This is a genomic window from Pseudomonas serbica (assembly GCF_028823535.1).
GTDB lineage: Bacteria > Pseudomonadota > Gammaproteobacteria > Pseudomonadales > Pseudomonadaceae > Aquipseudomonas > Aquipseudomonas serbica.
The window spans coordinates 56621-112680 of the sequence record NZ_JAQIYM010000003.1 but is presented as its reverse complement, the minus strand read 5'-3'; the positions used below and the strand labels follow the sequence as shown (position 1 = coordinate 112680).

The 56060-nt window shown below is 59.7% G+C and carries 58 protein-coding genes and 1 tRNA gene (2 of these 59 running past the window's edge); 42 read left to right on the top strand and 17 right to left on the bottom strand.

Annotated elements, in window-relative coordinates:
- The 10 genes from NQL71_RS05460 to NQL71_RS05415 all read left to right on the top strand — a co-directional run.
- Positions 1-235: the 3' end of an MFS transporter gene (locus tag NQL71_RS05460; RefSeq protein WP_274642375.1), read on the top strand. It extends 866 nt beyond the left edge of the window; only the last 235 of its 1101 coding nucleotides appear in the window; its start codon lies off the left edge, out of view; its stop codon occupies positions 233-235.
- Between the two features lie 42 nt (positions 236-277).
- Positions 278-1558: an ATP-grasp domain-containing protein gene (locus tag NQL71_RS05455; protein WP_046820447.1), complete on the top strand. Its 1281-nt coding sequence runs from the start codon at positions 278-280 to the stop codon at positions 1556-1558.
- Positions 1559-1606: 48 nt separating this feature from the next.
- On the top strand, positions 1607-2101 hold the full coding sequence (locus tag NQL71_RS05450) for a RidA family protein (RefSeq protein WP_046820446.1): 495 nt from the start codon (positions 1607-1609) through the stop codon (positions 2099-2101).
- 84 nt (positions 2102-2185) lie between these two features.
- Entirely contained in the window at positions 2186-2671 is a 486-nt protein-coding gene (locus NQL71_RS05445) for a cupin domain-containing protein (RefSeq protein ID WP_166619670.1), read from the top strand.
- 210 nt (positions 2672-2881) lie between these two features.
- Positions 2882-3526: a glutathione transferase gene (gene yfcF / locus NQL71_RS05440; RefSeq protein WP_274642455.1), complete on the top strand. Its 645-nt coding sequence runs from the start codon at positions 2882-2884 to the stop codon at positions 3524-3526.
- A gap of 32 nt (positions 3527-3558) precedes the next feature.
- On the top strand, positions 3559-4911 hold the full coding sequence (locus NQL71_RS05435) for a KamA family radical SAM protein (RefSeq protein WP_274642374.1): 1353 nt from the start codon (positions 3559-3561) through the stop codon (positions 4909-4911).
- A gap of 31 nt (positions 4912-4942) precedes the next feature.
- Positions 4943-5815, top strand: a complete 873-nt coding sequence (locus NQL71_RS05430; protein ID WP_248687405.1) for a branched-chain amino acid aminotransferase — start codon at positions 4943-4945, stop codon at positions 5813-5815.
- A 21-nt stretch (positions 5816-5836) separates the two neighbouring features.
- Positions 5837-6595 carry a TauD/TfdA family dioxygenase gene (locus tag NQL71_RS05425; protein WP_248687406.1) on the top strand — a complete coding sequence of 253 codons (759 nt, stop codon included), beginning with the start codon at positions 5837-5839 and terminating at the stop codon, positions 6593-6595.
- A 65-nt stretch (positions 6596-6660) separates the two neighbouring features.
- Positions 6661-7620, top strand: coding sequence for a diiron oxygenase (locus tag NQL71_RS05420; RefSeq protein ID WP_077182478.1), 960 nt, complete (start codon positions 6661-6663; stop codon positions 7618-7620).
- Between the two features lie 14 nt (positions 7621-7634).
- A complete protein-coding gene (locus NQL71_RS05415; protein ID WP_274642373.1) occupies positions 7635-8450 on the top strand; it encodes an N-acyl homoserine lactonase family protein in 816 nt (271 codons plus the stop codon).
- Positions 8451-8598: 148 nt separating this feature from the next.
- On the opposite strand, the gene NQL71_RS05410 is transcribed toward NQL71_RS05415, so the two are convergent.
- The 4 genes from NQL71_RS05410 to NQL71_RS05395 form a co-directional block, all read right to left on the bottom strand.
- Entirely contained in the window at positions 8599-10029 is a 1431-nt protein-coding gene (locus NQL71_RS05410; protein WP_274642372.1) for an aminotransferase-like domain-containing protein, read from the bottom strand.
- Positions 10030-10230: 201 nt separating this feature from the next.
- The gene (locus NQL71_RS05405; protein ID WP_077182481.1) at positions 10231-10935 is read right to left on the bottom strand and encodes a hypothetical protein; all 705 of its coding nucleotides are present in this window, start codon (positions 10933-10935) and stop codon (positions 10231-10233) included.
- A 305-nt stretch (positions 10936-11240) separates the two neighbouring features.
- Positions 11241-12761, bottom strand: a complete 1521-nt coding sequence (locus NQL71_RS05400; RefSeq protein WP_274642371.1) for a sensor histidine kinase — start codon at positions 12759-12761, stop codon at positions 11241-11243.
- Positions 12758-13477 carry a response regulator transcription factor gene (locus NQL71_RS05395; protein ID WP_166619645.1) on the bottom strand — a complete coding sequence of 240 codons (720 nt, stop codon included), beginning with the start codon at positions 13475-13477 and terminating at the stop codon, positions 12758-12760. The genes NQL71_RS05400 and NQL71_RS05395 overlap by 4 nt, the downstream gene beginning before the upstream one ends.
- Positions 13478-13628: 151 nt before the next feature.
- On the opposite strand from NQL71_RS05395, the gene msrB reads away from it, so the two are divergent.
- Both msrB and msrA read left to right on the top strand, forming a co-directional pair.
- Positions 13629-14159, top strand: a complete 531-nt coding sequence (msrB, locus tag NQL71_RS05390) for a peptide-methionine (R)-S-oxide reductase MsrB (RefSeq protein ID WP_077182488.1) — start codon at positions 13629-13631, stop codon at positions 14157-14159.
- Positions 14160-14189: 30 nt separating this feature from the next.
- Positions 14190-14897: a peptide-methionine (S)-S-oxide reductase MsrA gene (msrA, locus tag NQL71_RS05385; RefSeq protein ID WP_046820424.1), complete on the top strand. Its 708-nt coding sequence runs from the start codon at positions 14190-14192 to the stop codon at positions 14895-14897.
- A gap of 4 nt (positions 14898-14901) precedes the next feature.
- On the opposite strand, the gene NQL71_RS05380 is transcribed toward msrA, so the two are convergent.
- Positions 14902-15819, bottom strand: coding sequence for a LysR family transcriptional regulator (locus NQL71_RS05380; protein ID WP_046820423.1), 918 nt, complete (start codon positions 15817-15819; stop codon positions 14902-14904).
- Between the two features lie 102 nt (positions 15820-15921).
- On the opposite strand from NQL71_RS05380, the gene NQL71_RS05375 reads away from it, so the two are divergent.
- Positions 15922-17100 carry an aspartate aminotransferase family protein gene (locus tag NQL71_RS05375; RefSeq protein ID WP_166619643.1) on the top strand — a complete coding sequence of 393 codons (1179 nt, stop codon included), beginning with the start codon at positions 15922-15924 and terminating at the stop codon, positions 17098-17100.
- Here NQL71_RS05375 and NQL71_RS05370 read toward each other — a convergent pair.
- Positions 17063-17569, bottom strand: coding sequence for a P-loop NTPase family protein (locus NQL71_RS05370; protein ID WP_274642370.1), 507 nt, complete (start codon positions 17567-17569; stop codon positions 17063-17065). The genes NQL71_RS05375 and NQL71_RS05370 overlap by 38 nt on opposite strands.
- A gap of 112 nt (positions 17570-17681) precedes the next feature.
- A complete protein-coding gene (locus tag NQL71_RS05365) occupies positions 17682-19607 on the bottom strand; it encodes an alkaline phosphatase D family protein (protein WP_274642369.1) in 1926 nt (641 codons plus the stop codon).
- Positions 19608-19755: 148 nt separating this feature from the next.
- Between NQL71_RS05365 and NQL71_RS05360 the strand changes: the two genes are divergently transcribed.
- The 4 genes from NQL71_RS05360 (at position 19756) to NQL71_RS05345 (ending at position 23708) form a co-directional block, all read left to right on the top strand.
- Positions 19756-20208, top strand: a complete 453-nt coding sequence (locus NQL71_RS05360) for a hypothetical protein (RefSeq protein WP_274642368.1) — start codon at positions 19756-19758, stop codon at positions 20206-20208.
- 322 nt (positions 20209-20530) lie between these two features.
- Positions 20531-21418 (top strand): nitrilase family protein, encoded by an 888-nt coding sequence (locus NQL71_RS05355; RefSeq protein ID WP_166619641.1) that lies wholly within the window; start codon positions 20531-20533, stop codon positions 21416-21418.
- Between the two features lie 17 nt (positions 21419-21435).
- On the top strand, positions 21436-22635 hold the full coding sequence (locus tag NQL71_RS05350; RefSeq protein WP_077182492.1) for a threonine/serine exporter family protein: 1200 nt from the start codon (positions 21436-21438) through the stop codon (positions 22633-22635).
- Between the two features lie 77 nt (positions 22636-22712).
- Complete coding sequence (locus tag NQL71_RS05345; RefSeq protein WP_248687420.1) at positions 22713-23708, top strand: asparaginase; 996 nt, start codon at positions 22713-22715, stop codon at positions 23706-23708.
- A 121-nt stretch (positions 23709-23829) separates the two neighbouring features.
- Here NQL71_RS05345 and NQL71_RS05340 read toward each other — a convergent pair whose 3' ends face one another.
- The 5 genes from NQL71_RS05340 to NQL71_RS05320 form a co-directional block, all read right to left on the bottom strand.
- Positions 23830-24045, bottom strand: a complete 216-nt coding sequence (locus NQL71_RS05340) for a formate dehydrogenase subunit delta (protein WP_248687421.1) — start codon at positions 24043-24045, stop codon at positions 23830-23832.
- A complete protein-coding gene (fdhF, locus tag NQL71_RS05335; protein ID WP_274642367.1) occupies positions 24042-26924 on the bottom strand; it encodes a formate dehydrogenase subunit alpha in 2883 nt (960 codons plus the stop codon). The genes NQL71_RS05340 and fdhF overlap by 4 nt, the downstream gene beginning before the upstream one ends.
- A complete protein-coding gene (locus NQL71_RS05330; RefSeq protein ID WP_274642366.1) occupies positions 26921-28480 on the bottom strand; it encodes a formate dehydrogenase beta subunit in 1560 nt (519 codons plus the stop codon). The genes fdhF and NQL71_RS05330 overlap by 4 nt, the downstream gene beginning before the upstream one ends.
- Positions 28477-28953 carry a formate dehydrogenase subunit gamma gene (locus NQL71_RS05325; RefSeq protein ID WP_274642365.1) on the bottom strand — a complete coding sequence of 159 codons (477 nt, stop codon included), beginning with the start codon at positions 28951-28953 and terminating at the stop codon, positions 28477-28479. Before NQL71_RS05325 ends, NQL71_RS05330 begins: the two co-directional genes overlap by 4 nt.
- A gap of 961 nt (positions 28954-29914) precedes the next feature.
- Entirely contained in the window at positions 29915-30223 is a 309-nt protein-coding gene (locus NQL71_RS05320; protein ID WP_110747029.1) for a DUF3077 domain-containing protein, read from the bottom strand.
- Between the two features lie 790 nt (positions 30224-31013).
- On the opposite strand from NQL71_RS05320, the gene NQL71_RS05315 reads away from it, so the two are divergent.
- From NQL71_RS05315 to NQL71_RS05305, 3 genes are all read left to right on the top strand, one after another.
- Positions 31014-31922: a hypothetical protein gene (locus NQL71_RS05315; protein WP_274642364.1), complete on the top strand. Its 909-nt coding sequence runs from the start codon at positions 31014-31016 to the stop codon at positions 31920-31922.
- A gap of 409 nt (positions 31923-32331) precedes the next feature.
- On the top strand, positions 32332-33624 hold the full coding sequence (locus NQL71_RS05310; RefSeq protein ID WP_274642363.1) for an AAA family ATPase: 1293 nt from the start codon (positions 32332-32334) through the stop codon (positions 33622-33624).
- A 4-nt stretch (positions 33625-33628) separates the two neighbouring features.
- On the top strand, positions 33629-34291 hold the full coding sequence (locus NQL71_RS05305; protein WP_274642362.1) for a hypothetical protein: 663 nt from the start codon (positions 33629-33631) through the stop codon (positions 34289-34291).
- 124 nt (positions 34292-34415) lie between these two features.
- Here NQL71_RS05305 and NQL71_RS05300 read toward each other — a convergent pair whose 3' ends face one another.
- From NQL71_RS05300 to NQL71_RS05285, 4 genes are all read right to left on the bottom strand, one after another.
- Positions 34416-34853 carry a hypothetical protein gene (locus tag NQL71_RS05300; RefSeq protein ID WP_274642361.1) on the bottom strand — a complete coding sequence of 146 codons (438 nt, stop codon included), beginning with the start codon at positions 34851-34853 and terminating at the stop codon, positions 34416-34418.
- Positions 34854-34882: 29 nt separating this feature from the next.
- Positions 34883-35527: a DUF2026 family protein gene (locus NQL71_RS05295; RefSeq protein WP_274642360.1), complete on the bottom strand. Its 645-nt coding sequence runs from the start codon at positions 35525-35527 to the stop codon at positions 34883-34885.
- A gap of 238 nt (positions 35528-35765) precedes the next feature.
- On the bottom strand, positions 35766-36095 hold the full coding sequence (locus tag NQL71_RS05290) for a hypothetical protein (protein ID WP_274642359.1): 330 nt from the start codon (positions 36093-36095) through the stop codon (positions 35766-35768).
- A gap of 181 nt (positions 36096-36276) precedes the next feature.
- Positions 36277-36361: transfer RNA gene (locus tag NQL71_RS05285), tRNA-Leu, on the bottom strand.
- Positions 36362-36466: 105 nt separating this feature from the next.
- Between NQL71_RS05285 and queA the strand changes: the two genes are divergently transcribed.
- The 6 genes from queA (at position 36467) to NQL71_RS05255 (ending at position 42570) form a co-directional block, all read left to right on the top strand.
- Positions 36467-37531 carry a tRNA preQ1(34) S-adenosylmethionine ribosyltransferase-isomerase QueA gene (gene queA, locus NQL71_RS05280; protein WP_274642358.1) on the top strand — a complete coding sequence of 355 codons (1065 nt, stop codon included), beginning with the start codon at positions 36467-36469 and terminating at the stop codon, positions 37529-37531.
- Between the two features lie 14 nt (positions 37532-37545).
- Entirely contained in the window at positions 37546-38661 is a 1116-nt protein-coding gene (gene tgt / locus NQL71_RS05275) for a tRNA guanosine(34) transglycosylase Tgt (protein ID WP_162488928.1), read from the top strand.
- A 43-nt stretch (positions 38662-38704) separates the two neighbouring features.
- Positions 38705-39043: a preprotein translocase subunit YajC gene (gene yajC / locus NQL71_RS05270; protein ID WP_016773317.1), complete on the top strand. Its 339-nt coding sequence runs from the start codon at positions 38705-38707 to the stop codon at positions 39041-39043.
- Positions 39044-39106: 63 nt separating this feature from the next.
- The gene (secD, locus tag NQL71_RS05265) at positions 39107-40975 is read left to right on the top strand and encodes a protein translocase subunit SecD (RefSeq protein WP_046820402.1); all 1869 of its coding nucleotides are present in this window, start codon (positions 39107-39109) and stop codon (positions 40973-40975) included.
- 9 nt (positions 40976-40984) lie between these two features.
- A complete protein-coding gene (gene secF, locus NQL71_RS05260) occupies positions 40985-41899 on the top strand; it encodes a protein translocase subunit SecF (protein ID WP_046820401.1) in 915 nt (304 codons plus the stop codon).
- Positions 41900-42018: 119 nt separating this feature from the next.
- Positions 42019-42570 (top strand): glycine zipper 2TM domain-containing protein, encoded by a 552-nt coding sequence (locus NQL71_RS05255; RefSeq protein ID WP_046820400.1) that lies wholly within the window; start codon positions 42019-42021, stop codon positions 42568-42570.
- A 249-nt stretch (positions 42571-42819) separates the two neighbouring features.
- Here the strand turns inward: NQL71_RS05255 and suhB are convergent, their stop codons facing one another.
- Positions 42820-43638 carry a type III secretion system regulator SuhB gene (suhB, locus tag NQL71_RS05250; RefSeq protein ID WP_046820399.1) on the bottom strand — a complete coding sequence of 273 codons (819 nt, stop codon included), beginning with the start codon at positions 43636-43638 and terminating at the stop codon, positions 42820-42822.
- 146 nt (positions 43639-43784) lie between these two features.
- On the opposite strand from suhB, the gene trmJ reads away from it, so the two are divergent.
- The 16 genes from trmJ to hisS all read left to right on the top strand — a co-directional run.
- Positions 43785-44555, top strand: a complete 771-nt coding sequence (gene trmJ / locus NQL71_RS05245) for a tRNA (cytosine(32)/uridine(32)-2'-O)-methyltransferase TrmJ (RefSeq protein ID WP_046820398.1) — start codon at positions 43785-43787, stop codon at positions 44553-44555.
- A gap of 2 nt (positions 44556-44557) precedes the next feature.
- Positions 44558-45334: a serine O-acetyltransferase gene (cysE, locus tag NQL71_RS05240; RefSeq protein WP_046820397.1), complete on the top strand. Its 777-nt coding sequence runs from the start codon at positions 44558-44560 to the stop codon at positions 45332-45334.
- Between the two features lie 240 nt (positions 45335-45574).
- Complete coding sequence (gene iscR / locus NQL71_RS05235) at positions 45575-46066, top strand: Fe-S cluster assembly transcriptional regulator IscR (RefSeq protein WP_007903581.1); 492 nt, start codon at positions 45575-45577, stop codon at positions 46064-46066.
- 50 nt (positions 46067-46116) lie between these two features.
- Positions 46117-47331 (top strand): IscS subfamily cysteine desulfurase, encoded by a 1215-nt coding sequence (locus tag NQL71_RS05230; protein ID WP_046820396.1) that lies wholly within the window; start codon positions 46117-46119, stop codon positions 47329-47331.
- A 101-nt stretch (positions 47332-47432) separates the two neighbouring features.
- Positions 47433-47819, top strand: a complete 387-nt coding sequence (gene iscU, locus NQL71_RS05225; protein WP_046820395.1) for a Fe-S cluster assembly scaffold IscU — start codon at positions 47433-47435, stop codon at positions 47817-47819.
- A 34-nt stretch (positions 47820-47853) separates the two neighbouring features.
- A complete protein-coding gene (iscA, locus tag NQL71_RS05220) occupies positions 47854-48177 on the top strand; it encodes an iron-sulfur cluster assembly protein IscA (protein ID WP_003227904.1) in 324 nt (107 codons plus the stop codon).
- Between the two features lie 8 nt (positions 48178-48185).
- Positions 48186-48707 (top strand): co-chaperone HscB, encoded by a 522-nt coding sequence (gene hscB / locus NQL71_RS05215; RefSeq protein WP_046820394.1) that lies wholly within the window; start codon positions 48186-48188, stop codon positions 48705-48707.
- Between the two features lie 51 nt (positions 48708-48758).
- The gene (gene hscA / locus NQL71_RS05210) at positions 48759-50621 is read left to right on the top strand and encodes a Fe-S protein assembly chaperone HscA (RefSeq protein ID WP_077182503.1); all 1863 of its coding nucleotides are present in this window, start codon (positions 48759-48761) and stop codon (positions 50619-50621) included.
- Between the two features lie 2 nt (positions 50622-50623).
- The gene (fdx, locus tag NQL71_RS05205; protein WP_077182504.1) at positions 50624-50965 is read left to right on the top strand and encodes an ISC system 2Fe-2S type ferredoxin; all 342 of its coding nucleotides are present in this window, start codon (positions 50624-50626) and stop codon (positions 50963-50965) included.
- 14 nt (positions 50966-50979) lie between these two features.
- On the top strand, positions 50980-51180 hold the full coding sequence (iscX, locus tag NQL71_RS05200; protein WP_046820391.1) for a Fe-S cluster assembly protein IscX: 201 nt from the start codon (positions 50980-50982) through the stop codon (positions 51178-51180).
- Between the two features lie 88 nt (positions 51181-51268).
- The gene (ndk, locus tag NQL71_RS05195) at positions 51269-51694 is read left to right on the top strand and encodes a nucleoside-diphosphate kinase (RefSeq protein WP_024014216.1); all 426 of its coding nucleotides are present in this window, start codon (positions 51269-51271) and stop codon (positions 51692-51694) included.
- 28 nt (positions 51695-51722) lie between these two features.
- Positions 51723-52865, top strand: a complete 1143-nt coding sequence (gene rlmN, locus NQL71_RS05190; RefSeq protein ID WP_020795604.1) for a dual-specificity RNA methyltransferase RlmN — start codon at positions 51723-51725, stop codon at positions 52863-52865.
- 16 nt (positions 52866-52881) lie between these two features.
- On the top strand, positions 52882-53640 hold the full coding sequence (gene pilW, locus NQL71_RS05185) for a type IV pilus biogenesis/stability protein PilW (protein ID WP_274642357.1): 759 nt from the start codon (positions 52882-52884) through the stop codon (positions 53638-53640).
- Entirely contained in the window at positions 53640-54638 is a 999-nt protein-coding gene (locus NQL71_RS05180) for a RodZ domain-containing protein (RefSeq protein WP_274642356.1), read from the top strand. Before pilW ends, NQL71_RS05180 begins: the two co-directional genes overlap by 1 nt.
- Positions 54639-54641: 3 nt before the next feature.
- Complete coding sequence (gene ispG, locus NQL71_RS05175; RefSeq protein WP_020795607.1) at positions 54642-55751, top strand: flavodoxin-dependent (E)-4-hydroxy-3-methylbut-2-enyl-diphosphate synthase; 1110 nt, start codon at positions 54642-54644, stop codon at positions 55749-55751.
- A 37-nt stretch (positions 55752-55788) separates the two neighbouring features.
- Positions 55789-56060 carry the beginning of a histidine--tRNA ligase gene (gene hisS / locus NQL71_RS05170; RefSeq protein ID WP_046820388.1) on the top strand. Its footprint extends 1018 nt past the window's final position, so 272 of the gene's 1290 nt are visible here — the first part of the coding sequence; its start codon is at positions 55789-55791; its stop codon lies beyond the right edge, outside the window.

Genomic DNA, 56060 nt, shown 5'->3' with positions numbered 1-56060 from the left:
GGCGCTGCTGTCCATCGCCGAATGCGCTTTCAGCCACCTCGATTATTTCTCGGTCAAGCAGAACAACATGTTCGTCAAGGAAGTGTCCCTGGGCGTCGGCGCAGGGTTGACCGTGTTGATCATGCGGGTCGCGCCACCGCCCTACAACGCCTTGGTGCTGGCTGCCATCGGCGCTGGCGGGATCCTGGTCTGGTACTGGCTCAACCGGCAATCCATTGCGTCGTTGCACGACTGAGTCATCGCTGTTTCGGTTTTCACTTTGCAAGTCGGGGGTTTTATGAATACGACTTCATGCGTAGTAGTGGTGGGGTACAACGGCAGTCGGGTTCACGATATCCAGAAGCTGCGCGATCTGTGCAAGTCGCTGTACAGCGCCAGGCTGATCCTGTTGGTCGAGCAGGTCCAGCCCTATGACGATCAGGTGGCGGATCACGTCTGCAGCACTTCACTGGCCGAACAGGACGTCGCGGCCTCCCTCGAACTGGTGGTGGGGTGCCTGAAGGCCGATCGCTGGAAGCTGATCGGCGTGCTGCCGTTTTCCGACCGTGGCGTGCTGCTCGGCGCGGCGCTGGCCAGTCATTTCGGCTTGCCCGGTATTTCACCTGCCGAGGCTCGGGCGGGGTTGGACAAACAGATTTTCCGCCAGCTCGAAGCGACGGCCACCACGGCCCCTGAAGATTACCGGCCAGTGCATTCCAGCCGTATCGACAGCCTGCCGGAGCTGCGCCAGCGCGTGGTCGAACTGGGTGGCAAGGCGTTCATCAAGCCTGCCTGCGAGGGTGCCAGTCGAGGCTGCCGGGTCATCCGTCACCCGTCCGAATGCGACGATGCGTGGCAAGCGCTCAAGCCCTATCGCGAGGGCGGCATCGTGCTCGAAGAACTGATCCAGAACGCCCGGGAGTACAGCTGGGATCATGTTGCCGGAAGCACCTGGATCACCGAAAAAACCACCACCGAAGGGGCCTACCGCGCTGAGATCCAGCAAGTGGTGCCCGCACCGTTGGCGCCTGAGGTGCAGGCTCGACTAAAAGCTGCCGGCCAGCACATGGCCGGGTTGGTTTCCCAGGACAACGGCGCCTGGCACAACGAAGTGTTCTACAGGGCCAACCATCGCACCTCGGCCGTTGAAACCAACATGCGCCCCGGTGGCATGCACATCTGGGACCTGGCACGCCAGGCCTTCGTCGATTTCGACCCATGGGAGCGTTGGGTGCGCTGGGCCGTGGAGGGCCAGGTCGATAGCCGCGAGCCAGTGCCTCGCGGCTACTGCGGCATACGCCTGCTGCGGGCGAGCACGGGCGGCATCCTGCGTGATGTTCCGGACATCCAGGCCCTGGCCCGCTCGCTGGGCATCGAGTTGGTGGAGGCGGTGGTGAGCAAGCGCATCGGCGATTCGGTCAGCGCGCTGGTGAAAGACAACTTCTCGTTCATCGGCCACATCGTGTTGTTCAACGAAGACTATGCACAGCTCAGCCATGACCTGCTGCGCCTGGCCGAGGCCGTTGAGTCGAGCATCGGGATCACCAGCCTGGCGCCGCCTGCACGGATGCTGTGTTGAGTGTCAAAGGGCGATGTTTTTTGCAGTATTGATCAAGAGGTTGGGTAAATGATTGAGCACATGAGCTGTGATGAACGCTTCATCGCGCTGGCGAAGGAATTCGACTACGACATCTACGGCGAAAACAGCGTAGGAGGGCATTACGCTCCGCTGATCCGCCACCACGACGAGTTGCATGTCAGCGGCATGGTGCCGCGGGTTAACGGCAAGATCCAATACCCCGGGCGGGTCGGCCTGGACCTCGACATGGCGGATGCCCAAGCGGCCGCCAGCCTCTGCGCGATGCGCGGCCTGGCCTTGATCGTCGATGCCATCGGTTCGCTGGACAAGATCAAGTCGCTGATCAGGGTCTCGGTGTATGTGAAATCCACGGCGGACTTTGTCGACCTCAGCGAAGTGGCCAACGGCGCCTCGGATGTGTTCAGTCATGTGCTCGGCGATGCCGGCAAACATACTCGCACGACGGTCGGTGTTTATCAGTTGCCAAAGAATGCGGCAGTCGAAGTGGACATGATCGTGGCGTTGCGACCTTCTGCGTTATAAGTATGAGTTGTTCGGCTTTACAGCGATTAAATGTTCGCCTAAGGTCGGATGACTCAACTCGGCAGAATAAGTTGGAACCCGAACATGAATGACGTTCAAGGTGCGTTTTTTTCATATAAAGACTTTCGTCAAAGTCTGGTTCAGCAACCGATAAAACCGCGGGTGTGGAAGGATATTGAACTAACGGGTATGCGCAAAAGCCTCGAGGCCAGCGACGTCGATATTGTCGCGCTGGCCCACGACAGCAGCCTCGACGGATGCTCTTTGACCCCCGGAATGGCCGTGTCCATGCAATGGTTGATACCCGGCGCGGAACTCAACGGCCATGACCATGCATGGTGGCACCTGTTCATCATCCAGAGCGGCAACGGCACCTTGACCCTGGGCGATGCCGAGCCAGTGAGCGTCGGCGCCGGTGACGTGCTGCTGGTGCCGGCCTGGACCCGCCACGGCTTTGTCAACACCGGCGCCGCCGAGCCGCTGGCCATGCTCAACATCAGCAATATGCCCCAAGCGCTGCTGCTCGCCAATTTCAACGACAATGTTGGCCTGATCCCCCGCCAGCTGTAATTCCCCCTCCGTTACCCTCCAGGGAGTCCGCGTTCGCGGGCTCCCTTTTTTCTTTTCTGCCGTGCCCCCCATGTTCCGTGGCAGTTTGCATTTTTCGAATTTCTGTATCGATGCAAACGGATAATTTCTGTATCTGTTCAGCGCCTAAGCAACTTACTACGATCGCCTGGAATGCAACGGATTTATGTGTTTAGTTCAGGGGAAGGTTCTATGGAAAGCAACAGGATTAAACTTTATGTGGGCGCGGATTTTGTCAGCGCGTTTGCGATGTCGGCGTTTGTGGCGCTCAAGGAGAAACAACTTTCATTTGAAATTGTCACCGTTGATTTGAAGGGGCGGGAGAACTATCTGGATAAATACCGTGATATGTCCCTGACCTGCAAGATTCCCGCGTTAGTTCACGCAGGCTTTGCACTGTCGGAATCTTCCGCCATCGCCGAATACCTGGAGGAACTCGCCCCGGGGCATACAAGACTCTTCCCGCAAGACATCCAGCAGCGCGCCAGGGCCCGTCAACTTCAGGCTTGGTTGCGCAGTGATTTGCTGGTCGTGCGCAAGGAGCGTCCGTTCGACCTGGTGTACTTCTGCAAAAAACTCGCGCCGCTCTCCGAGGATGCCAGGGCCGCGGTCGAACGCCTGTTCTTCGTCGCCGACCGCTTGCTGGAGGAGGGCGCTGAACACCTCTTCGGCGACTGGAGCATTGCCGACACTGACCTGGCGATCATGCTCAACCGCCTGGTCGCCCAGGGCGATCAAGTCCCGGCGCGGCTCGCGGCCTATGTGCGCCGCCAGTGGGATCGCGACAGCGTCCGCGCATGGATGGACATAGAGCGCATAGCGCCGGCCATCGTGTAGCAATTGTCAGGGCAATCACCAGGAGCGCTGCCATGCAAGGACTGTCGGAGCACGAACGCTACAAACCCTATAACGCCCGGACCATTCGCGACACACCGTATTGGCACAAGCTGACGCCTGCGTTGCAGGAAGCCATGACGGTCGTGGCCCGGGTCATGCCGTTTCGCACCAACGAATACGTGCTGGGCACGCTGATCGACTGGAACAACATCCCGGACGATCCGATTTTCCGCATGACCTTTCCCCACAAGGACATGTTGTTGGCGCAGGAATATGCCTCGCTCAAGCAACTGATCGAAGAGGATGACGCCGCTGCAATCAAGCGGCGGATCGAGGCGATCTGGCTGCGCATGAACCCCCATCCGGCCGGGCAGCTGACGCACAACGGCGTGACCCTCGACGGCAAGGTCCTGCCGGGCATCCAGCACAAGTACCGCGAAACCGTGCTGTTTTTCCCCGGTGCCGGGCAGACCTGTCACGCCTACTGCACCTTCTGTTTTCGCTGGGCGCAGTTCATCGGCGAGGAAGAGCTCAAGTTCAACGCCCGGGAATCCCAAGAGCTGGTCAGCTACCTGAAGGTGCACACCGACGTCACGGATGTGCTGATAACCGGGGGCGACCCGATGATCATGAACACCCGCTCGCTGGCGGGGTACATCGAGCCGCTCCTGGATCTGCCGCACATCCAGAACATCCGCATCGGCACCAAGTCGGTGGCGTATTGGCCGCAACGGTTTGTCACCGACAAGGATGCGCCCGAGCTGCTGGCGCTGTTCCGGCAGATCGTCGCGGCGGGCAAGAACCTCTCGATCATGGGCCACTACAACCACCCGGTGGAGATCCGCCCGGCCATCGCCCGTCAAGCCATCGAGTGCATTCGTTCCACGGGCGCGACCCTGCGCATGCAGGCACCGGTGATCCGCCATATCAACGAAAACCCCGCCGATTGGGCAACCCTCTGGACCGAAGGCGTACGGCTCGGCGCGGTGCCTTATTACATGTTCGTCGAGCGCGACACCGGCCCCAGCCACTACTTTGCGATGCCGCTGGCCCGGGCGTTCGAGATTTTCCAGGCGGCGTACCGCACGGTGTCGGGGCTGGCGCGCACGGTGCGCGGGCCGTCCATGAGCACCTTCTACGGCAAGGTATTGATCAACGGCATCGAGACCGTCGCCGGGGAAAAAGTCTTCGTGTTGCAGTTCCTCCAGGCCCGTGACCCGTCGTGGGTACTGCGCACCTTCTATGCGTGCTTCGACCCGCAGGCGACCTGGTTCGATGAGCTGCGCCCGGCCTTCGGCGAGCGGGCTTTTTTCTTTCAGACCGAGGCAGAGCTGTTGCTGGAACCTGCGCCGCAGTTGATACCGGTCCTGCTGCAAACGGCGTAGGACGACGCTTAATTACTGGGGAGACAAGGACATGAGCGGTATCCCGTTTGATCAGCGCGAAGGATGGATATGGCTCGACGGCGAGTTCGTCGAGTGGTCCCAGGCGCGCCTGCATGTGCTGAGCCACGGCCTGCATTACGCAAGCACCGTGTATGAGGGCGAGCGCGTGTACAACGGCAAGATCTTCAAGCTGCGCGAACACACTGAGCGGCTGTATCGCTCGGCGCAGCTGATGGATTTTGCCATTCCCTTCGACCCCGCCGAGCTGGAAGCGGCGAGCCTTCAATTGCTGCGACGAAACCAGGTGGGCGACGGCTATGTGCGCCCGGTGGCCTGGCGCGGCAGCGAGATGATTTCCACCTCGGCGCGTTTCAATCGCGTGCATGTAGCGATCGCCTGCTGGCAATGGCCGAGCTATTTCGACCCGGCGGCGCGCATGGCCGGCATCCGCTTGAAGACCGCCACCTGGCGCCGGCCGCCGCCGAGCAGCAGCCCCTTCGAAGCCAAGGCGTCGGGGCATTACCAGATCGCCACCTTGAGCAAGCATGACGCGGAAAACAACGGCTATCACGATGCCTTGATGCTCGACTGGCGCGGCCACGTTGCCGAAGCCACCAGCGCCAACGTGTTCTTCGCCAAGGGGCGGACCTTGCATACGCCAGTGCCGGATTGCTTCCTCGACGGCATCACCCGCCAGACCGTCATCGAGCTGGCCCGGGCGCTGGATTACCAAGTCATCGAGCGCACCATCCTGCCCACGGAACTGGGCGATTTCGACGAGTGTTTTCTCACCGGCACCGCCGCCGAAATCACCCCGGTACAAAGCATCGATGAACAGTGCTACCGACCGGGCAACGCCTGCAGTGAATTGATCGCCGCCTACACCTCAACCGTCAACGCCTGATAAACCGCCAGGAAACTCACCATGTCAGACCAAGGGATTGTTGCGTCCACACCTTATGTTTCGCTGGGCCATCGCCATGAAGAATTGTTCCGTCGTGGCTGGACGGTGCTGACCCCGGGGGAATTTGCCCACGATGTCACAGGCACACTGCACGAATTCGGCCCGGTCATTCCGCAGTTCAATGGCCAGGTGGCGTTCGCCATCACCCGCAAGCCGGGCTACGAGGACTTGCCGTACTCTCAGAGCATGAACGGCATCGGCCCGCACACCGAAGCGCCGGTGTACGGCCCGCCGCCGCGTTACCTGGCGCTGCATTGCCATCAACAGGCGACTTGCGGTGGCGGGCATACGGGGCTGGTGGACGGCTATGAGTTCTTGAAGTCGCTGGAGCGAACCGAGCCGGAACTGCGCGAGTGGCTCGATGACACGCCGGTGGAGTTCGTCGCCACCGCCAAGCCCGGCGAGCCTGCGCAAACCCGGGTCAGGGAATACATCCTGACGCCCACCGAGGACGGCGATATTTTCCGCTTCAGCTACAACCAGTTTCACTACGGTGATGTGAACCCGTCGAAGGAAGCCTTGCAGCAATCGCAAGTGGCCAACAGCACCGCGCCGCTGGCAAGATTTGCCACGCTGGGTGAGGCGTACTTTCTCGAACACAACGTCCCGGTGCTGATTCCCGACGGGTGCCTGCTGATTTGGGACAACTGGCGGATGATTCATGCCCGCAGTCGATACACTGACCCGGCGCGCAACCTGACCCGCTATTGGCTGGCCTGATTTTTCCGTCGCCCTTCTTTTTTCCGCGTACCCCAAGGGGGTAGGCGTTCTACAGGTATCGCGTCATGCAAACAGCAATCGAGATCGCCCAGGTCGATCACCAACTGATCGTGCGGCTCAATCAGGCCTGGACCAAACGCGCCGGGGTGTGTTCGCCGGACAAGGCCCAGGTCAATGAAGTGTTCGACCCGGCACGCCCGGATTATCCGCAGGGCATGGTGCCGTTTTTCCACCACCCGAAGTTCCAGGTTTTGAGCGACGAGCTCAAGAACAAAGTGGTGACCTGGGGCTGGATCGGCTACAACCTGCGCACCGTCACCGCCGAGGAGCACGTGGTGAACCCGGCGCTGAGCGTCATCGCCAATCAGTACCTGGGCAAGGACGACTGGCATTTTCGCGAGGCGATGCAGCAAACCCTGATCGACGAGCACTACCACACGCTCATGCACCTGCGGGCCATCGAGCGGACCAAGCTGGACCGCGCCCTCGACCAGGACCTGGATCTGCCGCCCTCAGTAACTTACCTGCGCCTCAAGGCCCTGCGTGAGGAACTGCCGGAGCAATGGCAGCGGGACCTGGCGGCGATCACCTTCGCGGTGGTGGCCGAGATCAGCGTCAATGCCTACCTCGACCTGCTGGCGGACGACCCGACCATCCAGCCGCAAAACCGCCGCGTGGCCGAACTGCACAATCGCGACGAGTACGCCCACAGCAAAGTGCTGGCCGAAGTGGCCAAGGTCATGTACGCCAACATGCAGCCCGAGCAGCGGATATTTTTTGCCCGCAACCTGTCGGTGGCCCTGAGTGCCTTCATCGCACAGGACTACTCGATGTGGGAGGCGATCCTCACGCAGCTCGGGGTCGAGGAGGCCGGTTCGATCATTGCCGACACCCGCGAGAGCAACAAAAACGCGACGATCATGCGTGACTACAGTGGCCTGCATAAGCTGGCGCAGGACCTGGGCATCAGCGAGCAGATCGACTTCGATTTCCGCCCGACCCTCAAAGCCACCGCAGCCGCCTGAACCCGGAGGTGACCATGTCCATTCCCCTGTACGAAGTGTTCGCCATCCGCGTCGGCGCCAACGCGCAGCGCACCGCTCGGGAGAACTTTCTCTACGATGCGTGCTGCGGCGATCCGAACGCGCCGATGCCACTGGATTACTACTTCTGGGTGATTCGCAACGAGCACCAGGTGATCGTGGTCGACACCTGTTTTCAACCGGCCACGGCACAGCGGCGCAACCGTGAAATGTATCGCCTGCCGGAAGATTCCCTGCGGCAGCTGGACATCGACCCGGCGCAGGTCGAGCACCTGATCCTCACGCACCTGCACTGGGATCATGCCGGCAACCTTGGGTTGTTTCCCAAGGCCACGGTGCATGTGCAGGAAGCGGAGCTGCGCTTCTGCACCGGGCCGAAGATGGCCCATCACACGGTGAACAAGACCTACGAGGTCGAGGATGTGATGTCGGCGCTGCCGCCGTTGTTCGAGGGGCGCATGCGTTTGCACAACGGCACGGTCGAGGTGCTGCCGGGCGTGACACTGCACGCGGTGGGTGGGCACACGCCGGGCAGCCAGGTGGTGCGGGTGCACACCGAACGGGGCTGGATCGTCCTGGCCTCGGACGCGGCGCACCTGTGGATAAATATTCGCCAGCGCAGCCCGTTTCCGATCATCGACGACCTGGCGCAAAGCCTGGAAGCCTTCAGCGAGATCAATCGCCTGGCCGACAGCGAAGACCACGTCATCCCCGGCCACGACCCGCTGATCGCCGAGCATTTCCCGCATTGGAATGATGACCCGCATATCATCTGCCTGCACCAAAATCCCTATAACCCGAACCCCTTGTAGGCGCTGTGTCAGGCACCTCGATGCTGGATGTGCTGACACACCGCAAACCTGTAGGAGCTGGCTTGCCAGCGAAGGCGGTGTGTCAGGCGCCCCGATGCTGGATGTGCTGACGCTTTCGCTGGCAAGCCAGCTCCTACAGGGGGTGTTTTCATCCCTGGTTTTTGAGGAGCCGCGCCAGGGTTTGCAACGCCTCATCGATCCTCGGTGAATACGGCGCTCCGCAGCCTATGCGCATGAAGTGATGGAACCGCCGGGTGTTGGAAAAGATATCCCCAGGTGAAATCTGGATGCCGACGTTCAACGCGTCATGAAACAGCGCCATGGACGAATGCTGCGCCGGCAACTCCACCCACAGCAAAGTCCCGCCCCGGGGGGTGGTCACCTGGGTACCCTCAGGAAAGTGGCGCATGATCGCTGCACTCATTTGCTGGCGCTGCTGGGTCAGGGTGTTTCTCAAGCGCCGCAGGTAGCGTTCATAGGACGGCGTGCCCATGAACACGCTGACCGCCAGTTGCGACAGCTTCTCGCAGCCACGGGTCTGGGTGTGCTTGAGCATTTCCACGCGGTCGTGCCATTTTCCGGCGCTGATCCAGCCCAGGCGCAGGCCCGGGGCCAGGGTTTTGTTCAGCGAAGCGCAATAGATCACGCTGTCGGTGCGGTCCCAGTGCTTGAGGGTGGACAGCGGTTGCTCGGTGTCCACCAGGTCGCCGTAGGTGTCGTCCTCGATCAGCACCGTATCGTGCTCGGCGCAGAGTTTCACCAGCCGGGCCTTGTGGCTGTCGGGCATGATGCTGCCCAGCGGATTGTGCAGGTTGGGCATGACGATCAGCGCCTTGATGGGCTCCGGCCCGTGCAGTAGCTGTTCAAGGGCCGGGAGATGGATTCCCGCGTGGGCCGAGGCCGGGACTTCCAGCACCCGCAGGTTGAGGCTTTCGAGAATTTGCAGCAGGCCGTAGAAAGTCGGCGACTCAACGGCCACGGTATCGCCGGGGCGGGTCACGGCGCGCAAGGCCAGGTTGATCGCTTCGGTGGCGCCGTGGGTGATCACGATGCGTTCGGCGCTCAGGTGGGTCTTGGCGGTCAGCATCCGCCGGGCCAGGACATTGCGCAGGACACTGTGGCCGCTGGTCGCACTGGTGGTATCGAACAGATGCGGGTCCTGGCGCAGCGCCTTGATCATGTTGTCCTGCAGGACTTTCAGCGGATAGAGCGGCGGGGCGCAGTAGGCACTGGCGAAGTTGACCTTGACCGTCGCGCGCTGACTGGCCTTGAGCACCGCTGACACTTGCTCATGGATGCCGACATAGACGCCCGTATCCAGCGGCGGGGGCAGGGCGATCGGTAGGGGTTTGGTTGGCGTGTCGGGCTGGCGGATGTAATTGCCCGAGCGCGGTCGGGCTTCCAGCACACCGTAGTCCTCAAGCTCGCGGCAGACCTGCACGGCGGTGGACAGGCTGACGGCGTGTTTTTCCATCATCAGGCGGATCGAGGGCAGGCGCTCGCCAGTCTTCAGGGTGCCGCTGCGGATTGCGTCCAGGTAGTGGTTGGCCAACTGACGGTACAGGGGAAGCGTGTTCATGATGACCTCAGCAGTCGCACCACTGAGGTCTTGGGCTGGAAAGTGAGTTGACGCTCCCCGCAGGCGGACCCGTGGTGCAGATGGGTGAAGGGAAGTGTTTGTCTGGCCTTGATACTGGAACACTAAACGCGGTTTTGCTGGAATCGCGGGCAATAAAAAGCCCCGCACGTTGGCGGGGCTCCGGGGAAGCGCTGGCGGGTATTACTGGGCGGCGATGCTATAGCCGTCGAAGGCGGTCTGCTGTTGCAGGGCGGTGATGATGTTCTTGCGGTTGACCGCTTGCTCGGCGCCCTGGTTGTCCAGGAACGTCTCGCTTTGCAGCTCGGCCTCGTCGCCGTCGCCGACGAAGGTGAAACCGAGGAACTCCAGGGCTTCACGATCCACGTTCAGGCGCGAGCGCGGGGTGCGCATCGGCAAGGTGACGCTGATGCCGTCCTTGCTGATGGTGAACACTTCGACTTCTTTCTTCGCCTTGGCGGCCTTGCTCTTGCCGCCGCTTGGGTTGCTGATGGCCTGGTGGGTCTGGTTCAGCACCTTCAGGGCCAGGCCGTAGACGATTTCCTGGAACGCCGGATCATCCTTGAAGCTGGAGAGGATGCGGCTGATCGGGAACTTGCTGCTCAAGTCTTCGAGGGCGGCGATATCGGCGGCCTCGGCGTCCTTGAGTTGCTTGAGCTGGCCCATCAGTTCGTAGGCCTTGTCGTCGTCGAAGCTGTCGTGGGCCTGGCGGATCGCGGCGCGCAGCTCGCGGATCTGCTCGCTTTCGCGGGTGGACTGGAAGGCGTCCAGGACCATCTCGCTGATGGTCTTGGCCTGGGGTACGTGCTGTGAAAGATTGATGGAGTTTTCGTATTCCGCTTTGGACGACAGGGTGACTACGGATTCAGCGGTGTTGGAATCTGACATTGAAATTTCACTACTTCGTTGAACTTGAATAGGGGCGAAAAAGCCCGGGGGCTTTTTCAGGCCGCCTAATCTATTGGACCGGGGCAGCATTGTCACGACCGAACAGGCCAACGGACAAAATCATAACCCATACCCCTTGCAGGAGCTGGCTTGCCAGCGAAGGCGTCCTTGAACATTGCGCCTGTCTTGCAGACGCCTTCGCCGGCAAGCCGGCTCCTACAGGTTTAGTGGGTGTATGCAAAATCTGTAGGCAACACAAAACCTTGTAGGAGCTGGCTTGCCAGCGATGCAGGCGCCTCGGTCTGTCAGGCCTGCCCCGGTGAATTGAGGTTCATCGACCGCACTGCCAGTGCCGATGCGGTCTGCTCATCGACAGGCAACGAAAACCTGAACGTCGCCCCTCGCCCCGGCACATCGATCAACTGAATCTCAAGCCCATGCAACTGCAGGATGCGGTGCACAATCCGCAGCCCCAACCCGCCATCACGCCGTGCGCCACCAATATTGAACGGCCGCAAAAACAACCCTTCGCGTAATTCCGGAGCAATTCCCGGCCCGGTGTCGCTGACCGTCACTTCAATGAACGCCCCCTGCGGACGCAACCCCAGTTCGATTTCGCCCCCAGGCGGGGTATGGCGCAAAGCGTTGTCGAACAGGTTGGTCAGCACCCGTTCGATCAACCCCAGGTCAGCGCAGGCCGCAGACACGTTGGGGGCGAAGGTGGCTTTCAATTCGACCTGGCGCGCCTCGGCGGTCAGTTCGAATTTCTGGAAAATATCCTGGGCCAGGTCGGTCAGGGAGAAGCGCTCCAGCACCGGTTGCACGAAGCCGTGTTCCAGCCGCACCAGTTCCAGCAACGACTGCGCCAGGCCGCCGACCTTGCGGCTTTGATCCAGGGCGATGCCCAGGTAGCGACGACGCTCTTCGGGTGACAGCGTGGCGTCCTTGAGCGACAGGGTTTCCAGATAACCATGCAGCGACGCCAGCGGCGTGCGCAGGTCGTGGGAGATGTTCGCCACCAGTTCGCGACGCTCCTGGTCCTGGCGGGTCAGGGAACGCCATTGCTCGCCCAGGCGCGCCTGCATTTGCCGGAACGTGGCGTCGAGTATGGCGATCTCATCATGGCTGGCGGTTTTGTCCACAGTGACGGGCAGGGTCGGCGAGACCGGGACGCCGTCGATGTCGAACTGGCTGACGGTGTCGGTCAGGCGGCGCAAGGGCCGGGTGATCAGCGCGAACGCGGCGAGACCGGCAATCAGGCACAGCAGCGCTACCAGGCCGATCGACAGCAGGGCGGTATTGAGGGCTGCGCTGGTAGCGCCGCGCTCGGCCAGGCGATCGTGGTCTTCACCCAGCAGCACCACGTAGAGATAACCGACCGCCTTGCCGTCGACCTTCAACGGTGCGGCGCTGAACACCTTGCGCCCATCGACACTGCGCGGATCGTCACCGGCAATCGGCAGGGCGTCACCCCGCAGCAGGCGCTGGATCGGCGCCAGGTCGACGCGCTCGCGGCGGATCCGGCCTTCGGGCGCGGCACTGCCGACAATCTTGCCCTGGGTGTCGAGCAGGTACACCTCGACACTGGGGTTGACCTGCATCAGCTTGCTGAACAGGTCGCGCACGGCATTGGGCATCAGGCCCTGGGTGTCCATCAGCACCGTGTCACTGGCGATGTGCTGCGCCAGATCCCGGGATAGCCCTTGCACCACTTCCTGCTCATGCATCTGGTTGGAGCGCACCTGCAGCCACGCCGACGTGCCGCAGCACACCAGCAGCAGCGCGGCGAACACCAGGGACAGGCGCTGCGTCAGGGTCAGCCTCATGGCTGCGCTTCCTCCCCGGTGGCGAATTTATAGCCGCGGCCCCAGACCGTGAGGATGCGCACCGGTTGCGCCGGGTCGGCCTCGATCTTGGCGCGCAGGCGATTGATGTGGGTGTTGACGGTGTGTTCGTAGCCTTCGTGGCTGTAGCCCCAGACGGCGTTGAGCAGGTCCATGCGCGAAAACACCTTGCCCGGCTGGCGGGCGAAAAAGTACAGCAGGTCGAACTCCCGGGGCGTAAGGTCCAGGCGCCGGCCGTCGAGGGATACCTCGCGGGTGATCGGGTCGATGGCCAGGCCGTCGGTGAGCAGGCTGCCGGCGTCCATCTTCAGGTTGCGTGCCATGGCCTCCACCCGGCGCAGCAACGCCTTGACCCGGGCCACCAGTTCGAGCATGGAAAACGGCTTGGCCAGGTAATCGTCGGCACCCAGTTCCAGGCCGAGAATCCGGTGCACTTCACTGGAGCGCGCACTGGTGATGATGATCGGCGTGTAGCGGGCCATGGCGCGGGCGCGGCGGCAGATCTCCAGGCCGTCGACACCAGGCAGCATCAGGTCGAGGATCAGCGCATCCCAGTTGCCCTGTTGCAGCAGGCGCATGCCTTCAGTGCCATCGGCGCTGTGCACCACCTCGAACTGCTCGTCACGCAGGTGCAGGCAGATAAGGTCGGCGATATGCAGGTCATCCTCGACCACGAGGACGCGTTTGGTCTGTTCCATCCAGCTCAATCCTTCGGCGCGATGAGCGCATTGTGCGGGTTTTTCACGGCCCGAGTTATCACGAATTGTTTAACTTCCCGTGAGGATTTGGCGATCAAGCCAAGACTAGGCTGTGCTTCATCAAAGAGCCCTGGATTTTCTGGAGACAGCCATGTTTTCACCACGCATTTCACGCCGGCAATTTCTCTTCGCCAGCGGCGGGCTGGGTGTTGCAGCCCTGGCGATCGGCCTGTTGCCGAAATTCTCCATGGGCACAGCGCTGATCAGCGACGCCAGCGCCGCCGAGGCCTTCGAAGTGACCCACAGTGACAGCGAATGGCACGCCATATTGAGCGACGAGCAGTACGAAATCCTCCGCGAAGAAGGCACCGAACGAGCCTACAGCAGCCCGCTGAACAACGAGCACCGCGACGGCACGTTCGCCTGCGCCGGGTGCCAATTGCCGCTGTTCTCTTCGGCGACCAAGTTCGACAGCCACACCGGCTGGCCGAGTTTCTGGGCACCGCTGGACAAGGCCGTGGCCACCCGTCAGGACCGTTCCTACGGGATGCTGCGCGAAGAGGTGCACTGCCGGCGTTGCGGCGGGCATTTGGGCCATGTCTTCGACGATGGGCCGAAACCCACCGGCCTGCGCTATTGCATGAACGGTCTGGCGCTGAAGTTCGAGCCCGGGACTGTCTGAATTTCCCTGCATCCCTCTGGAGTCTGTGACATGAAGAGCTTGTTCACCTGGCGCCGCACCCTGTTGGGGCTGGCCGCCGCCGGCATCATCGGCCAATGCTCGGCGTTTTCCTTTGGCGGGGCTGAAGAGGCAGTGCTGCTACCGCCACCGACCCTCGACGAAACCACCCAGGCCCGTAGCGAAACCGCCATATTCGCCGGGGGCTGTTTCTGGGGCGTCCAAGGGGTGTTCCAGCACGTCAAGGGCGTGAAAAATGCCGTCTCCGGTTACGCCGGTGGTGGCGCCAATACGGCGCAGTACGAAAGCGTCAGCGGTGGCGATACCGGGCATGCGGAATCGGTGGAGGTGACCTTCGACCCGAGCCAGGTCAGCTATGGCACCTTGCTGCAGATCTACTTTTCCGTGGCGCACAACCCGACCGAACTCAACCGCCAGGGCCCCGACACCGGCACCCAGTACCGCTCGGCGATTTTTACCAAGAGCAGCGAACAGCAACGGGTCGCCCAGGCCTACATTGCCCAACTCGACGCGGCGCATGCGTTCGACAAGCCGATAGTGACCAAGCTGGAAAGCTACAACGGGTTTTACCCGGCGGAAGAAGAACACCAGGACTTCCTCACCGAGCACCCGACCTATCCCTACATCGTGATCAACGACTTGCCGAAGGTGGCGCAGCTCAAACAGCTGTACCCGGATCGTTATCAGGACAAACCGGTGCTGGTGAAGGCGGGGATGTAGGCCGCTAAGGCCGTTGTCCGCAGATCCCCCACATCTGCAGGGCGAAGTCGACGAAACGTCGCAGTTTCGGCAAGCGGTAGCGATCCTGGGCATACATCAGGTTCATCGGCCGGCTCGGCGGGGTGAACCCGGGCATCAAGCTCAGCAGCTTGCCGTCCTGGATATCTTGCTCGACCAGGACATCGGGCAACATCACGATGCCCATGCCGGTTCGCGCCGCCTGGTGCAGTCCGGCCGAACTGTTGATCAGCATCGGCCCGCTGACTGCCACCGAGACTTCGCCTTCGGGGCCGGCCAGGCGCCATTCCTTTTCCACCGAGTGCCAGTCATCCCCGGCCGGATAGGCGAAGGACAGGCAATCGTGGTGGCGCAGGTCTTGCGGTTTCTGTGGCGCGCCGCGCCGGGCCACGTACGCCGGGGATGCGCACATGGTCAGGGTGTAGTTGATGAGCGGGCGGGCAATCAGGGTGGTCGACTCCAGGGCACCCAGGCGAAAGGCCACGTCCAGACCGTGTTCGAGCATGTCCGGACGACGGTTGGTGAGCATCACGTCGAGTTTTACCCGCGGGTAGAGCAGGGCAAATTCGCTCAGGGCCGGCGCCAGTTTTTCCGTGCCGAAGGTCAGGGGCGCCGAGATGCGCAGGGTGCCGCTGGGTTCATCCACCGCTTGCTCGGCCAGCCGTTCGGAATCTGCCACCAACCCCAACACTTCGAGGCAGCGCTGGTAATACGCGGTGCCAAATTCGGTCAGCCGCTGGCGCCGGGTGGTGCGGTTGAGCAGGCGCACGCCGAGGCGCTGCTCGAGGGCCTTGAGGTGATTGCCGACCATGGTCGTGGACATTTTGCACTGCGCAGCGGCGCCGGTCATGCTGCCGGCCTCTACCACTTTGACGTACACGGTCATTGCCTGGAACAGATCCATTATCAAGCTCGACTTTAAAATGATTGAAGTATTTCAGTATTTATCCAGTTCAGGTGGCTAACCATACTGCAAAAACAACGACCCTTGATGGAGCCTGATGCCATGACCGCCGCCTGCCTGATGAGCACTTACCAACCCTTGGCCCTGAGTTTCAACAAGGGCCTGGGCACGCGCCTGTGGGACCAGGCCGGTCGTGAGTACCTGGATGCGGTGGCCGGGGTGGCGGTGACCAACGTCGGCCACTCGCACCCGAAAATCGTCGCGGCCATCAGCGAACAGGCCGGCCTGTTGCTGCACACCTCCAACCTCTACAGCATCGACTGGCAGCAACAGCTGGCGCGCAAGCTGACCGGTCTTGCCGGCATGGACCGGGCGTTCTTCAACAACTCCGGGGCCGAGGCCAACGAAACGGCACTGAAAATCGCCCGGCTGCATGGCTGGAGCAAAGGCATCGAGCAACCCTTGGTGGTGGTCATGCACAACGCTTTCCATGGCCGCACCCTCGGCACCCTGTCTGCCAGTGATGGCCCAGCGGTGCGCCTGGGCTTCAACAAATTGCCCGGGGATTTCATCAAGGTGCCCTTCGGCGACCTCAAGGCGCTGAACCAGGTGCAGCAGGCGCACGGCGCGCGCATCGTGGCAATCCTGATGGAGCCGATCCAGGGCGAAGGCGGCGTGCAATTGGCGCCACCGGGTTACCTGAAAGCCGTGCGCGAACTGTGCAACCAGCGCGCCTGGTTGTTGATGCTCGATGAAATCCAGACCGGCATCGGCCGTACCGGGCGGTGGTTCGCGTTCCAGCACGAAGGCATCGTCCCGGACGTCATGACCCTGGCCAAAGGCCTGGGCAACGGCGTACCGATCGGCGCCTGCCTGGCCCGTGGCAAAGCCGCCGAACTCTTTACTCCCGGCAGCCACGGCAGCACTTTCGGCGGCAACCCGCTGGCCTGCCGGGTCGGTTGCACGGTGCTGGACATCATCGAGGAACAAGGCCTGCTGGAAAACGCCCGGCGCCAGGGCGAACGCCTGTTGGCCAGGTTGCACATGGAATTGGCCGACAACCCGAATGTCCTGGCGATCCGCGGCCAAGGCCTGATGATCGGCATCGAACTCAAGCAACCGATCCGCGACCTGAGCCTGATCGCCGCCAGGGATCATGCGCTGCTGATCAACGTGACGCGGGGGCAGACCATTCGTTTGTTGCCGCCTTTGACGATTGATGAGCGGGAGGTGGAGATGATTGTCAGGGGGGTGAGTCAGGTGCTGAATACAGCCGGGTAACCAGCGCTGCCATTTGTGCCCGATCCGTCAGCCGGATTTTCGTACCGGGAAATCCTTCGAACAACTGCCGATGGGCCGCATAGCCGCTGGACCCGTCACGCTGACGATAGCTACCCGCCCACTCCATCAGGGCAATCAGGCGTTCATCGTCGTTGACTTCACGCTGGCGGATATTGGCCACGCAAACCTCGTCGGCAACGCTCAACCAGATCAGCGCAGTCGTGCGGGGCAGGAGTTCGCGGGCGATCCAGCCATACACGCCTTCGATCACCCAGCGTTCTTGCCCGGCCGCGATTCGGGCCATGGCCAGGGCTTCGCCGCGGGCGCGCGGGATGCTGTGTTCGTCGGACAGCCAGTGAAGGCGGTCGAGATCGGTCCAGGGCACCTGCAATCGCTCGGCCAGCCGCTGGGCCAGCCAGCTCTTGCCGGAGCCGGAGTTGCCGATGATCAGGGTTCGGGTTAAATCCATGAGCGACACCGATCAAACTGTGGGAGCGAGCCTGCTCGCGAAAGCGGTGTATCAACTAGCAGATATGTTGAATGTTAGATCGCTATCGCGAGCAAGCTTGCTCTTACAGGTTTCAGTCCAGCCCTTCAGTCTCAGGCGCCACCATCCGCGTCTTCGGCGCGCCATTGGCGTTGTGCTGGAAAATATCCCGTGGCTGCCCTTGTTCATTGAAGTACACCTGGCCGATCCCCGCCGAATTCCACAGCCGTTCACCCGCTTCAGCATGCTCCGGAACGTGCGGCACGATGCGCATGCGCCGACGCTTGGTCAGCCAGTTCAGCGGCGAGCGCGGGGAGTACAGCCAGCGGTTGAGGCGGTCGAACCACTCCAGCAGGGCCGGCGGGAATTCGTTCTTGATGCCGCTGCTGGTGATTTGCCAGATGCGCGGGCCGGCCTTGCGGTGGCGGATCAGCACTTCGTAGACGAAGGAGTAATGCACATCGCCCGACAGCACCACGTAGTTACCCGGCGTGCGCGAGTGGCGGAAAATGTTCAGGATCACCTGGGCCGCGCCGCGATGGGCCATCCAGTTCTCGGCGTCCACCAGCAGTGGATAACCCAGCCAGCTGAACACCCGTTGCACGGTTTCAATCAGCTTGACGCCGAAGATCGGCGCCGGCGAAACGATGATCGCCGAGGGATGATCAAGCAGTTCCTGCTGCAGTTCGCTGAGAGCTTCCCAGTCCAGCAGGCCCGACGGTTGCTTGAGGTTCATCTCGCTGCGCCAGCGCCGCGTGCGGGTATCGAGCACCACCATGGCCGGCGTGGTGGGCAGCACGTAGTGCCAGTGCTGGAAGCGCAGCAGCTCATCGATCAGCGCGTCCTGGACATCGCTGTCCAGGTAATGGTCATCGCCGGTGGCGCTGAGCGAACGGGTTTTTTCCAGCACATCGACGAACGCATCCGGATTGTTGCCCCAGCCCTGGCACAGCATGTAGGCCAGCAGCGCATTGCCGATGATGCGCCGGGAAAACGGATGGCCGTAGGCCGTTTCCTCCCATTGCGCGGAAAGATTCCAGTCGTCGGTGATGTCGTGGTCATCGAAGATCATCAGCGTCGGCACGTGTGCCAGCGCTCGCGCGACCTTGTCCAGGCCAGCCTTGAACGCGTCGATGCGCGTCTGTTCCAGGGCATAACGCTCGCGGCGTTCCTTGATCAGTTTCGGCGGTTTTGGCGCGATCAAGGTCCAGGGCGTCGGCGACCAGACCAGCAGGTACATGGCCATGACTTCGGCGAAGGTCACCAGGTGGTTGTCGGCACTGCTGCTGGTGAAAATCGGCTTGCGCGCCCCCCCGAAAAAGCGCTCGCGCAGGGTTTCGTTGCTTTGCAGCGCCGGTAGCAGATCCGCGCGGTGGTAATAACAGGCGGCGTGTCCGTACAGCTCGGCGCTGTCGCTGACCACGGCGCCGGCCAGATGCTCACCGAACAACCCCAGCCGCTCGATCAAGGCATGGATCGCCCGCAGGGTCGGCCCGGCGACATCGTCGGCGTAGACCTGATCGCCGCTCATCATCAGCAGCGCCGGACGTTCGCTGGCCAGGTGGTCTTGCGCCAATAGCCTGTCGACGCACAGCAGGCCGTCGGTCGCCGGGTGATGGGGTTTGCGGCAGGAACCATGCAGCAACTGCTCGATGCGCGCACGCAGGACGAAGTTCGGCGCAGTTGCATCGCCGTACAACAGATGCGGCGCCCAAGTGGCGATGCCCGTGCCGTCATCGATCAGCAGGTCGTACTCGATCAACTCATCGCAGGGCAGGGCGGCGTCCAGCGCCACATCGATCAGGTGCACAAAAGCATGGGTACCCACGGCAACAACCGTGCATTGCCCGGCATCGAGGCGAATATCGCCCACGCCCTGCACCCGCAGCGTCAGCTCCAACGCCCGCGAACCCACCAGCCACAGCACCAGCCGCGTCGGCTCCAGGCGCCGCAACATTGGGCCTGCCAGCACCGCTGGCAGTGTTTGAAGGTCGTCAGGCAAAGGCAGAGTGTCAGGCATCCGGGGGCAGGGCTCTTGGGGGCGCGGGGCAGCGATGATAACGCAGGTGGGCGCTGCTGCCCTTGTGTACTGACAGACTCAAATGCGTGCGCAGGCTAAAGTGAGTCATTCATGCTATATGCAGGCATTCGCGAAGAAGAGGGTAAACATGAACAGAATCATCCTGCCAGCGCTGGTTATCCTGCTGACCGCGCAATCCCCGGCGTACGCCATCAACGACAAATACCGCAAGCAACTCGAGCAATCCGGCTGCACCCAGGTCAGCGAGACCCAGGGCTGTGATATCCACAAGAGCAAAGTGGAAAACGCCAAGGCCGGCTTCACCAACCCCGCCGCGGACAGCACGACGACCCAGACCCCGTATGCCGGGCAGTGGGTGGCCAAAAGCGATGCAGGCGCGACAGTCGCCACCATCCGCATCGATTCCAAGGAGCAGGTCTGGGTGAACGGCAAACAGGTTGACGCCAAACGCACCGATGGCACCCTGCAATTTCACCAGGGCAAGCTTACCTTCACGATTCAGGGTGATCGACGGCTGACGGGCGAGGATTACTGGACAGACAGTGATGCGGGGACCAAGGGGCCGATTGAGATTGAGTGAGCAGACAGGAGCTCGAGAACGACGCATACCACGTGTGGGAGCGAGCCTGCTCGCGAAGGCGTCGGCACATTCAGCAATGATGTGACTGACACACCCCTTTCGCGAGCAGGCTCGCTCCCACAGGGGATTGTGGTGAATTTGAGGGATCTTCAGCGCATAAAAAGGGCCTGCAAATGCAGGCCCTTTTTACTTTCCCGAACATACATCTTCGGATAAGGGCTACAGCCCTACCGGAAGCATCTGACTTACACCCGCTGGCATTTCGACTCTCATAAACACGCACTGAAACAGCGTGAATAACAATAAAAAGAGGTCACCCGAAATGAGCGAGCCATCAAGCCCTGTGCGTATAGCAGTCGTGCAATTCGATCCACAAGTCGGCATCGAAAATTGCGATGCGAATCTGTGTCGTAGCCTGGAACTGGCGCTGGAGGCGGTCACCGGCGGTGCGAACCTTATTGTGCTGCCTGAGCTATGCAGCACCGGTTATTTCTTCAGCAATCGGCAGGATGCTTTTGAACATGCGCAGTTGATACCCGGCGGGCCAAGCGCGCAACTCTGGATCGACTTTGCCTCCAAACACAGCGTCTACATCGTGGCCGGCCTGGCCGAGCGCGACGGCATGCGGCTCTTCAACACCTCAATACTCGTTGGCCCTGACGGTTTCATCGGCAAATATCGAAAAGCCCATTTGTGGAATTTGGAGAAACTCTGGTTCACACCGGGCGATCTTGGTTTTCCGGTTTTTGATACGCCCATTGGCCGCATCGGGATGTTGATTTGTTGGGACATCTGGTTCCCGGAGGTACCGCGCATCCTGAGTCAGCAAGGCGCCGACATCATTTGCAGCGTCAATAACTGGGTCTGGACGCCTCCGCCGCTGTTCGATGAAGCCGGCAAGTGCATGGCGTCGTACCTGACGATGACGGCGGCACACGTCAACAATGTGTTTATCGCCGCTGCCAGCCGGATTGGTGAGGAGCGAGGTGCCCGCTACCTCGGCTGCTCGCTGATTGCCGGGACCAATGGCTGGCCGATTGGCGCCGTAGCATCGGCAGACCAGCAGGAAATCCTGTTTGCCGATATCGACCTGACCAGCTCCCGCAGCGCCCTCATCTGGAACAACCTGAACGATCTGCATCGTGATCGTCGAGCCGATCTCTACGATCAAATGCTCGGCTACACCCAGCACCCATCTCTCCCACGTTGATAAGGGGGACCTGACCCATGGAAACCACAACCGATAAAAACCGGTTTGCCACCAGATCGCTTTTTGATGTGGCGGTCATCCTGCTGATGATCGGCGCGACACTGCTGATTGTCTGGCTTTCATTCACCAATCGTTCGTTCTGGTCCGCCCATTGGCCGAGTTACAGCGACATGGTGTCGAGCCTTCCCCAGCCGAGTGCCTGGTTACGTTGGCTGCTCGGCGACATCAGCGAGGTGGCATTCTACAAACACGAGTTCGCCTCGATCGGACTGTTGGCGGGCGCCTATCTCGCTTACTGGGCGAATCGAACGGGGAGAACCTGGCAAGGCTTCAGCATTTCCTATGGCACGGGGCTATGGCCGTGGCTGATCACCAGTTCGCTGCTCGGGTTGCTGCTGAGTAACGTGCTGTGGGGCTGGACGGTGACCGCCACCAGTTGGCAGCCGACATTTGCCGCGTTCGTGTCGCTGCCAGCGGCGATGGTGCTGATGTTTGGCGGTGGCTGGAAGGTCACGATCAACGGCGCGATCATGGGCGCCGTACTCGTCACGCCCATGTGCCTGCTGATCGTCAATTACCTGTGTAACCCGTTGGGATTGCCGGCGGTGATCGGCAATGTCCTGGGCATGGCGGTCGCCAGCGTCGTGGCTTTTCTGCTGTGCCGCTACCGGCCCAGCTTGATGAAGTCCGAACAATCCGCGACACCACCCTCCAAGCCTCCCGCGCCCGCCACCAAGGCGCCCGACTACGGGGTGATCTGGAGCATGCGCCGGGTCTTGGCAGACTTTTCCGAAGCGCCATTTTTCGGCAATGAACTGGCCAGCCTCGGCTTGTTACTCGGGGTATTGCTCGCCTACAGCATGAACCCGATGAGCCCGGCGTACGGTTCAGGTCTGCTGCTGCACATCATCGCTGCACAAGCGCTGACCTCGGCCATCGGGGTGGTGATCTGGCGTCGGCAATGGATGTTGCGCGGCTGGTACCCCACTTACGTTCCTCTGGTGTCGGTGGTGCCTGCGGCGATTCTGACCCATGGCGGCAGTTGGCTGGTGATCGTTTCGAGTGCATTGCTGGGGGCATTGATCGCACCGCCTCTGGCCTGTGCGATTGCCAAGCGTTTGCCGGCCGACATGCATGCCTACATCGGCAATGTCCTGTCCATGGCCATCAGCACGTTGCTGATCGTGCCGCTGATCGGCGTCCTTATCGCGGGGTAAATGCCACCGACCTTTGGGCTGTACCCCGTCCTTAACCGGGTACAGCCACCTATCTTTACGAACACATGAGGTATCACATGGAACTGCCCAAACTCGCCATCGCGGCACTCGGCGGCACGGTGAGCATGCAAGCCAGGAATGCCGGCGAAGGCGTTATCCCGACCGTCAGCGGCGAGACTCAACTGGCGTCCGTACCGCATTTGGCGACGTTTGCCCAGGTGACCGTTGAAACCCTTGGACTGCTACCCAGCGCTTCACTGGATTTCGGATTTTTACTGACTGTATTGTCGTGGGCGCAACTTCAAATCAAGCAAGGCGCCGTGGGTGTCGTGTTGACCCAAGGCACCGACACACTCGAAGAAACGGCAACGTTTTTCGATTACCTTTGGCCCCACGACGCACCACTGGTGCTGACCGGTGCGATGCGCTCGGCAGCACAGCCAGGGGCCGAGGGACCGGCGAATCTGCTGGATGCATGCCACGTCGCCCTGGCCAGGAACAGCCAAAAGCGTGGTGTTCAGGTGGTGATGAACGGGGAGATTCATCAAGCGAGCAGCGTGCGTAAAACTGATTCGCTGGCGTTGCAGGCGTTTACCTCTCCGGTCGTGGGACCTGCAGGCCTGATAATGGAAGACCGCGTTCACTACCTGCGCGCGCCGGATCAGCGTAAGGTTTTGCCCCTGCCGCAATGGACAACACAGAAGGTTGCGATGTTGGAGGCATCCCTCTCGGCTGACACGCTGCTGCTGGAAAACATCCTTGCGCTCGGTTATGACGGGCTGGTGATAGCCGGTTTCGGCGCCGGACATGTCTCGCAGAGCTGGGCGACGGTGATTGAGCACATCGCCGAAAGAATCCCTGTCATCATCGCGACCCGCACCGGTTCCGGCTCTACCGCACAAGCCAGCTATGGTTTTAATGGCGGTGAGATGGATCTGATTCGCAAGGGTGCATCGATGGCGGGATTTCTATGTCCGCGTAAAGCCAGGATCTTGCTTTGGCTGTTGCTTGGCTGTCAGCGGCAACATGAGTTGTCGCTCTACCTGAAAAGTGAAAGCCGCATTCAAAATTGATACATGACCCTGTAGGAGCCGGCTTGCTGGCGATTGCGGACGTACAGTCGACACAGATGTCGCCCGACGAACCGCGATCGCCAGCAAGCCGGCTCCTACAGGGATAGCGTTTTTCCAGTCGCTACCAACCCGCGCCACTCACCGCCTCTTGCACCAACGGATGCAAATCCGCCCCCTGATGCTCCGTCTGCCAGGCCAGCAATTCCTTGCGCATGCTCGGCGCCCAGAACATCTGCAGATGATTACGCACACTGAGCACCGCCTGTTGCTGGTCCGGTTGGCTGGCGAAGTACTGGGCGATCTGGTTGGCCATCTTGATCAGGTTTTCAGTGCTCATCGGCGCACCTCGGCCTTATCACCACGGGCGTGGCGGCGATCCTTGAGCAAGCGGTCCTGTTCTTCGCTGAACGCCTGGAAGCGCTTTTGCCACTCCGAAGGGTGATACACGCGGCTGACTTCCACGGCCGTGACCTTGTACTCCGGACAGTTGGTGGCCCAGTCGGAGTTGTCGGTGGTGATCACGTTGGCGCCTGATTCAGGGAAGTGGAAGGTGGTGTACACCACGCCCGGGGCGACCCGTTCGGTGATCCGCGCGCGCAACACGGTCTGCCCGGCGCGGCTGCCGATGCCGACCCAGTCACCTTCGTTGATGCCACGGCTTTCGGCGTCAGTTGGATGGATTTCCAGGCGATCTTCATCGTGCCAGGCGACGTTCTCTGTACGCCGGGTTTGCGCGCCGACGTTGTACTGGCTGAGGATGCGCCCGGTGGTCAGCAGCAGCGGATAGCGACTGTTGACCTTTTCCTCGGTCGGCACGTAACCGGTGAGCATGAAACGCCCCTTGCCGCGCACGAATTCCTCGATGTGCATGGTCGGCGTGCCGTCCGGTGCCTCGGCGTTACACGGCCATTGCAGGCTGCCGTGGCGGTCCAGTTCTGCGTAGCTGACGTTGGTGAAGGTTGGCGTCAGGCTGGCGATTTCATCCATGATTTGCGATGGATGCTGGTAGTGCATCGGGTAGCCCAAGGCATTGGCCAGGGCCACCGTGCCTTCCCAGTCGGCCTTGCCGCCCAGTGGGTCCATGACCTTGCGCACCCGGGAGATGCGCCGTTCGGCGTTGGTGAAGGTGCCGTCTTTTTCCAGGAACGAGCAGCCCGGCAGGAACACGTGGGCGAACTTGGCGGTTTCGTTGAGGAAAATGTCCTGCACCACGATGCATTCCATGGCCGACAGCGCCGCGGTGACGTGCTGGGTATTGGGGTCGCTCTGGGCGATGTCTTCGCCCTGGCAATACAGGCCCTTGAAACTGCCGCCCAAGGCTGCCTCGAACATGTTGGGAATGCGCAGGCCCGGGTCAGGTTGCAGGGTGACGTTCCAGGCCTGTTCGAACTGCGCTCGTACCACCTCGTTGGAGACGTGCCGGTAGCCGGGCAGCTCATGGGGGAAGGAACCCATGTCGCAGGAGCCCTGGACGTTGTTCTGCCCGCGCAGCGGGTTCACGCCCACGCCTTCACGGCCGATGTTGCCGGTGGCCATGGCCAGGTTGGCGATGCCCATCACCGAAGTACTGCCCTGGCTGTGTTCGGTGACGCCCAAACCGTAGTAGATCGCCGCATTGCCACCGGTGGCATACAGTCGCGCAGCGGCACGGATATCGGCAGCGGGTACACCGCAGATCGGGCCAAGCACTTCCGGTGAGTTATCCGCACGGCTGACGAACTCGCTCCACTGGGCAAAATCGCCAGGCTCACAACGGGCGTCGATAAAGTCTTGTTTGAGCAATCCTTCAGTCACGATCACGTGGGCCAATGCATTGAGCATGGCGACGTTGGTGCCGGGGCGCAGGGCCAGGTGATACTCAGCGCGGGCATGCACCGTATCCACCAGATCAATGCGACGCGGATCGATGACAATCAGCCGCGCCCCTTCCCGCAAACGGCGTTTTAACTGCGAGGCGAACACCGGGTGCGCATCGCTGGGATTGGCGCCCATCACCAGGATCACATCAGCCTGCATCACCGAGTCGAAACTCTGGGTGCCGGCGGATTCGCCCAACGTTTGCTTGAGGCCATAGCCGGTCGGCGAGTGGCAGACCCGTGCACAGGTGTCCACGTTGTTGTTGCCGAAGGCCGCGCGCACCAGTTTTTGCACCAGATAGGTTTCTTCGTTGGTGCAGCGGCTGGAGGTGATTCCGCCGATGGAATCGCGGCCGTATTTCTGCTGCAGACGGCGGAATTCACTGGCCGCGTAGGTCACCGCCTCATCCCAGCTGACTTCCTGCCACGGGTCGTTGATGTGCTTACGGATCATCGGCTTGGTGATGCGATCCGGGTGTGTCGCATAGCCCCAGGCAAAGCGCCCCTTGACGCAGGAGTGGCCGTGGTTGGCCTGGCCGTTCTTGTCCGGCACCATGCGCACCAGCTGGTCGCCTTTCATCTCGGCGCGGAACGAGCAGCCCACGCCGCAATAGGCGCAAGTGGTGATCACGCTGCGCTCGGGCTGGCCCAGTTCGACCACGCTTTTTTCCATCAGGGTCGCAGTAGGGCAGGCTTGCACACAGGCGCCGCAGGACACGCATTCCGAGTCGAGGAAGTTATCCCCACCGGCCGCCGCGACACGGGATTCAAAACCGCGCCCGGTAATGGTCAGGGCAAAGGTGCCCTGGGTTTCTTCGCAAGCGCGCACGCAACGGTTGCAGACGATGCACTTGCTCGGGTCATAGTCGAAGTAGGGGTTGGAGGTGTCCTTCACATCGGCCAGATGGTTGTCGCCTTCATAGCCATAACGCACCTCCCGCAGGCCGACCTGGCCGGCCACGGTTTGCAGCTCGCAGTTGCCGTTGGCCGAGCAGGTCAGGCAGTCCAGCGGGTGATCGGAGATGTACAGCTCCATGACGTTGCGGCGCAGGGTCGCGAGTTTCGGCGTCTGGGTGTGCACGCTCATGCCTTCGGTGACCGGCGTGGTGCAGGACGCCGGATAGCCGCGCATGCCGTCGATCTCCACCAGGCACATGCGGCAGGAGCCGAACGCTTCCAGGCTGTCGGTGGCACAGAGTTTCGGAATGGTGGTGCCCAGCAGCGCAGCGGCACGCATCACCGAAGTGCCTTCGGGCACGCTGATGCTGCGGCCGTCGATGTTCAGGGTGACCTGCACCTGGCTGTCGCGCGCGGGCGTGCCCAGGTCGATATCGGTGTTCGGGTCGAAGAGAGTGATCATTGCTCGGCCTCCGAGGGCAACAAGCCGAAGTCGGCGGGGAAGTGCTTGAGGGCGCTGGCGACCGGAAAGGACACCATGCCGCCCAACGCACACAGCGAACCGTATTGCAGGGTGTCGCACAGGTCCTTGAGGATGATCACCTGCTCATCGCGACCGCTCGGGTCTTGCGCGGCCAGCAACCGGTCGATCACCTCCACGCCCCGGGTCGAGCCGATGCGGCACGGCGTGCATTTGCCACAGGATTCCTCGGCACAGAACTCCATGGCAAAGCGCGCCATGTGGGCCATGTCCAGCGTGTCGTCCGCCACCACCACACCACCGTGACCGAGCATCGCGCCGATGCCGGCGAAGGCCTCGTAATCCAGCGGCGTGTCGAATTGCGACGGCGGCACCCAGGCGCCGAGCGGGCCGCCCACCTGCGCAGCCTTCAGCGGCCGGCCACTGGCAGTGCCGCCGCCGTAGCCTTCCACCAACTCGCGCAGGGTCAGGCCAAAGGCCCGTTCCACCAGGCCGCCGTGACGCACATTGCCCGCCAACTGGAAGGGCATGGTGCCCAGGGAACGGCCCATGCCGTAATCGCGATAGAACTGCGCGCCCTTGGCCAGAATCAGTGGCACCGAGGCCAGGGTCAGCACGTTGTGCACCAGCGTCGGCAGGCCGAACAAGCCCTTCAAGGCAGGGATCGGCGGCTTGGCGCGGACGATCCCGCGCTTGCCTTCGAGCGAATCCAGCAGCGCGGTTTCCTCACCGCAGATGTACGCGCCGGCACCGACCCGCACTTCCATATCGAAGGCCTGACCGCTGCCGCCGACGTTGGCGCCGAGGTAACCGTTCGACCGGGCGATCTCCAGCGCGTTGCGCAGTGTCGCCACAGCGTCCGGATATTCCGAACGCACATAGATGTAGCCATAGGTGGCGCCGACGCACAGACCGGCAATGGCCATGCCTTCGATCAGCAGGAAGGGGTCGCCTTCCATCAGCATGCGATCGGCGAAAGTGCCGGAGTCGCCTTCGTCGGCGTTGCACACGATGTACTTTTGCGCCGCTTCGGTCGCGCGCACCGTGCGCCATTTGATCCCGGCAGGGAAGGCGGCGCCGCCACGGCCACGCAGGCCCGAATCGAACACCGCTGTGGCGGTTTGCTCGCCGCCGATGGCGACAGCCCTTGCCAGGCCTTCGAAACCGCCGTGGGCGCGGTAGTCGTCCAGCGATAGAGGCCGGGTAATGCCGGCGCGGGCGAACAGCAGGCGTTGTTGGGTCTTCAGATAAGGCAGCTCTTCTACCAGGCCCAGGGACAGAGGATGTTCGGTTGAGCTGTTTAGGGCTTCGAGAACGGACGGCACATCGGCAGCGGTCAGCGGACCAAAGCCGATCCGGCCTTGTGGCGAGTCCACCTCCAGCAACGGCTCCAGCCAATACAGGCCTCGCGAACTGGTGCGCTGCAACTCCAGCGGCAGGTTGCGCTCCCTGGCCTGAGTGATCAGCGCCGTGGACACCTCATCGGCCCCCACGGCACGGGCCAGCGAGTCGGTCGGCAGATAAAGAGTCGGCATCATGCGTCCTCCCGGCAAGCATCGAGCAACGCATCCAGCCGCTCGGCACTCAGCCGCGCATGCACCCGGCCATCCAGCTCCAGCGCCGGCGAACAGGCGCAGGCACCCAGGCAATACACCGGCCGCAAACTGATGCTGCCATCGGCACTGCTGCCGTGGTCGTCCAGATGCAGACGCTCACGCAACTGCGCGGCCAACTGTTCGGCACCACGACTCTTGCACGACTCGGCTCGGCACAGCCGCAGGATATGCCGCGCGGGCGGCGCAGTACGGAAGTCATGGTAAAAACTGATCACCCCACGCACCTCGGCCTGACTCTGGTTCAGCGCATGGGCAATCTCGGGGACGGCGGCATCGGGGATGTACCCAATGCGCTCCTGAATATCATGAAGAATGGGCAACAGCGCACCCGCAGAGCCCTTGTGGCGCTCCAGCAGGCTGTTGACCAAAGGCACGTGCATACTCTCATCAGGCATTCAGCAATCCTCACGGTCACGGACAAACCAGCTGGTTGTCGGTCGTCCGAAAGTGTCGGCTGCGGCACTCACACCACGTCACGGAATCGTGGCAATTTCAGGCCGTTGGCCAGGGCACCCTGAGCGGGCATCTTGTGCGCCCGGCACGGTCTTCGCCGCACCTCTACTGGGCATAAAGGGCAGCTTGCCACGCCGCTATTGATTGTACTGCACCAAAGCGACGTGTTCGGTTCTGCCTACGACTATGCATTAAGTCTAGATGAGCGCCGCAGGGGGCGTTCACACACTGGCCTAACGGCCTGAAGGCTTGTCGATGAGGGATGTATAACAAGCATTAGAGGTGGAAAGAAGCCTCAGAACCGTAGGCAATTCTGCGGAGCAGATGGGCAGATCCATTCCGGGAAAAGCAGCGGTCCGCGCAACCAAACCCCCGAAACCTCGGGGCTAATCCAAACACCGAACGGCACGCAAAACCCCTGTGGGAACCCCCTGTGTGAACTCCCTGTGGGAGCGAGCCTGCTCGCGAAAGCGCCAGCCCAGCCAACACAAATGCCAAATGGGGTCCTGCATGAAAAAACAACTCACCCACCAGGGCCAAACAATACCCACCAGCCCCCGCAATACCCTGTAGGAGCTGGCTTGCCAGCGATAACGCCAGCCCAGCCAACATCACTGCTAAAGCCAGCCACTACCCCTCAAGCTCCGCCGCCACCCGCACGGGTGTCACCAAAGCCAGTGTTCAATGCGAAGTCGAAGTCGCCACAATCATCAAGCTGGCTCAGTCCGGCATTACATTCGGGCCTTCTTGTTTACGAACCACGGAGATTGCCCATACCAGCTTCCTGTAGGAGCGAGCATGCTCGCGAAAAACCCAGGCAACCCCCACGCCCGCAGAATGCCCAAGCCCCCGCAACCAAACCCATCCCTACAAGCGTCATGCCTGACGTCTAAAACGCAAAAGCTACCCTCCAGCCTCCGCCGCCCGCTTGGCCATCGGCCCAACCGCCCGATCCCGCTCCAGCACCTTCACCGCATCATCCACCAACGCCTTACTCATCGACGTCAAATAATGCGCAGCCCAGGCATGCCGGTCGGTATCTCTGGCATAAGCAGCATCTTCAGTCAGCGTCTTGGCAAGAAACAGAAAATCAGAAGCCATGGACAACGCATCACCGAGCGGAACGCCGCGAGTGACGTGGAACAGTGGTTGATCGGAGCAGTAGATGGCGGGGGTTAAACCAATGGTTTTGAGTTCGGATTGTTCAGTCATGGCCACCTCCGAGGATGGAGAGGCAATGGGGGAGGGCGTTACGCGATTGGGAACCGTCTAGAGAGAAAAGCCAAATTTTAAACGGATTGATACTGCGCATTATCCAACTCCTTGATACGAGGAGCTGCCACGTTCGTTACCACACGAATGGGTGACAGCTGTGCGCAGGGTGGTAAACCGGGTATCAAGGAAACCGGCACGCCCGAGGGCGTCCCACGCACAGCCGCCATAACTCACGCCGCAGGCATAAAAAAAGCGCCTGATGACGTGATTGGGGCGCTGTTGCGCCTTGAATAACTCGGGTTACCACACCCGGTCGCTGAATTGGCAGCGACGGTGGAAGATTATCGTTCAGATCCTTTTCCTGCAACCTTCAAAGGCTTCGATCGCAAACCACCCGAGACGATAAAAGCGTACTGTCCCCGTTTTGTTCGATACGGGCTTACATGTGTTACGGGCTAATTCGGTCATTCGCATGTCTACGAAAATTTAAACGATTCAGGCCTCATGCTTTGGCAGAAAGTCTGAGTGGAGGCGCAAGATCTGGTGTGTTTGTGCATGTAACGGGAACAGACGTCAGGAATGCGGAGTGCATGACACGCGACGCTTAGTCATTCGTCTTGGGACAGAGATAATCATGTAGCAGTAGCCAACGTCTGCCTGGGACGATAGGGTAAGCTGGCTTCAAGCGGGCTATCTTTCGAGACATTCGAACGACCGAACAGTCGCCACCAGCGTGACAGCGCTGTTCAAAAATAGACGTACCACTACCCCTAGAAATGGAGTCGCTGTGATTACAAACGTACCTTCTGCCGACGATTTCTACCGTACAGGCAAAGAATTGTTGGTATTCGCCTGGGATGCCGTTGCGAAGCTAATAGTGGGGCTGCATGAAGCAGAGCAATGGGGGCATGACACTAAAGCGGTTTCAGAAGACTATTGGGCGTTAGCTCAGCGTCAATTAGCTACTTCCTTGACTGTCATGCAGCAGGGGTTGGAGTTCGTAATCAAAGGTCGCATCTGCGAGGTAACCCCCTTTATTCTAATCTCGGATGCACCTTCGAAGTGGCCATCTCCTTACGCGGGTGATGTGGATTTCAGCAGGTTCCGCACCATCGATGCGCAAGACCTGGTAAAGGTTCATGATTCATTTGCTGCTTCAAAATTTAGTAGCGCCTTTGTCGATAAATTTAATACCTTGCGGGAAACGCGAAACTCACTAATGCACTCTGTGAATGCGTCTCTACAAGTGAATTACATGGAGGTTATCGAGTCATTATTGTTCATGCATAATGAATTATTTCCAAGGGAGGCTTGGGCTAAGCTACGACGTGAATCTTTGGAGATTACACCTGGAACAGAGTTAGGTGAATATCAGTATGTCTCGAATCAGGCGTGTCAGGAATTATCGATAATTATAAAGCTGTTGGGTGCAGGAAAAGTTGTTAAATATTTTAAGATTGATAAGAAACGGCGCGGATATTTATGTCCGAAATGTCATTCTGATGCTAGTGGTGATATTGATTTTGATTATAAACTTGCTAGGCTTGCGACTACCAAGCCGAGATGCAAGACACTCTATTGTCCGGTCTGCGATGACGAATACTCCGTTTCAAGGAAAAAATGTTCTAGTAAAGATTGCGCTGGAAATGTCCTCGGCGGAGATTTCGACAGCTGTCTGACTTGTGGGAGATACTAAGGGTTCAAGTGTTTGACCCTGCGCTTGCTATTTACACAGAATCTAGTGTGTGGGATCGATCAATTGGGAAAAAGTGGAAAAAGGGGGCAGATTTATATCCTTGAAAATAAGTCCGGAAAAAGGGGAGATGGTAGACCAGCCCCCAAGGCGAGGTGTCCGTCATCCGAAGCAAAGGCCCCCAAGCCTATCGAAAGTGTGGGCGCGTTTTGAACATAAGCGGGATTATGCGCAGCGAACGATAGGAGAGTGCAAGCGTCAGTTGAGCGGCAGAGGCTAAAAAAAACTGTCGGGAGAGGTAGCTATCGACAAAAGAAATTATTTCCGAGTAGCTGCTCGACACAAAGCAGGCATTAATTCAGTAAACTGTCTTGGGGATTCACAAGGTAGTAACGAGTATGAGAGGCGAATAATGGCCAAAATTGAAGGATTTCGAATAACAAATTTCAAAACGCTTAGAGACGTAACGCTTGGACGTTTGTGGAATCAGCAACAGTCGGAGCCGCTTACGCCTATGACAGCGGTAATTGGAAAAAATGGAGTAGGCAAGAGTTCGCTTTTTGATGCCTTTGGATTTCTTGCAGATGCTTTAAAGTCTGGGGTTGAAGAAGCCTGTGACTCCCGTGGTAGAGGAGGATTTGAGCGTATCAGATCTCAGGGGCAGACAGGTTCGATCGGTTTTGAGGTTTACTACAAAGAAGATGGTAACGCCCGACCTATTACCTACGAAATCTCTATTGATATAGATAGTTCCGGGCGTCCTTATGTTTTGAAAGAGCGTCTGAGACAAAGGCGCAAAGGGCAAACCCGCGGGTGGCCCTTTTCATTTCTTGTGCTGAATAGCGGTAAGGGCGTTGTATGGAAAGGGGATCAAGAAGGCCGTCAAATCGAGGAGGAACAAAGTGATTTCGACTTGATCGAGCTTATGGAATCAATTAAGTCCGGTGAGGCGGAAGAAGAATCTAGAGAAACTGAAGTCGTTGAGCTTGAAGACATGCGCAAGCTCGGAATTGCCACATTGGGATCACTCAAACAGCATCCGAGAATTTCCGCGTTTCGGAGATTCATTGAAGGTTGGTACCTCAGCTACTTTACGCCGGACGCCGCTAGGAGTCTGCCACTTGCTGGACCTCAAAGGCATCTCAACATCCATGGAGATAACCTTGGAAACGTTGTGCAATTCATGGAGCGTGAACATCCAAAACGCTTCCAAGCTATCCTGAATAGAATTGCGGAGAAAATCCCAGGAATAAACAAAATTGATACTGAAAAGACAAACGATGGCCGTTTGCTTCTACGCTTCAATGACAAGGGCTTTAAAGATCCATTTTATTCACAACAAATGTCTGATGGGACATTGAAGGTCTTTGCGTATCTCCTGCTGCTCGAGGATCCTGCACCACCACCATTTTTATGTATAGAAGAGCCAGAAAATGGCTTATATCACAAACTTCTTGAAACCTTAGCGACTGAGTTCCGAGAACATGCTACAGGCCGCAAAGGAGGATCTCAGGTTTTCATAACAACCCATCAGCCCTATCTGGTAGATGCGTTAGAGCCAGACGAGGTCTGGATCTTAGAAAAGGCTGCGGACGGTTATTCGGTAATCCGTAGGGCAAGCGACGATGAGATAGTACAGAGCATGGTTGCTGAGGGGTTGCCTTTAGGTGGCCTTTGGTACAGTGATTATCTGGATGCGAGGTGAGCAGGTGCATTTCGAGATCCTTGTTGAAGACCAGTCCGGTAAAAAAGCGCTTGATATCTTGGTTCCCAAAATCATCGGTGCCGACCACACATTCAATGTTCATTCATATAAAGGAATAGGCCGCATTCCAAAGAATCTCGGCGTAAACGAAAATGCCGGCAAACGAATCCTGCTGGACCAACTTCCGCGCCTCTTGCAGGGCTATGGTAATGCGTTCTCCAGATACCCAGCAGATTGCCCTGCAGCGGTGATTCTGGTTTGTGACCTCGACAACAAATGTCTCCACACCTTTCGCCAAGAGCTCTTTAATATCCTGAATGCTTGTAATCCTCGGCCGGAAACTCGTTTTTGCATTGCAATTGAGGAGGGGGAAGCCTGGTTCCTTGGTGACATCGCCGCAGTTAAATCGGCTTATCCAAAGGCCAAAACCCCTGTCCTGAATTCATATGTGAATGATTCGATATGCGGTACATGGGAGCGCTTGGCGGATGCAGTTTTCATTGGAGGCTCAACAGCCCTTTCTGCTAAAGGCTGGCAGGCCATTGGTGCAGAAAAATCTCAATGGTCTGAAAAAATCAGCCCTCACATGAACGTATTGATCAACGAATCACCGAGTTTTGCCTATTTTCGGGAACAGCTGCTCGAACTTGCTGAAGCAGCGAATTGACAAGCCTAGTAGACAATATGCTTCTAATACGAAGCAAATAGAAGTGGAAAAGGAGTGGAAAAGGGGACGGATTTATTTTCGGATGGAATCTGTCCCTTTGTTGTTTTCGGGGCTTGGCCAACTCTCACCCCAGACTCTCCCGTTGTAATTTTTTGAATAGACGCCACCACCATGGGCTAGCCTCCCGTTTGGCGCGCTCCCAATCGTGCTTCAGTAGGTATGCTACGCGTTTCGAAAACTCAGGGAGCCGCTTTTCCGGTTCTGTGCATTCAGAGAGCCCCTCGATGCATTTGAGGATGGCAATATCCTCAGGGTCGAGAGGGTTCAGCAGCAACTCAAACACCAGTCTCAGCTCAGCCAGTGGTGTCTTGACTTCCGGTGTAGCGGCTTTGCTCACAGTCCGATGAACTTTCAGAGCGTTAACGCGAATCTGCTCACGCCACTTAGCACGCTCCTGGGTGATGTTCTCAATTTGGATGTTTCGTTCCGAAGCTCTCAGGCTGACAAATCCCCCTACGAGAGCCGACACGACAGCGGACGACAGCAGTAGCTCAGTATTCATCGACGCATTATTTCCTCTTTAATTACGACTTACCATGACCCTACGACAAGGCCGTCCTTGAGCTTCACGTTGATGACCTGGCCCTTCTCATCAGCCACAGTGAGCGTGGGACGAATCGGTTTAGGGGGCTTGGTAAACCACTCCAGGCAAGCATTCAAGACATCAGATTGAAGATGGCCTTGGACAAACCTATTCTTAAGATGGTCTGTCAGCATGTCATTTGGGGAAAAAAAGAAGTCCCCGTCTCTACTTAGGTCAGTGTAAGACGATGCCATGGTTTCGATCTTTCGTTGGAATGACTTGGAGGGTGCCATAAATGAGTGGCCTGAGGATTTACAGGTCTCCGGAAAGATAGGGCTCATGAAGTCCACAACGTAATCGCCGCACACCACCAGCGCGTGAAACGCATTATTGGAGCTGCTAATTGTTTCGCCTTCTAAGGTAGCGAAGCACAACACGTTAGCGTTCTTTTCATCCACCATCAGGCACATAGCCCCTGCCACGGCATGAGCATCTTTTTTATAATATTTTCTAAGAATGGCTGCACCCGCGACGCTGAAAAACCAGCAAGCGTGGGCTGTTTCCGCACCTGCCATATCCAAAGCAGAGCGGACAACCCTATGAACTCGCAGGTAATCCTGTAAGGGGATCAGTGTTCCAAGGTTCTTTTTCATGGATTGCTTCCGCTAGTTGAACATTTCATTTTGCTCGTTGGCTGGATCTGCCTTCGGTGCATTCAGCGGGTGTCGGCAGCATGTACCGACCGATAGGCCTCATGATTCGCACCCTCGGTTGCACGGGTGGGGGAAAAGGGGGCAGGGGAAGGGGACATATTTTTAACGGTTAAGACGCGGCGACCAACGTCGATTCGGCTATCGGGCACTACCGCTTTAAGACCCCCCCCCGCTTTAGTCATTGAATATCTTTTAAATAGTCCTTCAGCGCAATGAGCGGGGCATCAAGCTGCTCCATCGTCTTCTTACTGGCCAATTCACCCGCCAACCTCCCCAGCTCCCGCCCCAACGGCTTATCCACACCCCCAACCGCCTCCAACGCCAACTCCACACACTCACCCACCTTCACCTGAATCCCCTCAACATCCCCCCGCCGCACCAGCAACTCAAACACATCCCGCTGGTAATCGCCCATGACCAGATCGTCACGCAAAATCGGGCTTGAACCTTCCGATTCGTAAGCCAGTTTGAGGGAGAAGAGGGCGACGGTTTCCAGGTGCAATTCCATGGGGAGTCCTTGTGAAAGGGGCAGTTGGGGCGAAGGGCAAAAGAGAGAAGCAAGATCAAAAGATCGCAGCCTTCGGCAGCTCCTACAGGTCAACGCGGTGTCAGGGCGTTGGCGGTGGGTGTTCAGGTGCTTTTCTGTGGGCGAAAAAAAAGGCCTTGCTAAGCAAGACCTTTCTTAATTTTGGTGCCCCGAGGGAGACTCGAACTCCCACTCCTTTCGAAAACGGATTTTGAATCCGCCGCGTCTACCAATTCCGCCATCAGGGCAATGGCCGCGGAGTATAAAGATGAGATAACCGTCGGTCAATCAGGTACATGGAGAATTTTTGATATTTCCGCTAGACTTCCCGGCCCTGCTAGACGAACCCCATCATGCGCGTTGCTGACTTTACTTTCGAGCTCCCTGATTCGCTGATCGCCCGCCACCCTTTGGCCGAGCGTCGCGGTAGTCGCCTGTTGACCCTGGATGGGGTCAGCGGCGCCCTGGCACACCGTCAATTCACTGATTTGCTGGAGCATTTGCGCCCTGGCGACTTGATGGTGTTCAACAATACCCGGGTGATTCCGGCACGACTGTTTGGCCAGAAGGCTTCCGGCGGCAAGCTGGAAATCCTGGTGGAGCGGGTGCTCGACAGTCATCGCGTGCTGGCCCACGTGCGCTCCAGCAAGTCGCCCAAGCCAGGGTCGAAGATCCTGATCGACGGCGGTGGCGAGGCCGAGATGCTGGCGCGTCATGACGCGTTGTTCGAGCTGGGCTTTGCCGAGGAGGTGTTGCCGCTGCTCGACCGCGTCGGGCACATGCCGCTGCCTCCTTATATAGACCGCCCGGACGAGGGCTCGGACCGCGAGCGTTACCAGACCGTGTACGCCCAGCGCCTGGGCGCGGTGGCGGCGCCGACGGCGGGGCTGCATTTCGATCAGCCGCTGATGGAGGCGATTGCCGCCAAGGGCATCGAGACGGCGTTCGTGACCCTGCACGTCGGCGCTGGTACGTTCCAGCCGGTGCGCGTGGAGAAGCTCGAAGACCACCACATGCACACTGAATGGCTGGAGGTCGGCCAGGACGTGGTGGATGCCGTGGCCGCGTGCCGCGCGCGCGGTGGTCGCGTGATAGCCGTGGGCACCACCAGCGTGCGATCCCTGGAAAGTGCTGCGCGCGATGGCGTGCTCAAGCCGTTCAGCGGCGATACCGACATTTTCATTTACCCTGGCCGGCCGTTTCATGTGGTCGATGCCCTGGTCACCAACTTCCATTTGCCCGAATCCACGCTGTTGATGCTGGTTTCGGCGTTCGCCGGTTATCCCGAGACCATGGCCGCCTACAAGGCCGCCGTCGATAACGGATACCGCTTTTTCAGCTACGGTGATGCGATGTTCATCACTCGCAACCCTGCGCCGACCGCCCCTGAAGAATCGGGCCCAGAGGAAACTGTATGAGTCGCACCTGTCGTATGTCTTTCGAACTGCTGGCCACCGATGGCAAGGCTCGTCGCGGTCGTTTGACCTTCCCGCGCGGTACCGTCGAGACCCCGGCCTTCATGCCGGTGGGTACGTACGGCACGGTCAAGGGCATGCTGCCACGGGATATCGAGGCGACCGGCGCTGAAATCATTCTGGGCAACACCTTCCACCTGTGGCTGCGCCCGGGCACGGAAGTGATCAAGAAGCACGGCGACCTGCACGATTTCATGCAGTGGAAAGGCCCGATCCTGACCGACTCCGGCGGTTTCCAGGTGTTCAGCCTGGGCGCCATGCGCAAGATCAAGGAGGAGGGCGTGACCTTCGCTTCCCCGGTCGACGGCGCCAAGGTGTTCATGGGGCCGGAAGAGTCGATGCAGGTCCAGCGTGACCTGGGCTCGGACATCGTGATGATTTTCGACGAATGCACGCCGTACCCGGCCGACGAAGACGTCGCTCGTATTTCCATGGAATTGTCCCTGCGTTGGGCCAAGCGTTCGAAAGAAGCCCATGGCGAGAACACGGCGGCGCTGTTCGGCATCGTCCAGGGCGGCATGCACCAGGATCTGCGCATGCGCTCCCTGGAAGGCCTGGACAAGATCGGCTTCGACGGCCTGGCCATCGGCGGCCTGTCGGTGGGCGAACCCAAGCACGAGATGATCAAGGTGCTGGATTACCTGCCGGGCATGATGCCGGCTGACAAACCTCGTTACCTTATGGGTGTTGGCAAGCCTGAAGATCTCGTGGAGGGTGTGCGCCGCGGTGTGGACATGTTCGATTGCGTGATGCCAACCCGTAATGCCCGCAATGGGCATCTGTTCATCGATACCGGCGTGCTGAAGATCCGAAACGCGTTCCATCGCCATGATGATTCGCCGCTCGATCCGACCTGCGATTGCTATACCTGCCAGAACTTCTCCCGCGCTTACCTGCATCACCTGGACAAGTGCGGCGAAATGCTGGGAAGCATGCTCAATACCATCCATAACTTGCGTCATTATCAAGTGCTTATGGCTGGTTTGCGCGAGGCTATTCAACAGGGTACATTGGCCGCCTTTGTCGATGCCTTCTACGCCAAACGCGGGCTACCCGTGCCGCCTTTGGACTGAGTTTTCTGACCCCAAGATTCAACATTTGCAACTGGAGTGCTAAATGAGCTTTTTTATCTCTAATGCCATGGCTGACGCTGCTGCACCTGCTGCTGCCAGCCCAATGGGTGGCGGTTTTGAGTGGATTTTCCTGGTCGGCTTCCTGGTCATCTTCTACCTGATGATCTGGCGTCCACAGGCCAAGCGCGCCAAAGAGCAGAAGAACCTGCTGAGCAGCCTGCAAAAAGGTGACGAAGTTGTGACCACCGGCGGCATCGCTGGCAAGATCACCAAAGTGGCTGACGATTTCGTGGTTCTGGAAGTTTCCGACACCGTCGAAATGAAGTTCCAGAAAGGCGCCATCGCCGCCACGCTGCCAAAAGGCACGCTCAAAGCGATCTAAGTTTCAACTTCTACTCAATCGACGGGGCGCGCAAGGCGCCCCGCGTCATAAGCGGGCGGCGTGATGCTGAACAAATACCCTCTGTGGAAATACATTCTGATCCTGGCGGTGCTGGCGATCGGTCTGATTTATTCCGCTCCCAATCTTTATCCTGATGACCCGGCCATCCAGGTCAGCGGTGCAAGCACTGCGCTGCAGGTCAACCAGGCTGATCTGGATCGTGTGAGCGCAGCGCTCAAGGAATCCGGGATCAACGTCAAGGCTGCCACGCTGGCAGCGGGCGGCAAGGGCGGTCTGATTCGCCTGACCAAGGCTGAAGACCAGCTGCCGGCCAAGGACGTGGTGCGCAAGGCGTTGGGTGATGACTACGTCGTTGCACTGAACCTGGCACAAACCACCCCGCAATGGCTGCGCAACCTCGGCGCGCACCCGATGAAGCTTGGTCTGGACTTGTCCGGTGGTGTGCACTTCCTGCTCGAAGTGGACATGGACAAAGCCCTCGACGCACGCTTGAAAGTGTACGAAGGCGATGTGAAGAGCCTGTTGCGTAAAGAGAAACTGCGCTATCGCAGCCTGCCGCAACTCAACGGCGCCATTCAGCTGGGCTTCTCCGATGAAGACAGCCGTGAACAGGCCCGTACCCTGATCCGCAAGAATTTCAACGATTTCGACATTGTTCCGGCCGACCTCAACGGTCAACCGGTGCTGCGTCTGGCGATGACCCCGGCCAAGCTGGCGGAAATCCGCGAATACTCCATCAAGCAGAACTTGACCACGGTACGTAACCGCGTCAACGAGCTGGGTGTTGCCGAACCGATTGTCCAGCGTCAGGGCGCCAACCGCATCGTGGTTGAGCTGCCGGGCGTACAGGACACCGCGGAAGCCAAGCGTATCCTCGGCAAGACAGCGAACCTCGAGTTCCGTCTGGCCGCTGAGCCTGGCGCTTCGAAAGCCACTTCCGAAGAATTCGAGTTCCGTGAAGGCAAGCGTCCTCCTGCATTGATCGAGCGTGGCCTGATCATCACCGGTGACCAGGTCACCGACGCCAAGGCTGGTTTTGGCGAGCACGGCACGCCAGAAGTGAACATCCGCCTGGATGGCCACGGTGGCGAGCTGATGAGCCGCGCGACCCGTTCGAACGTTGGTCGCAGCATGGCGGTGATCTTCATCGAGCAGCGTCCGGTCACCACCTACACCAAGCAAATGGTCAACGGTGTCGAGAAAGACGTCGCGGTTCAGACCTTCAAGGAAGAGAAGAAGATCATCAGCCTGGCGACCATCCAGTCGCCGCTGGGTGCGCAGTTCCGTATCACCGGCCTGAATGGCCAGGGCGAGTCGTCCGAACTGGCGCTGCTGCTGCGCGCTGGCGGCCTGGCTGCTCCGATGTACTTCGCTGAAGAGCGCACCATCGGCCCGAGCCTGGGTGCGGACAACATCACCAAGGGTATCGATGCATCGCTGTGGGGCATGCTGTTCGTCTCGCTGTTCATCATCGCCATCTACCGCTTCTTCGGCATCATCGCCACCGTCGCACTGGCGGTGAACATGGTGATGCTGCTGGCGCTGATGTCGCTGCTGGGGGCAACGCTGACCCTGCCGGGCATCGCCGGTATCGTGTTGACCATGGGCATGGCGGTCGACGCCAACGTGCTGATCTTCTCGCGGATTCGTGAAGAGATCGCCGCGGGCATGACCGTGCAGCGCGCGATCAACGAAGGCTTCGGCCGGGCATTCACCGCGATTCTCGACGCCAACCTGACTACTTTGCTGGTTGGCGGGATTCTCTTTGCCATGGGTACAGGCCCGGTCAAGGGCTTCGCAGTGACCATGTCCCTCGGGATCTTTACCTCGATGTTCACGGCCATCATGGTGACCCGCGCGATGGTCAACCTGATCTTCGGCGGACGTGACTTCAAGAAGTTGTGGATTTAAGGGGCTGCCATGTTACGTACAATCAACTTCATGGGCGTTCGCAACGTTGCGTTCGGCGTCACATTGTTCCTTACCGTGCTGGCCTTGTTCAGCGTCGCCACCAAGGGCATGAACTGGGGCCTGGACTTTACCGGCGGTACGCTCATCGAGCTGACCTACGAGCGTCCGGCCGATGTCACCCAGGTGCGTGAGCAACTGGTGAAATCGGGTTATCACGAAGCCATCGTGCAGAACTTCGGTGCCACCACCGACCTGCTGGTGCGCATGCCGGGCGAAGACCCGCAACTGGGTCACCAGGTGGCCGAGGCCCTGCAGAAGGTCGGCGGCGAGAACCCGGCGACGGTCAAGCGCGTCGAGTTCGTCGGCCCGCAGGTGGGTGAAGAGCTGCGCGACCAGGGCGGCCTCGGCATGCTGATGGCGCTGGGCGGCATCCTGATCTACCTGGCGTTCCGCTTTCAGTGGAAGTTTGCGGTAGGTGCGATCGTTTCGCTGATCCACGACGTGATCGTGACCATCGGTATCCTGTCGTTCTTCCAGATCACCTTCGACCTGACGGTGCTGGCGGCGGTACTGGCGATCATCGGTTACTCGCTCAACGACACCATTGTGGTATTCGACCGGGTTCGTGAGAACTTCCGCGTGCTGCGCAAGGCCAACCTGATCGAGAACATCAACATCTCGACCACGCAAACCCTGCTGCGGACCATGGCCACTTCGATCTCCACCTTGCTGGCGATCGCGGCCCTGCTGTTCTTCGGTGGCGACAACCTGTTCGGCTTCTCCATCGCCCTGTTCATCGGGGTGCTGGCGGGTACTTATTCGTCGATCTACATCGCCAACGTGGTGCTGATCTGGCTGAACCTGAGTTCCGAGGACCTGATTCCTGCGGCCAACACCGAGAAGGAAATCGACGACCGTCCTTGAGGGAAAAATCCTTTAGCGATGTAGTCCAAAAAGGCGCGAGTTGAACTCGCGCCTTTTTTTATGCTCCAAGGCAGGGAGAAGCGCGGACAAGTGCCGCATGTGATGGTCAGGAGGTTCATGTGAACAAGTCGATGCTGGTTGGTGCGGTATTGGGTGCTGTCGGTGTAACCGCCGGGGGCGCTGTGGCCACCTACAGCCTGGTTAAAGATAACGGTCCTGAGTACGCGCAAGTACTCGCCGTTGAGCCGGTCAAGACACAAATCAAGACTCCACGTGAAGTATGCAAGGATGTAGCTGTGACCCGGCAGGCGCCGGTGAAAGATCAACACCAGATCGCCGGTACGGTAGTCGGCGCGCTGGCAGGTGGTTTGCTGGGTAACCAGATCGGCGGCGGCACCGGCAAGAAGATTGCCACAGTGGCGGGCGCTGTCGGCGGTGGTTATGCCGGTAACAAGGTTCAGGAGGGCATGCAGGAGCGTGACACCTACACCACGACCCAGACCCGTTGTAATACGGTGAATGACATCAGCGACAAGGTCGTGGGTTACGACGTGCGTTATTCGCTGGATGGCAAGGAAGGCAAGGTACGGATGGATCGTGACCCGGGGAATCAGATTCCTGTGGATAAGGAAGGCAAGCTGATCCTGTCTGAGAATCAGGTGGCTCATTGATCTGCTGAAACCGGATTCAAAAAAAAGCACCCTGTGGGGTGCTTTTTTTGTGCTCGCGATTTAAACATCACCGCAATCCCTGTGGGAGCGAGCCTGCTCGCGAAATCGGTCAGTCATTCAAAATATATGCTGACCGGTACGCCGCCTTCGCGAGCAGGCTCGCTCCCACATTGGGGGTGTGGTGTTTTTGAGGGTGATTTGCAGGCATAAAAAAGCACCCCGAAGGGTGCTTTTTCTGTCGCCGGAAGCTTAGCGCTTCAGCGAGGCCGGCAGGTGCGGCTGGATGGCCGTCAGCACTGCCTTGAAGCATTTGGTGTTGCCGGCAACGACGTGGCCTTTTTCAAGGAAGTCGTGACCGCCGGTGAAGTCGCTCACCAGGCCGCCTGCTTCCTGGATCAGCAGGGCGCCAGCGGCCATGTCCCACTCGGACAGGCCCGACTCCCAGAACGCGTCGAAACGGCCGGCAGCCACGTAGGCCAGGTCCAGGCTCGCCGAACCTGCGCGGCGGATGCCGGCGGTCTGGCCGACCAGGGCGCGGAACATGCCCAGGTAGTTGTCGAGGTTGTCCATCTGGTCGTCACGGAACGGGAAGCCGGTACCCAGCAGGGCGCCGTCCAGGCTGGTGCGACCGCTGACGCGCAGGCGACGGCCGTTCAGTTGAGCGCCGCGACCACGGCTGGCGGTGAATTCTTCCTGGCGAACCGGGTCCAGGACCACGGCGTGTTCCAGGCGACCACGGTATTTGCAGGCGATGCTGACAGCGAAGTGAGGAATGCCGCGCAGGAAGTTGGTGGTGCCGTCCAGCGGATCGATGATCCACAGGTACTCTTCGCCTTCGATGCCGTTGCCGGCGTGCAGGCCGGTCTCTTCACCCAGGATCGAGTGGTTCGGGTAAGCCTTGCGCAGTGCGTCGATGATTTTCTGTTCGGCGGCGCGGTCCACCTCGGATACATAATCCTTGGCGTCTTTTTCGTCGACCTTGATGGTATCCAGGCGCTCGATGGAGCGGAAGATCAATTCACTGGCGCTGCGGGCGGCGCGCAGCGCGATATTCAGCATGGGCTGCATGGATGTGTCACCTAAGGTTGTTAAAGAAAGCCGGGCATTCTATCAGAAAGTTTCTACAGGAGAAGGACGACGTTCGCTTTCATGGCTTAACGGTAGCTACAGCTGTAAGATTCGGCTCCCGATTATCGAGTTCGAGAGCGCCTCCCTTGCTGCAAAACATTCGTATCGTCCTGGTCAACACCAGTCATCCGGGCAATATCGGCGGGGCTGCGCGTGCCATGAAGAACATGGGCCTGTCGCGCCTGGTGCTGGTTGAACCACGCCTGTTCCCGCACCACGAGGCCGATGCCCGCGCTTCCGGTGCCGGTGACATCCTTGAAAACGCGCAAGTCGTCGCCACCTTGGAAGATGCCCTGGTCGGTTGCAACCTGGTGCTCGGCACCAGCGCTCGCGACCGGCGCATTCCCTGGCCACTGCTCGATCCGCGCGAATGCGGCACGAAGGTGGTCGAGGAGGCCGGGCAGGGCGCCGAGATCGCCCTGGTGTTCGGTCGTGAAGATTCCGGCCTGACCAACGAAGAGTTGCAGCGATGTCATTATCACGTGCACATCCCATCAGACCCTGGGTTCAGCTCGCTGAACCTTGGGGCGGCGGTGCAGGTGTTGAGTTATGAAGTGCGCATGTCCTGGTTGGCGGCCCAAGGTCAGCCGACCAAGGTCGAGAAGGAAGAAGTGGCATCGGTCAAAAGCGCTGAGCTGGCGACCATGGATGAACTGGAGCGATTCTATGAACACCTGGAACAAACCCTGGTGGCCATCGAGTTCCTCGATCCGGAAAAACCACGGCACTTGATGGCGCGCCTGCGCCGGTTGTACGGACGCAGCTCGGTCAGCCGGGCGGAAATGAATATTTTGCGTGGCATCCTCACGGAAACCCAGAAAGCGGCCCGTGGTGAGCTTCTTAAGCGGAAGGATTAATGATGTTTGAGCGTTTGCGTGAAGATATCCAGAGCGTATTCCATCGAGACCCGGCGGCGCGTAACGCTTTTGAAGTCCTGACCTGCTACCCCGGCATGCATGCCATCTGGATTCACCGTCTGTCGGCCATGCTGTGGCGTGCGGACCTGAAGTGGCTGGCGCGGCTGGTGTCGAACTTCGGCCGCTGGCTGACCGGGATCGAGATCCATCCGGGGGCCAAGGTCGGTCGACGCTTCTTCATTGACCATGGCATGGGTATCGTCATCGGTGAAACCGCCGAAATCGGCGATGACGTGACCATCTATCAGGGCGTGACCCTGGGCGGTACCAGCTGGAACAAAGGCAAGCGCCACCCGACGCTGGGTGATGGCGTGGTGGTCGGTGCGGGCGCCAAGGTGCTGGGTCCGTTCACTGTCGGTGCCGGTGCCAAGGTCGGCTCCAACGCCGTGGTAACCAAGGAAGTGCCGCCGGGTGCCACGGTGGTGGGCATTCCGGGACGAATCATCGTCAAGCCCGACCAGGAGCTGGACGCCAAGCGCAAGGCCATGGCCGAGAAGATCGGCTTTGATGCCTACGGCGTGACGGAAGACATGCCGGATCCGGTGGCGCGTGCCATCAACCAGCTGCTCGATCATCTGCAGGCAGTCGACGGGCGCCTGGAGGGGATGTGCGGGGCGTTGAAGGATCTGGGCAGTAATTACTGTGCGAAAGACCTGCCTGAGCTGCGCGAAGAAGATTTCGCCTGTGTGAAGGACAAGGATCAGAGTCAGGCCAGCTAAACCGCGTCGTGCCCTTCGCGAGCAGGCTCGCTCCCACATTGGACCGCGCGGCCAAACTGTGGGAGCGAGCCTGCTCGCGAAGAACGATAACGCGGTACTGCTGGCTGTATACGGCCAGCCTTTGCTATGATGCTGCCGCTCTTTTGCGGGTAATCCTGACTAAAGTACTAGGTCTTATAGTTGACTTAAATACTCGGGAATTGCATACTCGCCTCATTCCGAACTCCGTGGTAATTGTCCATGCGACTGACTACAAAAGGCCGATACGCCGTGACCGCCATGCTCGACCTGGCGTTGCACGCGCAGCACGGGCCCGTGTCCCTGGCCGATATCTCCGAGCGCCAAGGCATCTCCCTGTCCTACCTCGAGCAGCTGTTTGCCAAATTGCGCCGCAGCAATCTGGTGTCCAGCGTCCGCGGTCCAGGCGGCGGCTACCAGCTGTCTCGCGACATGCAAGGTATCCAGGTCGCCCAGGTGATCGATGCGGTGAACGAATCGGTCGATGCGACCAAATGCCAGGGCCAGGGTGATTGCCATCAAGGCGACACCTGCCTGACCCACCACTTGTGGTGCGATCTGAGCCTGCAGATTCACGAATTTCTGAGCGGTATCAGCTTGGCTGACCTTGTGACTCGCCGTGAGGTGCAAGAAGTAGCCCAGCGTCAGGATCAACGCCGTTGCAACAGCAAGGCGCCACGCCTGGACAAGATTGAAGCGTCCGCCGTCGAATGACAGCCAGAGAGCTAGCGGCACGCCAGCCAGCCTGATTTAGGAGATAGTCCATGAAATTGCCGATTTACCTTGATTACTCAGCGACTACCCCGGTTGATCCGCGTGTCGCGCAAAAGATGAGTGAATGCCTGCTGGTCGACGGAAACTTCGGTAACCCGGCGTCCCGTTCCCACGTGTTTGGCTGGAAAGCCGAAGAATCCGTCGAAAACGCCCGTCGTCAGGTGGCCGACCTGGTCAATGCCGACCCGCGTGAAATCGTCTGGACCTCCGGTGCCACCGAATCCGACAACCTGGCAATCAAGGGTGCGGCACATTTCTATGCCACCAAAGGCAAGCACCTGATCACCACCAAGATCGAGCACAAGGCTGTCCTGGACACCATGCGCCAGCTGGAGCGTGAAGGCTTCGAAGTCACCTACATCGAGCCTCGCACCGACGGCCTGGTCACTCCAGAGATGATCGAAGCCGAACTGCGCGACGACACCATCCTGGTGTCGGTGATGCACGTGAACAACGAAATCGGCACCATCAACGACATCGCTGCGATCGGTGAACTGCTGCGCGCCAAGGGCATCCTGTTCCACGTCGACGCCGCTCAGTCCACCGGCAAGGTCGAGATCGACCTGCAGAAACTGAAAGTCGACATGATGTCGTTCTCCGCCCACAAGACCTACGGTCCTAAAGGCATCGGCGCCCTGTACGTCAGCCGCAAGCCGCGCGTACGTATCGAAGCGACCATGCACGGCGGCGGTCACGAGCGCGGCATGCGTTCCGGCACCCTGGCGACCCACCAGATCGTCGGCATGGGCGAAGCGTTCCGTGTGGCCAAGGAAGACATGGCTGCCGAGAACGTGCGCATCAAGGCCTTGAGCGACCGTTTCTACAAGCAGGTCGAGCACCTGGAAGAGTTGTACGTCAACGGCAGCCTGACTGCCCGCGTTCCGCACAACCTGAACCTGAGCTTCAACTACGTTGAAGGCGAGTCGCTGATCATGGCGCTCAAGGACCTGGCGGTTTCGTCCGGTTCGGCCTGCACCTCGGCGTCCCTGGAGCCTTCGTACGTACTGCGCGCCCTGGGCCGCAACGACGAACTGGCACACAGCTCGATCCGCTTCACCTTCGGCCGTTTCACCACCGAAGAAGAAATCGATTATGCCGCGCAGAAAGTTTGCGAGGCCGTTACCAAGCTGCGCGCTTTGTCGCCGCTGTGGGACATGTACAAAGACGGCGTCGATATCTCGAAGATCGAGTGGGCGGCACACTAAATATAGAAGCCGCCAGATACGGCTCCTGTAGCGACGCGGCGACTGACGCAGCGCAGCTACAGGGTCTCAAGAGCGGCCCTGATGAGTGAGGATTGAGAATCATGGCTTACAGCGAAAAGGTCATCGACCACTACGAAAACCCGCGTAACGTCGGCAAGATGAATGCCGAAGACCCGGATGTCGGCACCGGCATGGTCGGCGCCCCGGCATGCGGCGACGTGATGCGCCTGCAGATCAAGGTCAACGAAGCCGGCATCATCGAAGATGCCAAGTTCAAGACCTACGGCTGCGGTTCGGCCATCGCTTCCAGCTCCCTCGCCACCGAGTGGATGAAGGGCAAGACCCTGGACGAAGCGGAAACCATCAAGAACACCCAGCTGGCTGAAGAGCTGGCCCTGCCGCCAGTGAAAATCCACTGCTCCGTGCTCGCCGAAGACGCCATCAAGGCTGCCGTTCGCGACTACAAGCAGAAGAAAGGCTTGATCTGACTTTCAGTTTTTGGCGACGAGTAAGGAGTCACCGATGGCTATCAGCATGACAGAAGCGGCTGCTCGACACGTGCGGCGCTCCCTCGACGGGCGCGGCAAGGGTGAAGGGATCCGCCTGGGTGTTCGCACCACAGGCTGTTCCGGCCTTGCCTACGTGCTGGAGTTTGTCGACGAGGTGGTTGCAGAGGACCAGGTGTTCGAGAGTCACGGCGAGAAAGTGATCATCGATCCCAAGAGCCTGGCCTACCTGGACGGCACCGAGCTCGATTTCGTCAAGGAAGGGTTGAACGAAGGCTTCAAGTTCAACAACCCCAACGTGCGCGGTGAATGTGGCTGCGGCGAAAGCTTCAACATCTGAGGCTTGTCGTGGGTACTCCTTGTCATTTCGCTTTATTCGAGCTGCAACCGAGCTTCAATCTGGATCTCGACCAGCTGGCTACGCGCTACCGTGAGTTGGCGCGCAGTGTTCATCCGGACCGCTTTGCCGACGCTTCCGAGCGGGAGCAGCGGCTGGCGCTGGAGCAATCCGCGAGCCTCAATGAGGCCTACCAGACGCTCAAGAGTCCACCCAAGCGCGCGCGTTACCTGCTCGCCTTGAATGGTGGCGAGCTGCCGCTGGAAGTCACGGTGCATGATCCGGAGTTTCTGCTGCAACAGATGGAGTTGCGCGAAGAGCTCGAAGACCTGCAGGACAGCGCCGACCTCGATGGCGTCGCTGTCTTCAAGCGTCGCCTGAAGGCTGCCCAGGATGAACTGAACCAAAGCTTCGCAGCTTGCTGGAACGATGCTGCGCACCGCGAACAGGCCGAACGCCTGATGCGGCGCATGCAGTTCCTCGACAAGCTCACCTACGAAGTGCGCCAGCTGGAAGAGCGCCTCGACGATTAACCCAGTGCCGCTCCGGTCGCACGCTTGATATACAGATAAGTCCTGATAACGATGGCCCTACTGCAGATCGCCGAACCCGGCCAAAGTCCTCAACCGCACCAGCGTCGTCTGGCTGTGGGGATCGACTTGGGCACTACCAATTCGCTGGTCGCTGCATTGCGCAGTGGTCTTTCCGAGCCCCTGGCTGACGCACAAGGGCAGGTTATCCTGCCGTCCGCCGTGCGCTATCACGCCGATCGCGTCGAGGTTGGCGAATCCGCCAAGCTGGCTGCCGCCACCGATCCCCTGAACACCGTGCTGTCGGTCAAGCGCTTGATGGGTCGTGGTCTGTCCGACGTCAAGCAGCTGGGTGACCAACTGCCGTACCGCTTTGTCGGTGGCGAGTCGCACATGCCGTTCATCGACACCATCCAGGGCCCGAAAAGCCCGGTGGAAGTCTCCGCCGACATCCTCAAGGTCCTGCGTCAGCGTGCTGAAGCGACCCTGGGCGGCGAGCTGGTGGGCGCGGTGATCACCGTTCCGGCCTATTTCGACGACGCCCAGCGCCAAGCCACCAAGGACGCGGCCAAGCTGGCCGGCCTGAACGTGTTGCGCTTGCTCAATGAGCCGACTGCGGCCGCTGTGGCTTATGGTCTGGATCAGCACGCCGAAGGCCTGGTGGCCATTTATGACCTGGGCGGCGGCACTTTCGATATTTCGATTCTGCGCCTGACCGGCGGTGTCTTCGAGGTACTGGCTACCGGTGGCGACAGCGCCCTGGGCGGCGATGACTTCGACCACGCGATCGCTGGCTGGATCATCGAGAGCGCCGGCCTGTCCGCCGATCTCGATCCGGGTGCGCAGCGTCAACTGCTGCAAACCGCCTGCGCGGCCAAAGAAGCGCTGACCAATGCCTCGTCGGTCGAAGTGGTTCACGGCGACTGGAAAGCCGAACTGACCCGCGAAGCCTTCGACGCGTTGATCGAGCCGATGGTCGCCCGCAGCCTGAAAGCCTGCCGCCGCGCGGTACGTGATTCCGGTGTCGAGCTGGAAGACGTGCATGCGGTGGTCATGGTTGGCGGTTCGACTCGCGTACCACGTGTTCGCGAAGCCGTGGCGGAAGCCTTCGGTCGCCAGCCCCTGACTGAAATCGACCCGGATCAAGTGGTGGCCATCGGTGCCGCGATCCAGGCCGATACCCTGGCTGGCAACAAGCGCGACGGCGATGAATTGCTGTTGCTGGACGTGATTCCGTTGTCCCTGGGCCTGGAAACCATGGGCGGCCTGATGGAGAAGGTGATTCCACGCAACACCACCATCCCCGTCGCTCGCGCCCAGGACTTCACTACGTACAAAGACGGCCAGTCGGCCATGGCGATCCACGTGTTGCAGGGCGAGCGCGAGCTGATCAGCGACTGCCGTTCCCTGGCGCGCTTCGAATTGCGCGGTATTCCGGCGATGGTGGCCGGTGCGGCGAAGATTCGCGTGACCTTCCAGGTCGATGCCGATGGCTTGCTCAGTGTTTCCGCCCGCGAACTGGGTTCGGGTGTGGAAGCCAGCATCCAGGTCAAGCCGTCCTACGGCCTGACCGACGGCGAAATCGCCAAGATGCTCAAGGATTCGTTCCAGCACGCCAACGACGACAAGGTTGCCCGCGTGCTGCGCGAGCAACAGGTCGACGCCCAGCGCCTGATCGAGGCGGTGCAGGCTGCGCTGGAGGCCGACGGCGAGCGACTGCTCGACGCTGACGAGCGCATGGTCATCGACCTGCAGGTGCAGGAATTGACCGAACTGATGAAAGGTACCGATGGTTTCGCCATCGAGCAGCAGACCAAGCGTCTGTCGCAAGTGACCGACGCCTTTGCTGCCCGCCGCCTGGACTCGACGGTGAAAGCCGCGCTGGCGGGGCGCAACCTGAATGAGATTGAGGAATAACGATGCCGCAGGTCATTTTTCTGCCACACGAAAAGTTTTGCCCGGATGGCATGGTCGTGGAGGCTGAGCCGGGTATTTCCATCCTCGAACTGGCCCATGAGCACCACATCGAGATGGAAAGCGCTTGCGGCGGCGTCTGCGCCTGCACCACTTGTCACTGCCTGATTCGCGAGGGTTTTGACTCGCTGGAAGAAGCGGACGAGCTGGAAGAGGACTATCTTGATCGGGCCTGGGGTCTGGAGCCTGTGTCCCGCCTGGCCTGCCAGGCCAAGGTCGGCACCGAAGACCTGACCGTCGAAATTCCGAAGTACTCGCTCAACCACGCAGCCGAAGCGCCGCACTGATCCAAGGAATTGTCATGAGTCTCAAGTGGACTGATGTGCTGGAAATCGCGATTCAGCTGGCTGAAAGCAAGCCTGATGTTGACCCTATGTCGGTCAACTTCGTCGATCTGCGTAAATGGGTGATGGAATTGCCCGAATTCGACGACAAGCCTGAGCATTGTGGCGAAAAGGTCCTGGAGGCCATTCAGGCCCACTGGATCGAAGAACGCGACTGAGCCACGCTGCAGGTTAGGCAATACCCAAGAACCCGCGTATAATTCGCGGGTTTAATTTTTCGCAAATTACCGTTTCTGGAGTTACACCATGGCTGTTCAACGTACTTTCTCCATCATCAAGCCTGACGCCGTTGCTAAAAACGTGATCGGCAAGATCACCACTCGCTTCGAAGACGCTGGCCTGCGCGTTGTAGCTTCGAAACTGAAGCAACTGTCCAAAGCAGAAGCCGAAGGCTTCTACGCTGAGCACAGCGAGCGCGGTTTCTTCGGCGACCTGGTTGCTTTCATGACCTCCGGTCCAGTGGTTGTTCAGGTTCTGGAAGGCGAAAACGCTATCGCTCGCAACCGTGAGCTGATGGGCGCTACCAACCCTAAAGAAGCGGCTGCCGGCACCATCCGTGCTGACTTCGCTGAATCGATCGACGCCAACGCCGTACACGGTTCGGACTCCGAAGCCGCTGCCGCTCGCGAAATCGCATACTTCTTCGCAGCTACTGAAGTAACCACTCGCTAAGCATTGGCTTAAGAGTGAAGGTGAATCCATGACTACATCGACTGTAAAAACCAACCTGCTGGGTCTGACTCAACAGGAAATGGAAAAATTCTTCGACTCAATCGGGGAGAAGCGTTTCCGTGCCGGTCAGGTAATGAAATGGATTCACCACTTTGGCGTCGATGATTTCGACGCCATGACGAACGTCAGCAAGGCCTTGCGCGAAAAGCTCAAGGCTGTTGCTGAGGTCCGTGGTCCGGAAGTGGTCAGCGAGGACATCTCCAGCGACGGCACCCGTAAGTGGGTGGTGCGCGTGGCGTCCGGCAGCTGCGTCGAGACCGTGTACATTCCCCAGGGCAAGCGCGGTACCTTGTGCGTTTCGTCCCAGGCAGGCTGTGCCCTGGATTGCAGTTTCTGCTCCACCGGCAAGCAAGGCTTCAATAGCAACCTCACCGCCGCCGAAGTCATCGGCCAGGTGTGGATTGCCAACAAATCCTTTGGCAGCGTCCCGGCGACCGTCGACCGTGCCATCACCAACGTGGTGATGATGGGCATGGGTGAGCCGCTGCTGAACTTCGACAACGTCATCGCGGCCATGCACCTGATGATGGACGACCTGGGCTACGGCATTTCCAAGCGCCGCGTGACCCTGTCGACCTCCGGCGTGGTACCGATGATCGATGAGCTGTCCAAGCACATCGACGTCTCCCTGGCGTTGTCCCTGCACGCACCGAATGACGCATTGCGTAACCAATTGGTGCCGATCAACAAGAAGTATCCGCTTAAGATGCTCCTCGAGTCGTGCCAGCGCTACATGTCGTCCCTGGGCGAAAAGCGCGTGCTGACCATCGAGTACACCTTGCTCAAGGACGTGAACGACAAGGTCGAGCACGCCGTTGAAATGATCGAGCTGCTCAAGAACATCCCGTGCAAGATCAACCTGATCCCGTTCAACCCGTTCCCGCACTCCGGTTACGAGCGGCCAAGCAACAACGCGATTCGTCGCTTCCAGGATCAGCTTCATCATGCCGGTTTCAACGTCACTGTCCGCACCACCCGTGGTGAAGACATCGATGCGGCCTGTGGCCAGTTGGTAGGACAGGTGCTGGATCGCACCCGTCGCAGCGAACGTTATATCGCCGTGCGTGAACTGAGCGCCGACAACGATATGGCGTCGAACGCTGCGAAGTAATCAAGAGAGGATCTCTATGTCCCTGCGCTTTGCGCTGCTTTTGCTATTGGCCAGCCTCTGTGCTGGCTGTGTGCTCTCGGGCGACTACAACCCGATGAAGACCAGCAAGGGCCGTGACGAGGCGCGCGATGCCTACGTGCAACTGGGCATCGGTTATTTGCAACAAGGCATGACCGAGCGCGCCAAGGTGCCCTTGAAGAAGGCGCTGGAGCTGGACGCCGCGGACCCGGACGCCAATGCGGCGCTGGGGCTGGTGTTCCAGGCCGAAATGGAGCCCGACCTGGCTGACCAGCATTTTCGCAAGGCACTGTCTTCCCGCCCCGCCGATGCGCGAACCCTCAACAACTATGGCAGTTTTCTTTTCGAGCAAAAACGTTACAAGGAAGCCTACGAGCGCTTCGAACAGGCCGCCGCCGATACCCTGTATCCTGAGCGTTCGCGCGTATTCGAGAACCTGGGCATGACGGCCGCGATGCTTGGCCAGCGCGAGTTGGCCCAGCAACAACTGGAAAAAGCCCTGCGCTTGAACCGACAACAACCTCGGGCATTGCTGGAAATGGCTGAGTTGTCTTACGAAGACAGGCATTATGTGCCCGCGCGTGACTATTACGATCGTTTTAGCCTGCTTGCCGAGCAAAATGCACGTAGTCTATTGCTCGGCATTCGCCTGGCAAAAGTGTTTGATGATCGCGACAAGGCGGCCAGTGCTGGCCTGCAATTAAAACGACTCTATCCCGGTACACCGGAATATCAGCAATACCTGTCGGAGCAATGATGAAAGCGGCGCATCCCGAAGTTGTAGCAGCGAATCGCGTTAACCCCGGTGAGACCCTGCGCCAGGCCCGCGAAAGCAATGGCTGGTCGCTGGCCGAAGTGGCCCTCAAGCTCAACCTTACCGTCGGCTCCCTGAGCAATCTGGAAGCCGGTGATTTCGACAAGCTGCCAGGGCATACCTTCGCTCGGGGCTATATTCGCGCCTATGCCAAGTTGCTCGGCATGGACCAGGCCGTCCTGGTCCAGCAATTCGACCAATCCACCGGTACCGACTCCAAGGGCAGTAATGTGCACAGCCTGGGTCGTATCGAAGAGCCCGTGCGTGTGTCCCACACCATCTTGCGTATTGTCAGCCTGTTGTTGCTGGTGGCCGTGGTGGGTGGCGGTTTCGTCTGGTGGCAGGACCAGACCTCGCAGCGCACCAAGGACCTGATCAGCCTCAGCCCGGAACACGTTGAAGTCGAAGGCGCCGACGGCACCACCCAGATTCATCCGCTGGACGAGCCGGAAGACCAGGCTGTCGCGGAAGGTCAGACTGATAATGCAACGGCCCTGGCATTGCCGCAGGCCGACACCGCGACCCAGGCACCGGCTGAAACGCCAGCGCCCGTTGCGCCCGCTACCGCTCCGATCGACGCCACACCTGCAACGCCAGCCCCGGCTGCTCCAGCCGTTGCGGTACCGACGGTGACTGCACCGGTTGCTCCAGCTGCGCCAGCGCCAACCGCTACGGCTCCAGCAGCGCCTGCGGTGGCGGGCCAAGGCCAGGTGCAATTGCAGTTCACGGCCGATTGCTGGACTCAAGTGACCGACGGCGCCGGCAAGGTGCTGTTGAGCGGTCTAAAGCGTAAAGGCGAAAGCGTTTCCCTCAGTGGCAAGCCGCCGTTTTCCGTACGCCTGGGCTACGCCCGTGGCGCGCAGGTCAGCTACAACGGTCAGGCGGTCAATGTCGCTCCGTTCACCAGTGGCGAGACTGCTCGCCTGAAGTTGGGTCAATAAGTCATGCACGGCGAATCTCCAATCAAACGTCGCGAATCACGCAAGATCTGGGTCGGTAACGTTCCTGTTGGCGGCGATGCGCCCATCGCTGTGCAAAGCATGACCAACAGCGACACCAACGACGTCGCTGCGACCGTTGCGCAAATCAACCGCCTGGAAGCCGCGGGCGTCGATATCGTGCGGGTGTCCGTGCCGGACATGGACGCCGCCGAGGCCTTCGGCAAGATCAAGCAACTGGTCAAGGTTCCCCTGGTTGCCGACATTCACTTCGACTACCGCATCGCGTTGCGCGTGGCCGAACTGGGTGTCGATTGCCTGCGGATCAACCCGGGCAACATCGGTCGCGAAGACCGCGTGCGCGCGGTGGTCGATGCCGCCCGCGATCGCGGCATCCCGATCCGTATCGGCGTCAACGCCGGCTCCCTGGAAAAAGACCTGCAGAAGAAATACGGCGAGCCGACCCCGGCCGCGCTGGTCGAATCGGCCCTGCGCCACGTCGAGCACCTTGAACGCCTGAACTTCCAGGACTTCAAGGTCAGCGTGAAGGCCTCCGACGTGTTCATGGCCGTCGAAGCCTACCGTTTGCTGGCCAAGGAAATCGTCCAGCCGCTGCACCTGGGGATTACCGAAGCCGGTGGTTTGCGTTCAGGCACAGTGAAATCTGCCGTGGGCCTCGGTATGCTGCTCGCCGAAGGGATTGGCGATACCATTCGCATCTCGTTGGCGGCTGACCCGGTCGAGGAAGTGAAAGTCGGCTACGACATTCTCAAGTCCCTGCACCTGCGTTCCCGTGGCATCAACTTCATCGCCTGCCCGAGCTGCTCGCGGCAGAACTTCGATGTGGTGAAAACCATGAACGAGCTGGAAGGGCGGCTCGAAGACTTGCTGGTGCCGCTGGATGTTGCGGTCATCGGTTGTGTGGTCAATGGCCCCGGCGAAGCCAAGGAAGCCCATATCGGCTTGACCGGCGGCACGCCGAACCTGATTTACATCGACGGCAAGCCGTCGCAGAAACTGACGAATGACAATCTGGTGGATGAGCTTGAACGCTTGATCCGCGAGAAAGCGGCCGAGAAGGTCGAGGCTGACGCTGCGGTTATCGCGCGCGGTTGAGCCTGACTAAAGAGCCGAACGAATTTAAGGATTTATTGTGAGCAAGTCTCTGCAAGCCATTCGTGGCATGAACGACATCCTGCCCGAACAGACCCCCCTGTGGCGTCATTTCGAAGGCACCGTTTCGCGTTTGCTGGATAACTACGGTTACAAGCAGATCCGCATGCCGATCGTCGAGTTCACCGAGCTGTTCAAACGCTCCATCGGTGAAGTGACCGACATCGTCGAAAAAGAGATGTACACCTTCGACGACCGTAACGGCGACTCGCTGACCCTGCGCCCTGAAGGCACGGCGGCCTGTGTGCGCGC

Excerpts from the sequence above, each read along its gene's own strand:
- NQL71_RS05455 (WP_046820447.1), top strand. The coding sequence starts at position 278 with ATGAATACGACTTCATGCGTAGTAGTGGTGGGGTACAACGGCAGTCGG.
- NQL71_RS05450 (WP_046820446.1), top strand. The coding sequence starts at position 1,607 with ATGATTGAGCACATGAGCTGTGATGAACGCTTCATCGCGCTGGCGAAG.
- NQL71_RS05445 (WP_166619670.1), top strand. The coding sequence starts at position 2,186 with ATGAATGACGTTCAAGGTGCGTTTTTTTCATATAAAGACTTTCGTCAA.
- yfcF (WP_274642455.1), top strand. The coding sequence starts at position 2,882 with ATGGAAAGCAACAGGATTAAACTTTATGTGGGCGCGGATTTTGTCAGC.
- NQL71_RS05435 (WP_274642374.1), top strand. The coding sequence starts at position 3,559 with ATGCAAGGACTGTCGGAGCACGAACGCTACAAACCCTATAACGCCCGG.
- NQL71_RS05430 (WP_248687405.1), top strand. The coding sequence starts at position 4,943 with ATGAGCGGTATCCCGTTTGATCAGCGCGAAGGATGGATATGGCTCGAC.
- NQL71_RS05425 (WP_248687406.1), top strand. The coding sequence starts at position 5,837 with ATGTCAGACCAAGGGATTGTTGCGTCCACACCTTATGTTTCGCTGGGC.
- NQL71_RS05420 (WP_077182478.1), top strand. The coding sequence starts at position 6,661 with ATGCAAACAGCAATCGAGATCGCCCAGGTCGATCACCAACTGATCGTG.
- NQL71_RS05415 (WP_274642373.1), top strand. The coding sequence starts at position 7,635 with ATGTCCATTCCCCTGTACGAAGTGTTCGCCATCCGCGTCGGCGCCAAC.
- NQL71_RS05410 (WP_274642372.1), bottom strand. The coding sequence starts at position 10,029 with ATGAACACGCTTCCCCTGTACCGTCAGTTGGCCAACCACTACCTGGAC.
- NQL71_RS05405 (WP_077182481.1), bottom strand. The coding sequence starts at position 10,935 with ATGTCAGATTCCAACACCGCTGAATCCGTAGTCACCCTGTCGTCCAAA.
- NQL71_RS05400 (WP_274642371.1), bottom strand. The coding sequence starts at position 12,761 with ATGAGGCTGACCCTGACGCAGCGCCTGTCCCTGGTGTTCGCCGCGCTG.
- NQL71_RS05395 (WP_166619645.1), bottom strand. The coding sequence starts at position 13,477 with ATGGAACAGACCAAACGCGTCCTCGTGGTCGAGGATGACCTGCATATC.
- msrB (WP_077182488.1), top strand. The coding sequence starts at position 13,629 with ATGTTTTCACCACGCATTTCACGCCGGCAATTTCTCTTCGCCAGCGGC.
- msrA (WP_046820424.1), top strand. The coding sequence starts at position 14,190 with ATGAAGAGCTTGTTCACCTGGCGCCGCACCCTGTTGGGGCTGGCCGCC.
- NQL71_RS05380 (WP_046820423.1), bottom strand. The coding sequence starts at position 15,819 with ATGGATCTGTTCCAGGCAATGACCGTGTACGTCAAAGTGGTAGAGGCC.
- NQL71_RS05375 (WP_166619643.1), top strand. The coding sequence starts at position 15,922 with ATGACCGCCGCCTGCCTGATGAGCACTTACCAACCCTTGGCCCTGAGT.
- NQL71_RS05370 (WP_274642370.1), bottom strand. The coding sequence starts at position 17,569 with ATGGATTTAACCCGAACCCTGATCATCGGCAACTCCGGCTCCGGCAAG.
- NQL71_RS05365 (WP_274642369.1), bottom strand. The coding sequence starts at position 19,607 with ATGCCTGACACTCTGCCTTTGCCTGACGACCTTCAAACACTGCCAGCG.
- NQL71_RS05360 (WP_274642368.1), top strand. The coding sequence starts at position 19,756 with ATGAACAGAATCATCCTGCCAGCGCTGGTTATCCTGCTGACCGCGCAA.
- NQL71_RS05355 (WP_166619641.1), top strand. The coding sequence starts at position 20,531 with ATGAGCGAGCCATCAAGCCCTGTGCGTATAGCAGTCGTGCAATTCGAT.
- NQL71_RS05350 (WP_077182492.1), top strand. The coding sequence starts at position 21,436 with ATGGAAACCACAACCGATAAAAACCGGTTTGCCACCAGATCGCTTTTT.
- NQL71_RS05345 (WP_248687420.1), top strand. The coding sequence starts at position 22,713 with ATGGAACTGCCCAAACTCGCCATCGCGGCACTCGGCGGCACGGTGAGC.
- NQL71_RS05340 (WP_248687421.1), bottom strand. The coding sequence starts at position 24,045 with ATGAGCACTGAAAACCTGATCAAGATGGCCAACCAGATCGCCCAGTAC.
- fdhF (WP_274642367.1), bottom strand. The coding sequence starts at position 26,924 with ATGATCACTCTCTTCGACCCGAACACCGATATCGACCTGGGCACGCCC.
- NQL71_RS05330 (WP_274642366.1), bottom strand. The coding sequence starts at position 28,480 with ATGATGCCGACTCTTTATCTGCCGACCGACTCGCTGGCCCGTGCCGTG.
- NQL71_RS05325 (WP_274642365.1), bottom strand. The coding sequence starts at position 28,953 with ATGCCTGATGAGAGTATGCACGTGCCTTTGGTCAACAGCCTGCTGGAG.
- NQL71_RS05320 (WP_110747029.1), bottom strand. The coding sequence starts at position 30,223 with ATGACTGAACAATCCGAACTCAAAACCATTGGTTTAACCCCCGCCATC.
- NQL71_RS05310 (WP_274642363.1), top strand. The coding sequence starts at position 32,332 with ATGGCCAAAATTGAAGGATTTCGAATAACAAATTTCAAAACGCTTAGA.
- NQL71_RS05300 (WP_274642361.1), bottom strand. The coding sequence starts at position 34,853 with ATGAATACTGAGCTACTGCTGTCGTCCGCTGTCGTGTCGGCTCTCGTA.
- NQL71_RS05295 (WP_274642360.1), bottom strand. The coding sequence starts at position 35,527 with ATGAAAAAGAACCTTGGAACACTGATCCCCTTACAGGATTACCTGCGA.
- NQL71_RS05290 (WP_274642359.1), bottom strand. The coding sequence starts at position 36,095 with ATGGAATTGCACCTGGAAACCGTCGCCCTCTTCTCCCTCAAACTGGCT.
- queA (WP_274642358.1), top strand. The coding sequence starts at position 36,467 with ATGCGCGTTGCTGACTTTACTTTCGAGCTCCCTGATTCGCTGATCGCC.
- tgt (WP_162488928.1), top strand. The coding sequence starts at position 37,546 with ATGTCTTTCGAACTGCTGGCCACCGATGGCAAGGCTCGTCGCGGTCGT.
- yajC (WP_016773317.1), top strand. The coding sequence starts at position 38,705 with ATGAGCTTTTTTATCTCTAATGCCATGGCTGACGCTGCTGCACCTGCT.
- secD (WP_046820402.1), top strand. The coding sequence starts at position 39,107 with ATGCTGAACAAATACCCTCTGTGGAAATACATTCTGATCCTGGCGGTG.
- secF (WP_046820401.1), top strand. The coding sequence starts at position 40,985 with ATGTTACGTACAATCAACTTCATGGGCGTTCGCAACGTTGCGTTCGGC.
- suhB (WP_046820399.1), bottom strand. The coding sequence starts at position 43,638 with ATGCAGCCCATGCTGAATATCGCGCTGCGCGCCGCCCGCAGCGCCAGT.
- cysE (WP_046820397.1), top strand. The coding sequence starts at position 44,558 with ATGTTTGAGCGTTTGCGTGAAGATATCCAGAGCGTATTCCATCGAGAC.
- iscR (WP_007903581.1), top strand. The coding sequence starts at position 45,575 with ATGCGACTGACTACAAAAGGCCGATACGCCGTGACCGCCATGCTCGAC.
- NQL71_RS05230 (WP_046820396.1), top strand. The coding sequence starts at position 46,117 with ATGAAATTGCCGATTTACCTTGATTACTCAGCGACTACCCCGGTTGAT.
- iscU (WP_046820395.1), top strand. The coding sequence starts at position 47,433 with ATGGCTTACAGCGAAAAGGTCATCGACCACTACGAAAACCCGCGTAAC.
- iscA (WP_003227904.1), top strand. The coding sequence starts at position 47,854 with ATGGCTATCAGCATGACAGAAGCGGCTGCTCGACACGTGCGGCGCTCC.
- hscA (WP_077182503.1), top strand. The coding sequence starts at position 48,759 with ATGGCCCTACTGCAGATCGCCGAACCCGGCCAAAGTCCTCAACCGCAC.
- fdx (WP_077182504.1), top strand. The coding sequence starts at position 50,624 with ATGCCGCAGGTCATTTTTCTGCCACACGAAAAGTTTTGCCCGGATGGC.
- iscX (WP_046820391.1), top strand. The coding sequence starts at position 50,980 with ATGAGTCTCAAGTGGACTGATGTGCTGGAAATCGCGATTCAGCTGGCT.
- ndk (WP_024014216.1), top strand. The coding sequence starts at position 51,269 with ATGGCTGTTCAACGTACTTTCTCCATCATCAAGCCTGACGCCGTTGCT.
- rlmN (WP_020795604.1), top strand. The coding sequence starts at position 51,723 with ATGACTACATCGACTGTAAAAACCAACCTGCTGGGTCTGACTCAACAG.
- pilW (WP_274642357.1), top strand. The coding sequence starts at position 52,882 with ATGTCCCTGCGCTTTGCGCTGCTTTTGCTATTGGCCAGCCTCTGTGCT.
- NQL71_RS05180 (WP_274642356.1), top strand. The coding sequence starts at position 53,640 with ATGAAAGCGGCGCATCCCGAAGTTGTAGCAGCGAATCGCGTTAACCCC.
- ispG (WP_020795607.1), top strand. The coding sequence starts at position 54,642 with ATGCACGGCGAATCTCCAATCAAACGTCGCGAATCACGCAAGATCTGG.